The organism is Enterococcus sp. XAF26B05_ASV22, assembly GCF_056727285.1.
Genome location: NZ_CM161538.1, coordinates 634,385 through 692,055, shown reverse-complemented (window position 1 = coordinate 692,055; position 57,671 = coordinate 634,385). Strand labels below are relative to the sequence as shown.

At 35.3% G+C, this 57,671-nt stretch carries 58 protein-coding genes, 1 pseudogene and 1 other annotated feature (2 of these 60 running past the window's edge); of the genes and pseudogenes, 16 read left to right on the top strand and 43 right to left on the bottom strand.

The genetic code is table 11. The annotated features are described in order from the left end of the window. From AC1PU0_RS03450 to AC1PU0_RS03375, 16 genes are all read right to left on the bottom strand, one after another. Positions 1–1,057 carry the 5' portion of an LCP family glycopolymer transferase gene (locus AC1PU0_RS03450; RefSeq protein ID WP_479998709.1) on the bottom strand. Its footprint begins 56 nt before the window's first position, so 1,057 of the gene's 1,113 nt are visible here — the first part of the coding sequence; its start codon is at positions 1,055–1,057; the stop codon falls past the left edge of the window. Between the two features lie 146 nt (positions 1,058–1,203). After that, positions 1,204–2,238, bottom strand: a complete 1,035-nt coding sequence (locus AC1PU0_RS03445; RefSeq protein ID WP_479998708.1) for an acyltransferase family protein — start codon at positions 2,236–2,238, stop codon at positions 1,204–1,206. A 125-nt stretch (positions 2,239–2,363) separates the two neighbouring features. After that, entirely contained in the window at positions 2,364–3,530 is a 1,167-nt protein-coding gene (locus tag AC1PU0_RS03440) for a nucleotide sugar dehydrogenase (RefSeq protein WP_206849116.1), read from the bottom strand. 24 nt (positions 3,531–3,554) lie between these two features. Beyond that, positions 3,555–4,832 (bottom strand): O-antigen ligase family protein, encoded by a 1,278-nt coding sequence (locus AC1PU0_RS03435; RefSeq protein WP_206849117.1) that lies wholly within the window; start codon positions 4,830–4,832, stop codon positions 3,555–3,557. A 20-nt stretch (positions 4,833–4,852) separates the two neighbouring features. Further along, complete coding sequence (locus AC1PU0_RS03430; RefSeq protein WP_479998707.1) at positions 4,853–5,869, bottom strand: capsule biosynthesis protein CapG; 1,017 nt, start codon at positions 5,867–5,869, stop codon at positions 4,853–4,855. 16 nt (positions 5,870–5,885) lie between these two features. Further along, entirely contained in the window at positions 5,886–6,281 is a 396-nt protein-coding gene (locus tag AC1PU0_RS03425) for a glycosyltransferase (protein ID WP_479998706.1), read from the bottom strand. Further along, positions 6,194–6,955: a glycosyltransferase family protein gene (locus tag AC1PU0_RS03420; protein ID WP_479998705.1), complete on the bottom strand. Its 762-nt coding sequence runs from the start codon at positions 6,953–6,955 to the stop codon at positions 6,194–6,196. Before AC1PU0_RS03420 ends, AC1PU0_RS03425 begins: the two co-directional genes overlap by 88 nt. A gap of 91 nt (positions 6,956–7,046) precedes the next feature. Continuing rightward, the gene (locus AC1PU0_RS03415) at positions 7,047–8,198 is read right to left on the bottom strand and encodes a glycosyltransferase family 4 protein (protein ID WP_206849120.1); all 1,152 of its coding nucleotides are present in this window, start codon (positions 8,196–8,198) and stop codon (positions 7,047–7,049) included. 12 nt (positions 8,199–8,210) lie between these two features. After that, on the bottom strand, positions 8,211–9,401 hold the full coding sequence (gene cps2T, locus AC1PU0_RS03410) for a beta 1-4 rhamnosyltransferase Cps2T (protein ID WP_479998704.1): 1,191 nt from the start codon (positions 9,399–9,401) through the stop codon (positions 8,211–8,213). After that, entirely contained in the window at positions 9,401–10,072 is a 672-nt protein-coding gene (locus tag AC1PU0_RS03405; RefSeq protein ID WP_069653700.1) for a sugar transferase, read from the bottom strand. The genes cps2T and AC1PU0_RS03405 overlap by 1 nt, the downstream gene beginning before the upstream one ends. Before the next feature lie 102 nt (positions 10,073–10,174). Next, positions 10,175–10,939: a tyrosine-protein phosphatase gene (locus AC1PU0_RS03400; protein WP_479998702.1), complete on the bottom strand. Its 765-nt coding sequence runs from the start codon at positions 10,937–10,939 to the stop codon at positions 10,175–10,177. 26 nt (positions 10,940–10,965) lie between these two features. After that, complete coding sequence (locus tag AC1PU0_RS03395; protein ID WP_069653698.1) at positions 10,966–11,667, bottom strand: CpsD/CapB family tyrosine-protein kinase; 702 nt, start codon at positions 11,665–11,667, stop codon at positions 10,966–10,968. An 11-nt stretch (positions 11,668–11,678) separates the two neighbouring features. After that, positions 11,679–12,500, bottom strand: a complete 822-nt coding sequence (locus tag AC1PU0_RS03390) for a YveK family protein (RefSeq protein WP_206838465.1) — start codon at positions 12,498–12,500, stop codon at positions 11,679–11,681. A 162-nt stretch (positions 12,501–12,662) separates the two neighbouring features. Next, positions 12,663–13,478, bottom strand: a complete 816-nt coding sequence (locus AC1PU0_RS03385) for a hypothetical protein (protein WP_479998701.1) — start codon at positions 13,476–13,478, stop codon at positions 12,663–12,665. 94 nt (positions 13,479–13,572) lie between these two features. Beyond that, a complete protein-coding gene (dapF, locus tag AC1PU0_RS03380; protein ID WP_479998700.1) occupies positions 13,573–14,547 on the bottom strand; it encodes a diaminopimelate epimerase in 975 nt (324 codons plus the stop codon). 130 nt (positions 14,548–14,677) lie between these two features. Then, entirely contained in the window at positions 14,678–15,286 is a 609-nt protein-coding gene (locus AC1PU0_RS03375; protein WP_206849123.1) for a superoxide dismutase, read from the bottom strand. Between the two features lie 168 nt (positions 15,287–15,454). Here AC1PU0_RS03375 and AC1PU0_RS03370 point away from each other — a divergent pair, with 168 nt between their 5' ends. From AC1PU0_RS03370 to AC1PU0_RS03350, 5 genes are all read left to right on the top strand, one after another. After that, a complete protein-coding gene (locus tag AC1PU0_RS03370) occupies positions 15,455–16,267 on the top strand; it encodes a DUF1189 domain-containing protein (RefSeq protein ID WP_206849125.1) in 813 nt (270 codons plus the stop codon). Positions 16,268–16,384: 117 nt separating this feature from the next. Beyond that, on the top strand, positions 16,385–16,513 hold the full coding sequence (locus tag AC1PU0_RS03365) for a hypothetical protein (protein WP_340689573.1): 129 nt from the start codon (positions 16,385–16,387) through the stop codon (positions 16,511–16,513). A 44-nt stretch (positions 16,514–16,557) separates the two neighbouring features. Continuing rightward, on the top strand, positions 16,558–17,157 hold the full coding sequence (locus AC1PU0_RS03360; protein WP_479724031.1) for a flavodoxin-dependent (E)-4-hydroxy-3-methylbut-2-enyl-diphosphate synthase: 600 nt from the start codon (positions 16,558–16,560) through the stop codon (positions 17,155–17,157). Between the two features lie 8 nt (positions 17,158–17,165). After that, positions 17,166–17,474 (top strand): hypothetical protein, encoded by a 309-nt coding sequence (locus tag AC1PU0_RS03355; protein WP_479724032.1) that lies wholly within the window; start codon positions 17,166–17,168, stop codon positions 17,472–17,474. Positions 17,475–17,572: 98 nt separating this feature from the next. Continuing rightward, positions 17,573–18,535, top strand: coding sequence for a phosphoglycerate dehydrogenase (locus tag AC1PU0_RS03350; RefSeq protein ID WP_206849128.1), 963 nt, complete (start codon positions 17,573–17,575; stop codon positions 18,533–18,535). Positions 18,536–18,594: 59 nt separating this feature from the next. Here AC1PU0_RS03350 and AC1PU0_RS03345 read toward each other — a convergent pair whose 3' ends face one another. Further along, the gene (locus AC1PU0_RS03345) at positions 18,595–19,527 is read right to left on the bottom strand and encodes a glycosyltransferase family 2 protein (RefSeq protein WP_069653691.1); all 933 of its coding nucleotides are present in this window, start codon (positions 19,525–19,527) and stop codon (positions 18,595–18,597) included. Between the two features lie 296 nt (positions 19,528–19,823). On the opposite strand from AC1PU0_RS03345, the gene AC1PU0_RS03340 reads away from it, so the two are divergent. Further along, positions 19,824–21,422, top strand: a complete 1,599-nt coding sequence (locus AC1PU0_RS03340) for a helix-turn-helix domain-containing protein (protein WP_479998699.1) — start codon at positions 19,824–19,826, stop codon at positions 21,420–21,422. A 153-nt stretch (positions 21,423–21,575) separates the two neighbouring features. On the opposite strand, the gene AC1PU0_RS03335 is transcribed toward AC1PU0_RS03340, so the two are convergent. From AC1PU0_RS03335 to AC1PU0_RS03290, 10 genes and pseudogenes are all read right to left on the bottom strand, one after another. Continuing rightward, complete coding sequence (locus AC1PU0_RS03335; RefSeq protein WP_069653689.1) at positions 21,576–21,887, bottom strand: HesB/YadR/YfhF family protein; 312 nt, start codon at positions 21,885–21,887, stop codon at positions 21,576–21,578. A gap of 183 nt (positions 21,888–22,070) precedes the next feature. Then, complete coding sequence (locus tag AC1PU0_RS03330; RefSeq protein WP_069653688.1) at positions 22,071–22,736, bottom strand: potassium channel family protein; 666 nt, start codon at positions 22,734–22,736, stop codon at positions 22,071–22,073. A 156-nt stretch (positions 22,737–22,892) separates the two neighbouring features. Continuing rightward, on the bottom strand, positions 22,893–23,525 hold the full coding sequence (locus AC1PU0_RS03325; RefSeq protein WP_069653687.1) for a response regulator: 633 nt from the start codon (positions 23,523–23,525) through the stop codon (positions 22,893–22,895). Then, positions 23,500–24,603 carry a sensor histidine kinase gene (locus AC1PU0_RS03320; RefSeq protein ID WP_479998698.1) on the bottom strand — a complete coding sequence of 368 codons (1,104 nt, stop codon included), beginning with the start codon at positions 24,601–24,603 and terminating at the stop codon, positions 23,500–23,502. Before AC1PU0_RS03320 ends, AC1PU0_RS03325 begins: the two co-directional genes overlap by 26 nt. Next, positions 24,600–25,331: a cell wall-active antibiotics response protein LiaF gene (liaF, locus tag AC1PU0_RS03315; RefSeq protein WP_069653685.1), complete on the bottom strand. Its 732-nt coding sequence runs from the start codon at positions 25,329–25,331 to the stop codon at positions 24,600–24,602. Before liaF ends, AC1PU0_RS03320 begins: the two co-directional genes overlap by 4 nt. A gap of 198 nt (positions 25,332–25,529) precedes the next feature. After that, entirely contained in the window at positions 25,530–26,003 is a 474-nt protein-coding gene (gene greA / locus AC1PU0_RS03310; RefSeq protein WP_069653684.1) for a transcription elongation factor GreA, read from the bottom strand. Between the two features lie 261 nt (positions 26,004–26,264). Continuing rightward, a complete protein-coding gene (mltG, locus tag AC1PU0_RS03305; protein WP_206849130.1) occupies positions 26,265–27,701 on the bottom strand; it encodes an endolytic transglycosylase MltG in 1,437 nt (478 codons plus the stop codon). 174 nt (positions 27,702–27,875) lie between these two features. Then, a pseudogene (locus AC1PU0_RS03300) lies at positions 27,876–28,078 on the bottom strand (H2O-forming NADH oxidase); the annotation flags it as partial. Positions 28,079–28,219: 141 nt separating this feature from the next. Continuing rightward, complete coding sequence (locus AC1PU0_RS03295) at positions 28,220–28,873, bottom strand: HAD family hydrolase (RefSeq protein WP_206838446.1); 654 nt, start codon at positions 28,871–28,873, stop codon at positions 28,220–28,222. 65 nt (positions 28,874–28,938) lie between these two features. Beyond that, a complete protein-coding gene (locus tag AC1PU0_RS03290) occupies positions 28,939–29,808 on the bottom strand; it encodes an SPFH domain-containing protein (protein ID WP_479998697.1) in 870 nt (289 codons plus the stop codon). A gap of 164 nt (positions 29,809–29,972) precedes the next feature. On the opposite strand from AC1PU0_RS03290, the gene AC1PU0_RS03285 reads away from it, so the two are divergent. Further along, the gene (locus AC1PU0_RS03285; protein ID WP_206838443.1) at positions 29,973–30,947 is read left to right on the top strand and encodes a ring-cleaving dioxygenase; all 975 of its coding nucleotides are present in this window, start codon (positions 29,973–29,975) and stop codon (positions 30,945–30,947) included. Positions 30,948–30,967: 20 nt separating this feature from the next. Continuing rightward, the gene (locus tag AC1PU0_RS03280; protein ID WP_479998696.1) at positions 30,968–31,588 is read left to right on the top strand and encodes a flavin reductase family protein; all 621 of its coding nucleotides are present in this window, start codon (positions 30,968–30,970) and stop codon (positions 31,586–31,588) included. 173 nt (positions 31,589–31,761) lie between these two features. On the opposite strand, the gene AC1PU0_RS03275 is transcribed toward AC1PU0_RS03280, so the two are convergent. The 4 genes from AC1PU0_RS03275 to AC1PU0_RS03260 form a co-directional block, all read right to left on the bottom strand. After that, complete coding sequence (locus AC1PU0_RS03275) at positions 31,762–32,127, bottom strand: iron-sulfur cluster biosynthesis family protein (protein ID WP_206849137.1); 366 nt, start codon at positions 32,125–32,127, stop codon at positions 31,762–31,764. A 77-nt stretch (positions 32,128–32,204) separates the two neighbouring features. Beyond that, positions 32,205–32,696: a gamma carbonic anhydrase family protein gene (locus AC1PU0_RS03270; RefSeq protein WP_111246897.1), complete on the bottom strand. Its 492-nt coding sequence runs from the start codon at positions 32,694–32,696 to the stop codon at positions 32,205–32,207. 130 nt (positions 32,697–32,826) lie between these two features. Then, entirely contained in the window at positions 32,827–34,593 is a 1,767-nt protein-coding gene (gene efrB, locus AC1PU0_RS03265; RefSeq protein WP_069653676.1) for a multidrug efflux ABC transporter subunit EfrB, read from the bottom strand. Continuing rightward, a complete protein-coding gene (locus AC1PU0_RS03260; protein ID WP_069653675.1) occupies positions 34,590–36,320 on the bottom strand; it encodes an ABC transporter ATP-binding protein in 1,731 nt (576 codons plus the stop codon). Before AC1PU0_RS03260 ends, efrB begins: the two co-directional genes overlap by 4 nt. A 194-nt stretch (positions 36,321–36,514) precedes the next feature. On the opposite strand from AC1PU0_RS03260, the gene AC1PU0_RS03255 reads away from it, so the two are divergent. From AC1PU0_RS03255 to rnjA, 3 genes are all read left to right on the top strand, one after another. Further along, the gene (locus AC1PU0_RS03255; RefSeq protein WP_479998695.1) at positions 36,515–36,904 is read left to right on the top strand and encodes a YbaN family protein; all 390 of its coding nucleotides are present in this window, start codon (positions 36,515–36,517) and stop codon (positions 36,902–36,904) included. Positions 36,905–37,197: 293 nt separating this feature from the next. Next, a complete protein-coding gene (locus tag AC1PU0_RS03250; protein WP_010760376.1) occupies positions 37,198–37,410 on the top strand; it encodes a DNA-directed RNA polymerase subunit epsilon in 213 nt (70 codons plus the stop codon). Between the two features lies 1 nt (position 37,411). Continuing rightward, the gene (rnjA, locus tag AC1PU0_RS03245; RefSeq protein WP_206849141.1) at positions 37,412–39,082 is read left to right on the top strand and encodes a ribonuclease J1; all 1,671 of its coding nucleotides are present in this window, start codon (positions 37,412–37,414) and stop codon (positions 39,080–39,082) included. 57 nt (positions 39,083–39,139) lie between these two features. On the opposite strand, the gene AC1PU0_RS03240 is transcribed toward rnjA, so the two are convergent. After that, entirely contained in the window at positions 39,140–39,589 is a 450-nt protein-coding gene (locus AC1PU0_RS03240) for a universal stress protein (RefSeq protein WP_069653672.1), read from the bottom strand. A gap of 176 nt (positions 39,590–39,765) precedes the next feature. Between AC1PU0_RS03240 and AC1PU0_RS03235 the strand changes: the two genes are divergently transcribed. Beyond that, a complete protein-coding gene (locus tag AC1PU0_RS03235; RefSeq protein WP_167351501.1) occupies positions 39,766–39,915 on the top strand; it encodes a hypothetical protein in 150 nt (49 codons plus the stop codon). Between the two features lie 548 nt (positions 39,916–40,463). On the opposite strand, the gene AC1PU0_RS03230 is transcribed toward AC1PU0_RS03235, so the two are convergent. The 4 genes from AC1PU0_RS03230 to AC1PU0_RS03215 form a co-directional block, all read right to left on the bottom strand. After that, the gene (locus AC1PU0_RS03230; RefSeq protein WP_010760372.1) at positions 40,464–40,664 is read right to left on the bottom strand and encodes a cold-shock protein; all 201 of its coding nucleotides are present in this window, start codon (positions 40,662–40,664) and stop codon (positions 40,464–40,466) included. Between the two features lie 148 nt (positions 40,665–40,812). Continuing rightward, complete coding sequence (gene radC, locus AC1PU0_RS03225; RefSeq protein WP_069653727.1) at positions 40,813–41,481, bottom strand: RadC family protein; 669 nt, start codon at positions 41,479–41,481, stop codon at positions 40,813–40,815. A gap of 87 nt (positions 41,482–41,568) precedes the next feature. Beyond that, positions 41,569–42,228: an HAD family hydrolase gene (locus tag AC1PU0_RS03220; protein ID WP_206849143.1), complete on the bottom strand. Its 660-nt coding sequence runs from the start codon at positions 42,226–42,228 to the stop codon at positions 41,569–41,571. Positions 42,229–42,302: 74 nt separating this feature from the next. Further along, on the bottom strand, positions 42,303–43,622 hold the full coding sequence (locus AC1PU0_RS03215) for a bifunctional folylpolyglutamate synthase/dihydrofolate synthase (protein ID WP_479998694.1): 1,320 nt from the start codon (positions 43,620–43,622) through the stop codon (positions 42,303–42,305). A gap of 374 nt (positions 43,623–43,996) precedes the next feature. On the opposite strand from AC1PU0_RS03215, the gene AC1PU0_RS03210 reads away from it, so the two are divergent. The 4 genes from AC1PU0_RS03210 to AC1PU0_RS03195 all read left to right on the top strand — a co-directional run bounded on the left by AC1PU0_RS03210 (position 43,997) and on the right by AC1PU0_RS03195 (position 47,995). Further along, on the top strand, positions 43,997–46,564 hold the full coding sequence (locus tag AC1PU0_RS03210; protein WP_479998693.1) for a YfhO family protein: 2,568 nt from the start codon (positions 43,997–43,999) through the stop codon (positions 46,562–46,564). Between the two features lie 21 nt (positions 46,565–46,585). Next, positions 46,586–47,179 carry a TVP38/TMEM64 family protein gene (locus tag AC1PU0_RS03205; RefSeq protein ID WP_206849147.1) on the top strand — a complete coding sequence of 198 codons (594 nt, stop codon included), beginning with the start codon at positions 46,586–46,588 and terminating at the stop codon, positions 47,177–47,179. A 190-nt stretch (positions 47,180–47,369) separates the two neighbouring features. Then, positions 47,370–47,501 carry a hypothetical protein gene (locus AC1PU0_RS03200; RefSeq protein WP_258379241.1) on the top strand — a complete coding sequence of 44 codons (132 nt, stop codon included), beginning with the start codon at positions 47,370–47,372 and terminating at the stop codon, positions 47,499–47,501. Positions 47,502–47,503: 2 nt separating this feature from the next. Further along, the gene (locus AC1PU0_RS03195; RefSeq protein WP_479998803.1) at positions 47,504–47,995 is read left to right on the top strand and encodes an immunoglobulin-like domain-containing protein; all 492 of its coding nucleotides are present in this window, start codon (positions 47,504–47,506) and stop codon (positions 47,993–47,995) included. Positions 47,996–48,061: 66 nt separating this feature from the next. Here AC1PU0_RS03195 and AC1PU0_RS03190 read toward each other — a convergent pair whose 3' ends face one another. The 7 genes from AC1PU0_RS03190 to AC1PU0_RS03160 form a co-directional block, all read right to left on the bottom strand. Beyond that, on the bottom strand, positions 48,062–50,707 hold the full coding sequence (locus AC1PU0_RS03190) for a valine--tRNA ligase (protein ID WP_479998692.1): 2,646 nt from the start codon (positions 50,705–50,707) through the stop codon (positions 48,062–48,064). Positions 50,708–50,858: 151 nt separating this feature from the next. Beyond that, positions 50,859–51,078: a binding site (T-box leader), on the bottom strand. 45 nt (positions 51,079–51,123) lie between these two features. Then, positions 51,124–51,615: a thiol peroxidase gene (tpx, locus tag AC1PU0_RS03185; protein ID WP_206849154.1), complete on the bottom strand. Its 492-nt coding sequence runs from the start codon at positions 51,613–51,615 to the stop codon at positions 51,124–51,126. A gap of 125 nt (positions 51,616–51,740) precedes the next feature. Beyond that, the gene (locus AC1PU0_RS03180) at positions 51,741–52,394 is read right to left on the bottom strand and encodes a redox-sensing transcriptional repressor Rex (RefSeq protein WP_479998691.1); all 654 of its coding nucleotides are present in this window, start codon (positions 52,392–52,394) and stop codon (positions 51,741–51,743) included. Between the two features lie 160 nt (positions 52,395–52,554). Next, a complete protein-coding gene (gene thiI, locus AC1PU0_RS03175; RefSeq protein WP_479998690.1) occupies positions 52,555–53,760 on the bottom strand; it encodes a tRNA uracil 4-sulfurtransferase ThiI in 1,206 nt (401 codons plus the stop codon). A 43-nt stretch (positions 53,761–53,803) separates the two neighbouring features. After that, positions 53,804–54,952, bottom strand: coding sequence for a cysteine desulfurase family protein (locus AC1PU0_RS03170; RefSeq protein WP_479998689.1), 1,149 nt, complete (start codon positions 54,950–54,952; stop codon positions 53,804–53,806). 148 nt (positions 54,953–55,100) lie between these two features. After that, positions 55,101–56,822, bottom strand: a complete 1,722-nt coding sequence (gene ezrA / locus AC1PU0_RS03165; RefSeq protein WP_069653929.1) for a septation ring formation regulator EzrA — start codon at positions 56,820–56,822, stop codon at positions 55,101–55,103. Between the two features lie 229 nt (positions 56,823–57,051). After that, positions 57,052–57,671, bottom strand: the 3' portion of a protein-coding gene (locus AC1PU0_RS03160; protein WP_479998688.1) for an HAD family hydrolase. Its footprint extends 46 nt past the window's final position; only the last 620 of its 666 coding nucleotides appear in the window; its start codon lies beyond the right edge, outside the window — the gene reads right to left on this strand; it ends in the stop codon at positions 57,052–57,054.

Here is a 57,671-nt window from a genome sequence, read left to right as displayed (position 1 = left end):
TCGTACCATCTTGACTATAATCATAATTAGTAGCTGCATCAGACGCTCCATCATAAGAACCCGTCTCATTCCCACTAATCTGATTATTGTAATTACTGCTATCTTTTGCCTGCATGTCTTTATTTTCTGGTAACCCTAATTGAGACCGTAATTTTGTTTGCACTTCGTAGAGTTTAGTTGGATCTAAGATTTGGTAATAGATACCACCAATCATTGTACCTTCACCCTCTAGCTGTAGAGAGTCAATATTTTTAAAGGCTGGCATATACTTCTTCTGAATATCTACCATATTATCCCAAGTTAAATCCGTTCTTACATTATCTTTTACTGCGTCCAAAATTTTTCTATATTTTGAAATACCATCTAAACTGATGATCTTATTCACAATTTTTTCGACAACTTCTCGCTGTCTTCTTTGACGTCCTATATCGCCTTCTGGATCTTCTTCACGCATCCTTGCATATGCCAATCCAGTCTCACTATCAAGCTTGATATGACCCTTTGGAACTGTAATACCATCTAGTGTAAATTCAAAAGGATTATCAACTTCAATGCCGCCTACAGCGTCAATTAAATCTTTTAAACCTTTCATATTAATCGATACATAGTTATCGATTGGAATATCCAATAAATTCTCTACTGTATCAATCGCCATCTTAGCTCCACCTTTAGCTCCACCAAAAGCATAAGCATGATTCAATTTATCTTCTGTACCATATCCAACAATCTCAGTTAGGATATCTCTATCTAAACTAATCATTGTAGATTTTTTTTCTTTAGGATTAATTGTAACTACCATTGTTGTATCAGAACGACCTTGCTCTGTCCGTCCCAAGTCACCAGTATCAATTCCCATCAGTAAAACTGAAAAAGGTTCTTGCGCATCAATATTTACAGCCGTATCTCTTCTTTTAGAAGTCCGGTCGATCGATTCATACACACCTTTTACTGTACCAGTTGCATCTGAATACATTTTAATTCCATATGCGCAGAAACCTGCAACTGAAACAAGAACTAATCCCAAAGCAGTTAATATTACTTTTTTCCATAGGTTCATAAGACACTTCCTCATTTTTGCAAAAATAATTCATGAAATCTATTTTCTCACAATTTGAACGCTGTCGCAACTTTTTTAAGAAATTGGCATGATATCTTAATGTAAATGTAAAATAATGAATTCCATCTAAATTATAGCAATAAATATCATCTTTTACAAAACAGAATTTTAAATCTATCTTTCATTAATACTTTAGTAATTAATGTCTGAGAGAAAATCAACAAAAATAAACCCAATAAAGACTTCAAAAAAAATGAAAATGAATACTCTACAACTTTAATTCCGACAACATATCGTATGCAAATTATTAGTGCGAATGAATTATGTACTGCCATCGGAATGATAGAGTTTTCTCCTAAATAATTTAATCTCTTTAAATTTAGGTTCCACTTCCAATAAAAATACTCTAAAATTAAAATAATTCCAATAGATCCTAGCACTGAACCTATTAAAAAAAGAACTGGAACACTACCCAATTGAAATTTATTTAAATCAACATGTTTATTATTAACTGCCATGTATAAATTTAAAGTTGTTAATAGCAAGCCTAGCACAAATTTTGTTTCAATTGTTTTTCCTTTAACATACTTCACTAAAAAATAACTAATTGAAAGAAAATAAAAAGCAAACGCTGATTTTCCAAGCACTAGAATTACTCTCGATAAAAGATTATTCACTATAGTGTTCTCTTGAAAAAAATAATATAACTGAGAGAAAATTAGCCCTATAACTAAAGAAATTGGAATACTTATAATCAAAATAAACTTCTTTTTATTTAGTAGTATTTTAAAAAGTACATTAGCTAAAAAAAATGTCGGTAAAAACCATAAAGTACCAATCCCTCTCAATGTTAAAGTATCTGTAATATCTATTAATATGATTCTTTCCGTATCACCATTTCTAATTAAAGAAAAGGTTACATCAAAAATAAAAATGAAAACACTAAATAAAAAGTATGGGTACATAATATTTTTAAATGATTTTATCAAGTACTCTTTACTAGAAAGTTTACTTTTCGAAAATGTAAAAAGATATGCAGAGACAACATAAAACCCCACAACTTTAATCGAGTTCATCCAATCAATGAATGCTGGTTCATATTTTAAAGAGACTAAATGCCCATACATAATCATCACTAAAAATATTCCTTTAGAACTATCTAAAAAACGTAATCTCTCCATACATACTCCTATCCAATATCTTATCTATATTGTACTGATGAAACATATTCTATTATCTTACCAAAGGTTTAATAACTGATATTTTGAGCATAAGATAGTTCGTATTAACTAATTATCTAGAAAATTTAGTCTTTTCCGAATAAATCTCTCGTGTATACTTTTTCTAAAACATCATTTAAAGCAACATCAAATCGATTAGTAATGATAATATCTGAAATATCTTTAAATTCATCTATATTTGTTAATACTTTAGAATGATAAAAACTACTTTCATTGAGATTGGGTTCATAGATAACAATCTCTATTCCATTATCGATTAATCGTTTCATTATTCCTTGTATAGAAGAATATCTAAAATTATCTGAATTTGATTTCATTGTTAATCTATATACACCAACAATTTTAGGCTTTTTATTCAAAATCTGATTAGCAATAAAATTCTTTCTGGTTGTATTTGAATCTACAATTGCTCCAATAATATTATTTGGAACCTGATCAAAATTAGCTCTTAATTGTTTTGTATCTTTAGGAAGACAGTATCCCCCATACCCAAATGAAGGATTATTATAAAAATCACCTATACGTGGGTCTAAACCAACACCTTTTATAATTTGTCTAGAATCCAATCCGCGTGATTCAGCATACGTATCTAATTCATTGAAATAAGATACTCTTAAAGCTAAATACGTATTAGAAAAAAGTTTAATTGCTTCAGCTTCTGTAGAATGCGTCAATAAAATAGGGGCATTTTTTTCAGCAGTATTATTTAAGAACATATTGGCTATTTCTCTTCCAGTGTCTGAACGATCGCCTATAACAATCCTAGACGGATAAAGATTATCATATAATGAACGACCTTCACGCAGAAATTCCGGCGAAAAAATAATATCATTAATTTTATATTTTTTCTTGAGTTCATCAGTATATCCAACGGGAACGGTTGATTTTATTATGAATTTAGCATCTTTACGTATTTCTAAAGCCGATTCTATGACGGTTTCAACTGTGGAGGTATCAAAAAAATTCTGTCTCTCATCATAATCTGTTGGCGTTGCTATGAGTAAATAATCACCAAATAATACGGCTTCATTAAAATCTTTAGTAAATTCAATATTTAAATCTCTTCTTTTTAAGAAGCTACGAATTTCATCATCTTCTATTGGAGATTTTTTATTATTTAACATGTCTATCTTTGAGCCTACTATATCATAAGCTTTGACTTGTTCATTCTGCGACATCAATAATGAATTGGCCAAGCCAACATAACCTAAACCAAACACTGATATTTTCATGTTTTCTCCTTTCAATTATTTAAATTAATATATCAACTCAGAACTTTCCGAGTCACATTGTCCCGTTGCTTTTTCTAAACACGCTTCAAAAATGGCCATAGAAAAAGTTAGAAAAAATATCCTCTGTGGATCAAGTACTACTAATGTTATCGTTGTTAAAACAATAAAAGAGTACAATGAAAAGACGATATTCTCTTTGACATTTAAAACAATTGCCCCTAACTTTCTTAATAAGAAAATATACCAAATCAATACTGGCGCTCCTAACTTTGCCATGGAACCTAAGATGCCTATATCTGTATAGAAAAGCTTTCCTGTATTTCCGTGTACTAAATTATAAAAGATTGATGTTCTATCGGGGTCAAACATGCCCAAACCCAATACTGTTTTTTCTTTAATTACATTAAGATAATACTGAATCCCATCTAATCTTGCATAATAACTTCCGTCATTCTGATACGTCCCATACAATAAAGGATTTATCAAATTAAAAACATAATCAAAAAAACCTAATAGTGAAAAGAATATTGAAATGATTGATATTCCAAAAATAAAAGAGACGATTTTCGACAGTTGTAACTTTGAATTTTTCCTAATAAATAAGAGTACAAATACTATCAACAATGATATTACATACATTCTAGTTTGAGAAACAAGATAAAAATATAACAGACTCAGTAATAGATTTGTCCAATGAAATAACTTATTCCTTTTTTCTTCATCAAAAATTTTCCCCATGGAAATTAGTGCTGATAGAGATACGATTGTACTAGAATAAATAATTCTTACATTCCCATCTCTTATTGTTAGCATATTGGTTTTGTAAAACTCATAAACGCTTAGAAATAATTTACCTGTTTCTTTATAAACGACGAATTGCATCAATAGAATAATGCAAGCCATAATATTAAACCACGTCAATATAACTATTAATTTTCCCAAATCTCTTCGCATAATATTCACAAGAGGATAATATAGTAACAGAGAAAAATAGGCAGTAAAAGGAACTAATACCTCATTTAGATGAGGTTTATATACAATAATACAGTAGATTGCACTTATAGATATCCAGATAAGTAATGAAACTATATATTTAGATAATTGTAATTTTACTCGTCCCTTCCCCCACAAGATACAAAGGACAATCGTTATCAAAAATAATAACGTTTTATTTTGATAAGTAAAAAGTTTTTGAAAAAAATCTGGAAACCTTATCAAATAAAAAAATCTATACTCTATCATAAAAATAAACATTACAATTAGTACTGCTAACGAAATTTTCCCTCTAGAACTTGTATTCATTCCATCCTCCCATACTATAACTACAACTCATACGATGATTTTTCTGATAAAATAGAGGAAAAGCTTTGCTTCAACTCATCTTTTATTTTAGAAACTGATTTAACTGATTCACTGTCATTTATGCAAATAACTTTATATTTTCTTTTCTTTATAGCCTTAAAAAGCATCTCATTATCTTCATTATTTAAAATAAAAAACTTACCAAATTTTGTACTTCTAGGGACAAAATTTCCTTGTGCAATCTGCCAATATCGAAATAACCATTGATTTACATCAAACTTACTTTTAAATTTATGTTCTGATGTCAGTTCAAGGGCAGGATATTCTAATTCCCATACTTCTCTATAAGTCTCTTTTAAATAAGATGTAGGTATATGTGGTTCGAAAAAACCTGGAAAATCATTGTAATATATTAATGAAATAGTTCTCAACAACTGCATACCATATTTGGGATTAAACCATTTTGAAAAATTATTTTTTATGGAATTCTTTTTAGAAATATACTTATTTATAATTTCCATATTATTATTTATTGTAGCTCCCGTACTATTTTTTTTACTAATTATTGGCGCCAACAACGCAGTATCTCTTGGTTGCCCATTAATAAAAAAATCCGTTGGCTTAACGTGATTCGTTATAAAAAAATCATCATTAAAATATATGAATTGTTCTGCTAAACCTTCTATTTTATGAAGATTAACTTCGATTGCTCTAGAATTAAATGTTGGAATACACGCGCTGTCTAGGAATTGATCATGTCTAACAATATTCAATTTAGGATGATCCTTTTTAAGCCAATCAGGAATATGACCGCAACTTACAAAATGGATCTTTCTAACCCACGGTGCAAATTTTTCAATTCCCCTAAACCAATAATTAAAAATTTCCCAATCACGAAATCTACTTGGATCTGTTACAAGTCCCGGATCAAGCCCATCTTGGTTTGAGTTGCTTAATGCTTTATACCTTTCATCACGCCACTTTTCATCACTTTCATCAACCCACAGTACTACTATATCAATTTCATCGACTTTCATTACTTTACTCTCATTTCTAATTCAATATTTTGAATAAACTAGACATATTTTTTTTAAAGTTTTCATAAGAAAAGTTTTCTTCATAAATATTATAGCTATTCTCTATCCTTGTTTCCAATGTCTTCAAATCCATTTCTGATATTTCAAGAATTTTTTTTGCTATATCTTTTGGTTCGTTATGAACAATGAAAATATTTTTTTCTCCATTAAAAAATTCACACAATCCAGAAGAATTACCCGTAATAGTTGGCGTTTTGAATGCTATACCATCAATGACTTTATTTGCTACTACATGTTTAGCCTTTAAAGAATCACCAAAAATCCCTAATGTAATATCACAATTTTCTTTAATAAATGTATACCATTCTTCTTTTGCTCCCCATTTATTAATAATTGTAACGTATTTATCCAACCCTTTATTTTTAATAATCTCTTTATATGGCTCAACCTCATCAAAGAGTTCCCCCATATAGTTAAATGTATAGTTGTAAATCCCTCATCTACGATAATTTTTAAAGATTCAATTATTTTATCTAAGCCTTGTAAAGGAATAAATGTTCCAACCCAGCACAAATTTAATACTTCTGACTTTCTATGGAAATAATTTAAGTTTGCTTTAGGTTTTTTATCAATACATAAAGGAATAATTACTGTATTAAGCTTAGAATAATCTACATCTAATACACTACAAAAATATTCTCGCTCAGTCTCATTCAAAAAAATAACTATTTCAGAATTTTCCAATGCATACTTGTCTATTCTTTTTAGCTTATTAGCTTTTTTTGAACCTGCCTCTGTCTGTTTATAATCATTAACTTGTGAATCGAAAAATGACATATAAAAATCCGTTATTATTTTTTTATTGAAAAACTTCGCAACACGAATCAATCTATTATTATGTTGGATTGGTCCAACAAAAACAACATCCGAGTTTATAATCATCAACAAATTAGCTATATTCTTAAAAAATTTATTATTCGAAAAACTATTAATATAAACATTTTTATACTCTAATTCAAACATTGCTTTTATAATATTTTCTGTTCGATATGCCCCTCTTGTGTCACCTAAAAAAAATATATTCATAATTTCTATAGCTCTCCTAAACCATAATCTAAAATAATCAATTCTAATTTTAATATTTCTTTTTTTAACTAATGGAGCTATACAACAATAATCATAAATCTCTATAAATTTCGGAAAATTTTAAAATATATGAATCCAGTGAAAACAGCTTTTGCTGTAGTTTAAGTGACGCTCTCCCAAACTCTTTTCTACTCTTGACATCATCCAATAACTCTTGAGTCTTTATACTCATTTCATGTGTGTTCGCCACTTCTACTAAGTATCCGTTCACACCATCAAAAACCATCTCTCCAATCCCCCCATGATCAAACCCAACAATTGGTTTTTGGGTAGCCATAGCTTCTAAAACAACTGTAGGCAATGAATCTGGTTTGATACTTGGAAGAACAAACACATCAAAGAGATTATGTAAATTTGGGCAGTCCTCTCGATAAGTCAAACAGTGAATATTCTGAGATTTATCGAAAGATGCTATTCTTTTTAATAGATTTTCACGTCGCCATTCTTCTCCTTGAAAAACGTCCCCAGCCATCACAACGTGAAGATTTTCATTTGTAATCAATAATGGTTCCATTGCGTCTAAGAATTCATTTTGACCTTTTAAAGAGTTTATTCTTCCAATCATTCCAACCGTGACGCTATCTTGGGATAGTTGAAATTCATCTTTTAAATACTCAATGTCATTTTTTGAATTAAATATTTTATTGTCTACACCATTGTAAATGACTATTACTTTTTCTTCTGAAATTTTTTTTGACGCAATCATATGTTTTTTTACTGCTTCTGAAACAGTAATTACTTTATCAGAATACTTCCCTATCAAAAAGCTAGTAACTTTATAAACTATTTTAGGATTTTCTATAATTTCATGAATATGCCAAACTAATTTTGCCTTTAATTTTTTTTTAATATAGATTCCTTCTAAAACAGCACTTGTATTAACATGAATGATCTCAATGTTCACCTTATCTAATTTTTTTATAATTGCATCGCTGTATTTCTTATAATGGAAAATATAATTAGCCACACCTTTTATGTTAAAATACTTCCTTCTTAATATTGGATATGGTATCACGAAAACACTAATTTTCTCTTTCTCTAATTTTTCTACTAATGGTCCCTCATTCGGAAGTACAACAATTGGATTAAACAGCTCTTTATCCAGTCCCCTGAGAAGTTCTAATAAAACTCTATCAGCACCGTACATTTCCGCTCCAGCGTGCAGAAATAAAATATTTTTCATGATTTACTCCTATTATTTTTGGTTGAATAGAATCTCATAACTCGAAACAATATTCGACCAACTAAATTTTTGGCTAATTATTTCCCTTGCCAATAGTCCGACTCTATCTTTTTTTTCTAATGAAATTTCCGACAGGCTATCTATAACGTTCTTTAAGCTACCTTCATCTTTGTCCCAATAAATCGCTCCATTGCCTCCAACTTCTAAATTAAAGTTTACCTTAAGCAATAGGTTAATATTTGTGTAGGCTAGGGCCTCCAAAAGCGAAGGATTTGTTCCACCAACTTCATGACCATGTATACTAGCAAAAGCATGTTCTCTTATATATTTCAATAGTTCTTGATTATAAACGGTTCCAACAAATTTTATCCGCGAATCTTGATCAAATCGGGTTTCTTTTTTTAATTGCTTATAAAACTTATTTTCTTCAATATTTGTTATTAAAACAAAATCCTTTGTTGTCTCCGATTTCATAAATTCCTTAATCATAATTTCGTAATTATTCTCTGGAACAAATCTTCCTACAGCTAAATAATAGTTATCTTGTGTGATTTTTTTTCCCTCAAACCATTTTTCCACTGATTCATCATTATCCGTTAATTGTGTTTTTTCTAGCTCTGTCCCATACGCAATGTAAGTCGTTTTCGGTTGATATTTATGATAGTCATTTTTTATATATTTTTCTATATTCAAACTATCGCATATTAATAAATCTGCATATTTGACCATCAGCCTTTCAGAAAACTTCCAATATTTCCGAACAGGATAAGGCCATTTAGCTCTAAGCCATTCATGGCCATCTGGATTAACGTATAGTTTTCCGCCTATTTTTTGAATTTTTTTCTTATAATAGTTTATAACTGGACCGATCCGACAAGCTAAGATATAAAAAATAGGCGCAACATTATTGTCCTTTTCCGCTAATTTAATAGCGTAATCTAATGCTTTCATATCATAATAAATTGCTTTGGCCGGACCGATATTGGGAACGGTAATATTAAAACAATCCGCTTGGTTATAATTAAAATGCTTTTGCCCGTTACCATATAAATTATCCCCATTGTTCATACACGCAACATGGTATTGAATGTCGTCACTTTTTTTATACTGGGTTAATTTTTCAACAAATGTTTCAAATCCACCATATTTGGCTGGAATTCCTTTAGAACCGATAATATAAATATGTTGCTTAGAATTACTCATCAATAGGCTCCTCTAGATAAAAACATTACTTTAAACGTTAGTAAAATAATTTTAAAATCATTATAAATCGATTGTTGTTCAATGTATTCTAAATCGAAGTCAACCATATCATCAAAATGAACATCATTCCTACCTCTAATTTGCCATAATCCTGTACAACCAGGTTTGACACTCAAGCGTTGCATATCTCGTTGACTATATTCATCAACTTCTCTTTGCAATGGTGGTCTAGGCCCAACTAAAGACATTTCGCCTTTTAAAACATTCAAAAGTTGAGGTAGTTCATCAATGCTTGTCTTGCGAATTTTTTTTCCTATTTTGGTCACTCTGGGATCTTCTTTTATTTTGAACATTGCGCCTTCGATTTCATTTAATTCAATTAAATCATGCAACTGTTCTTCTGCATCAACACACATAGAACGAAATTTGTACATGGTGAATAAACGCCCCTGTTTACCGACTCTTTTTTGTGAAAAGACAACTGGACCGCTTGGATCTTCTAGTCTTATTAGAAACGCTACAACTAGAAACACTGGGCTTAATAAAATTAAGCCACACGCGCTACCTAAAATATCCACGATTCTTTTAAACAGTCTGAAAAATAAAGATTGATGTTTAAAATCATTTTTTTTCTGTACACGTCTACCAACATCCACAAACTTTCCCTCCAAATTGACCACTCCTTTTAACGCAAATACTACCTACCAATAACTTTTTCATGTTGTAGAACTATTATGTAATCCTATGTACCAACAATTGTTTACTTACCTTACCTAAAATAACCCAAACCTTTTAGAGTTGATTTCCCTAAATTCTGGTCTTTGCACACTATCCCCATTCAAGATATCTCTAGCCATTTGCTGCATTGCTGCCACATGTTCGACCCCCACATCCTTAGCGATTGCCTCATACGCTTTTTGCATAAAAAAGCCACGTTTTTTAATATTATGTGCATCAGAGGCCATCATATAGACTAGGTTATGTGCAACCATTTGTTTCGCCGTTCGTTCGATTTTTTTTCCAAAAACACCAACATAACTTGGTGCCGTCAGTTGGGTCAATACGCCCATCTCCAAAAACGGCAACAGTCTGTTGGGATCTTGAATAAATTTACTGTTTCTTTCTGGGTGAACGATGACCGGTGTATGACCAGCTTTTAACAATTCAAAAAATAATTGTTCCGCATAGGCTGGAATATCATTAGTAGGAAATTCAATCAAAATATAACGATTAGCAAGGTCTGTAAACAAGATTTCGTTAGCCTTAATTTGATCTAACAAGTCCCCGCCAATCCTCACTTCTTGACCTTCAAATAAGGTGAGCGGGATATCTCTAAGATCTAATTCTCTTTGCAAATTAGCCACATGAGTAATGACCTGAGCGGCAGGATTATCATATTTCCCATTGTTATGATGAGGCGTACAAAGTATATGGGTAATGCCTTGCTTAACAGCCATTCTAGCCATATCCATTGCATCTTCAGTCGTTTTCGCCCCATCATCGATCCCTGGCAATATGTGACAATGTAAATCAATCATCGGTTTATGTCCTTCCTGCTTACTATTTACGAACCATAATAATATCCTTGATCTGCTACGTTCTTAGATCCGTTGTACACAACTCCCAGAATATTTGCGTCTACCATCTCTAATAAACTTTTAGCCTTTAATAAAGAATCTCTTTTTGAGACATTCTCACGGACAACTAAAATGGTGCCGTCTGATTTTGACGCTACAATTTGGGCATCGGTCACAGCCACGACTGGTGGCATATCAAAGATTACTAAATCGTATTGTTGTTTTAGTTCCATCATCAATTCTTTCATTCGTCTAGAATCCAACAATTCTGAAGGATTCGGCGGTTTAGGTCCACTTGTCATCAAAAATAAATTATCTACACCTGAAGATTGAACAACCTGATGTAATACGGTCTCACGACTTCCCAACAACGTACTCAATCCGCGGATATTATCTAATGAAAAAGTTTTCGCAACTGTAGGCTTACGCATATCAGCATCCACTAACAATACGCGCTTGCCTGAATTGGCAAATACGATAGCTAAATTTGCTGAAGTAGTTGATTTCCCTTCGCTTGGTCCTGATGAAGTAATCACTAATGTTTTTAGATCTCTATCTACCATAGCGTATTGAATATTCGTCCGAACCGTTCGATATTGCTCTGAAATCGGTGAGGATTTATCGGCTAAAGTAATCAAACTTACTGCTTTGGTTTTCTGTTTTTTTTGAGGTCTTATTTTATTTGTCATTCTATACTCCTTTAAACTCGCGGACGACTTCTGCGTGCTGGGGCAGAAGTATCTGGTTTAGCGTTCTCTTTTGGTATCTCTCTATTAAGATTTCGCGGCTCTGCTGAAGGTATCCCTAAATTTGATGGTGTACGAATTGCTTTCGCATTTAATTCTTTCGCCGTCATATTTGGGACTACACCTAGTATTGTAAAACCAAGTTCATCTTCCACAAAACTGTCATCTTTGATTGTTTTATCAAATAATTCTAAAATGAAGGCTAACGCTATTCCGAACATAATACCCAGAGCTAACCCGATGATCAAGTTGATTTTATCGTTTGGCGAGACAGGTTTTACATTCGCTATTGCTGCTGATATAATCGTAATTTTATCAACATTTAGCATATCTTTAGCTTGCTCTTGGAAAACTAAAGCAGTCTGATTCGCTATATTTTGGGCCACGATTGGATCCGTTACTTTAGAAACAATCGAAAACATCTGTGAATTTTGTGATTGATTTACTGAAATACTTGCTTTTAATTCTTCGACAGATAAATCATTTTGATGCTCTGTTTTCATCCTTTGTTGTACTTCGGTCATTACGGTATCACTTTTGATCAAATCTTTATACGTGTTGATCATTTGTAGGTTTCCATTTATATCATTGACATTCGTTGTTTCATTTTGCGGTAATCGAACGATTAATTGCGCTTGAGAACTATACTTTGGCGTGATGACAAAGTAAGTCAATATTCCAGCAACACCTAATCCCAAAAACATACTGATAATGATTAAGCCAATACGTTTTTTTAATACTCCAATTAATTCCTGTAAACTGATTGTCTCTTCCATTTTTTCCTCCAATTAACTACATACAAATAATTATAAATTCTAGCTGAATCAAGTACAAGGTTATTCACGAAGAATCATTATCAATTATTTCAGCATTTGTTGAAATAATTGATAGATTATATTTTTAAATTATAAAATTATAAAATTACTTTAATATCACGGTTATTCACTTCCTAGAACTTCTTCTTGTTCCTCTAGGGAATCTGTAGTTTCTTCTTTTTCTAGCAGAGTATCGATTACATCTAATTTGTCTGACAAGTCTTTTTTTAATGTTTCATTTTTTATCTGAGGCAATTGATTAAAAATAAGAATAACATTTTCGATCGTTGCGTTACTCGTCAACACACCATCTTGCTCCATCATATCAATGGATTGTTCTATATCCTTATATTGTTTGACTTGTGCATCCATTTCATCTAACAAAGATATGATCGCTTGGTTCCATTGCGTTTCAGCTTTAGAAACACTGTGCCGTATCTTTAAAATCTTTTCTGCCGTTGTACTTTCCTTTATGATCGCTTCTTCATTATTTGCTGCCCAGTTAGTCGGCGTTTGCATTAATAAAGCAGTCACTTGGTTTTGAATGTTTTTTTTATTTTTGATATCTTCTATTTTAGCTACTAATTCTTCTTTTGCTTGCCTTACTTCGGAAGTATCTGCAGTAAAATCTTTCTTTTCTACACCAAAATCGTCCGCTTCAGTCTTCAAGGTATTAATATTTAGTTGAATATCCTTTAGTTCATCTTCCTTGATTTGATCTGCTAAAAATTCTTCCTGATCGTTTTGATAAAATTGACTAATTTGTTTAGTTAGCTGGTTGATTTTTACCGTTTCATCTTTTAACGTTGATTTTATATGCTCGATTTTTCGTTGCTGTTCCTTTTTACCATTCGATCTAATTCCTAAAAGACAAATACTAATTGAAATAAGAATGACAATTATGTAAATACCTTTCCCAACCCTATTACTTTTTATCACCTTTACACCCCTTTTAACGATACCTTTCTTTAGATGTTCCATTTCTTTTGTTAGGATATTTTAGGCATACCAATCCCAAATATTTGCAGTTCATCTACTTTATTGATGCTAAAAATTCTATATAGTCTGCTTGTTCAGTAGTTTCTTTAATCATTGCTTTTTCAAAGTGACCTTTGGTAAAGTCTGTTAAAGTGCCAGATATCAAATGAGTAATTGTTGCATTGCCAATTAATTCCATCCAATATCCATCTGAATCATCTTCATGCACCACTGTTTTTACTATTCCACCCGTATTTTTGACGGTGATTGTTTCATTAAATTCACCATTATTTAACAATACATACATTAAACTACTGGCACACATGGCAGTTCCACACGCACTGGTAAAGCCAACGCCACGTTCGAAGGTCCGAACAAATAGCTCGTTTTTTCCTACTATTTCTACAAAACTTACATTAACACCATCTGGAAAAATTGGATTTTCGCCATTTACATAGGTTGCAATTCGTTCAAATTCTGTTCCCATAAGCGTTTTGTGATCTACAAACGCTATCAAATGAGGATTGGGAACTGCTACGACTGAAAATCTCAGCTCACTAGATAATTCTGGGATCACTTCATCAATGATCGTATTATTTTTAGTATGCATCGGAATTGCTTCTGCTTCAAAGCGAACAGGAGAAATCTCCACTTGATATGTTGCCACTTGAGCAGCTAAATTAGGCGCTTGTCTTACTTTAAGATCTGCAAACATCGTTTCTACAGTGAACGATGTTTTGTTGTATTTTTCGGCTAAATATCTTGCAACTGTGCGCAGTCCGTTACCACACATACTCGCTTCGCTACCGTCACTATTGATTACACGCATCTTCGCTAATGATTCACCTTTAACTACTCTTTCTACAAGTAATAAGCCGTCTGCTCCATTGAGTAAACCAGTCTCTCTATCACACAAATAAGTGCGTAAATCCTCGATTTCTTCATCTGTAAAGGAACGTTCCAATTGCGTTTCATCTAATAAAAAGAAATCATTTTCTGACCCATGAACTTTTTGCATCGTTATATTCATTATAAACTCCTTTACACAGTGCTTTCTGTATTTTTATTCCTAAGTATTAGTATGCCATAAACAAAAAGAGGAAAACAGTGTAATTTACTGTTTTCCTCAAAAATTTTCTAAAAATTCTATTTTTTTCAGATTATTTAGCTGCAGCGAAGCGTTTATTTACTTCATCCCAGTTTACTAAGTTCCAGAATGCTTCGATATAATCTGGACGTACATTTTTATAATTTAGGTAGTAAGCATGTTCCCAAACGTCTAAACCTAAGACAGGTGTTTTGCCATCCATCAATGGTGAATCTTGATTAGGTGTTGACGTAATTTCTAATTTGCCGTTATTTAGAACTAACCATGCCCAACCAGAACCAAAACGTCCAGTTGCAGCAGTTTTAAATTCTTCTTTTAATTTATCAAAGCTGCCGAATGCTGCATCAATAGCCTCTTTGATATCGCCAGTTGGTGCGCCGCCTGCGTTAGGGGCCATGATTTCCCAGAAGAATGAGTGGTTCGCATGTCCACCGCCATTATTACGTACAGCTGTACGAATATCTTCAGGAATACTATCCATATCAGAAATCAACTCTTCTACAGATTTAGTCCCAAGTTCAGAGTGCTTTTCGATTGCCGCATTTAAATTCGTCACATAAGTGTTATGGTGTTTGTCATGGTGTAGATGCATTGTTTCTACATCAATATAAGGTTCTAATGCATCATAAGCATAAGGTAAATCTGGTAACGTGTAAGTCATAAAAAATTCCCTCCATTAATTAGGTATAATGTTTCATACAATTATAGCATAACAGATTTTATGGTAACCTTCAAAGTAATTGCTTACAAATTTTGGGCAAAACTTGTATTTAACAGTTATCTCCTTTAAAATGACGAGTATACTCAATTTCAAGTCAGGAGAGAATTTATGAACTCATTTATCCTTTTTAAACAGTCATTATTTCAGTTAACGCATCTCCATCAGGCTAAAAAAATGCCCTTTTGGAAAGTCATTTTATATGTTGTTTTTTTAAGCGCTATCCTTGCTCTTCCAATAACCAAACAACTTTTTTCTATAATGCAAGATATCAAAAGTGATGGTCAAAAAATTGCTTCAAAGTTACCAGATTTCACTATCACTGATGGAAAACTAAAAACAGCTAGCAAAACTGAAGGATTCATTTATCAAACAAACTCCATCATTTTTACCTTTGATCCTGAAGGGAAACGATCACTTAACGATGTCACTGCTGATTCCGTCGGCACTGCTGTTGGTTTAGGATTGTTGCAGGATGAATTTGTTGTGGCTTTCCCTAAATCAGGCGCTGCAGATTCGTTACTGGGTGCTAATCAATTTGAAATTCCTTATTCCAAAGGGACCTTAGATGGTTTAAACAGTAAAGATTTGAAAGAATCTTTAGATGGAGCTAGTTTTCCTTTTTGGATTAATCTAATTGTGTTTGTCTTTACTTTATATCCTACATTTCTTAACTTGATTTTTAATTTGCTTATGATCACAATCGGTGCAAATCTTTATAGTAAGATTCGCTTGTACAAACTACGTTTTTTAGATTGTCTAAAGATTTCAACCTATTGCGCTACACTTCCTGTGATTGCCAGTAGTATTCTACATTTTATTAACCGTTCTTTCGACGATAGCTTTTTGATTGTCTTCGTTTCTTTGGTAGTCTTTTTCTTTGCTACGCGTAATGAAACACGTCAAGAACCACCCTTAGCTTAATGTTAAATCAGATACATCTTCTTACTCTCACTGGTGTGTGGATACATGATAAAATAAATGATGAATAATACTGGTTAATCCGCAATATAATAGAGCAGTAGTAAGGAGAGAATCATTATGGGAGACTTGACTCATCGTAAAAACACACGTCACGTTAAGGTTGGAGACATAACCATTGGTGGAACTGACGAATTATTTATTCAAAGTATGTGTACAACTAAAACACATGACATGATGGTACTGTAGCCCAGATCAAGCGTTTAGAAGAAGCTGACTGTCAAGTTGTTCGGGTGGCAGTACCAGATGAAGCCGCGGCAGAAGCAATCCGTGCTATCAAAAGTCAGATATCGATTCCTTTAGTTGCTGACATTCATTTTGACTATCGTTTAGCCTTAAAAGCGATTGAACAAGGTGTTGATAAAATTAGAATCAATCCTGGAAATATCGGACGCAAAGATCGTGTGGAAAAAGTTGTCACTGCATGTAAATCTAAAGGTGTCCCAATCAGGATCGGTGTTAACGCGGGTTCTCTTGAAAAAAATTTCTTGCAACAATATGGTTATCCTACTGCTGAAGCGATGGTCGCTAGTGCTGTTGAGCATATAAAAATACTTGAAGATTTGGATTTTTACGATATTATTGTTTCATTAAAAGCAAGTGATGTTCAGTTAGCCATTGAAGCTTATACTCTGGCTGGGCAAACATTTGATTATCCACTACACTTAGGAATCACTGAAGCAGGGACCAAATTTTCTGGTGGAATAAAATCTGCAGCTGGACTTGGTGCTCTACTGTCTTTAGGTATTGGAAATACTTGTCGTGTATCATTATCTGCTGATCCTGTAGAAAAAATCAAAGTGGCTAAAGAAGTCTTGAAAGCATTTGGCTAGCAAGTAACGTGGCACCGTTGATTTCTTGTCCTACTTGCGGACGCATCGCAATTGATTTGATTCCAATTGCGAATGAGATCGAAGAATATATCGAAAAAATCAAGGCACCAATCAACGTTGTGGTTTTAGGTTGTGCCGTTAACGGACCTGGTGAAGCACGAGAAGCTGATATTGGAATAGCTGGTGAAAACGGGAAAGAGATGCTTTTCAAAAAAGGAAAGATCATTCGAACAGTTCCGGAAGAAATCATGGTTGATGAGTTGAAAAAAGAAGTTGATAGTCTTGCAGCAGCATATGCTCGTGGCGAAAAAAGATAATTTATGTAGGTGGAAAAAAGATTGTTACTTGCAATAGTTCAATCTTTTTTTGTTTGAAGGGCTTTTTTGTTACAATGAATGAGCGAGGGGGAATCAACATGGGACAACCAGTCATCTATCTAAATGAACAGATGAAAACAGGACAAGTTGAAACAATCAGACAAAGTGCTCCTGATTATATTGTTATTGATGCTACAAGAGAATCACCACAAGTGATTGAAGATGATATCGAGATCATGTTAGGTTGGGACAAAAATTTAGGTCAGCGTTTATTGAATTCTGAAACAAGCCACTTAAAGTGGGTTCAATCTATTTCTGCTGGTGTGGATACATATGATTTAGATCGCTTTTCTGAAAAAGATATCTTACTGTCTAACGCTAGCGGAATTCATAGCATTTCAATTACAGAACATGTTTTAGGTGTTCTACTAGCTGAGTTTAGAGGTATTCGTACTAGTATCAACAATCAAGCAAATAAAGAATGGACAAGAGAGACTATTTCCTATAAACAATTGTCCATGCAAAAAATGCTAATTGTCGGCACTGGCCATATCGGTCAACAGCTTGCTAGCTTTGCAAAAGGCTTAGGTATTCAAACTTACGGTGTGAACACTTCTGGTCATGTAACGAATGGTTTTATCGAATGCTATTCTCATACAAATATGAGCCGCATCGTGAATGAAATGGATATCGTCGTGAACATTCTTCCTCTGACCGAAGATACTTATCAAATGTACAATGAGCGAATGTTTTTGGCAATGAAACGCGGAACCGTCTTTGTAAATGTTGGACGGGGACCTTCTGTTAATACCAATGATTTGATTCATGCACTAAACACAGAACAGTTACGATTTACTGCTCTAGATGTTTTTGAAGAGGAACCGTTGCCTTCTGATAGTCCGTTATGGGACATGGACAATGTTTTGATTACGCCACATATCTCTGGTTTAACACCTGAATTCAAAACAAAGCTATTAAAGATTTTTAGTCAAAATCTTACTCAATTTCTAAAAGATGGGACACTAGCTAAAAATGAAATAACCTTACATCAAGGGTATTAAACGATTAAAAATACTGTTTTGAATCATTTTATAGTGATTCGAAACAGTATTTTTTATTATTATTGATCTTTTTCCGTTTCCTTCACGAGATAAATTGGGCGTTTTTTTGTCTCCAAGAAAATTTTCCCAATATATTTTCCGATGATTCCTAGACAAAGCAACTGAAGCCCGCCAACAAATAAAATAATGCAGACCATTGATGGCCAACCACTAGTAGGATCTCCTTCGATAATCGTTCTAAAGAAGATAATCAGCATCGCAATGACTGATCCCACACATGAAAAAGCGCCAATATAAGATGCTAAATTCAGTGGTGCTTCTGAAAAGTTGACGATCCCATCAATCGAATAACTTAGTAGACTCCAAAAGGACCATGAAGTGGAACCAGCTATACGTTCGCGATTTTCATAAGAAAGATACTCTGTGTTAAACCCAACCCAACTAAAAATACCTTTTGAAAAACGATTGTACTCAGTCAATTCTAAAATAGCATCCACCATTTGACGTGTCATCAGACGAAAATCTCTCGCTCCATCTACCATCTCTGTTTCGCCGATTTTGTTCACTAATCGATAAAACATTCTAGCAAAGAAACTACGAATAGCGGGTTCACCTTCTCGATCTCCTCGTCTTGTCCCGATGCAATCCAACTCTTTATTTGTCTCTAACATTTGAATCATTTTTGGTAACAACTCAGGTGGATCTTGCAAATCCACATCCATCACTGTAATCAAGTCCCCTTTGGCTTCTTTAAGTCCTGCATAGAGTCCCGCTTCTTTTCCAAAATTTCTAGAAAAAGAAAGATAGCGAACTTTTTCAGGGTGCTCTTTATATAACTTTCTCAGTGCGCTTAGTGTTTGATCTTTTGATCCATCATTAATAAATATGTATTCTATGTTATGTTGAATGTGTGAGCTTACTTTCTCCACTTCTTCAAAAAACAACGGAATTGATTCCTCTTCGTTGTAACAAGGAACAATAATAGATAGCATGAAATTTCCTCCAAAAAAAGTATTCTTTGTTGATTATAGCATACATCTACGACAGAATAATATAAAAACTATAAATAGTATTGCGTATTCTAATTTGTATTTACATCCAAAAACAAATCTCGAAAAAAATCAGCGTAATATAAATAACAAACATTGTTTTATCCCAATCAGAGAAAAATCATCACCGATATTAAGAACATAGCTTTTTCAAGCAAGAAAAGAATTATTTAACTATTTTTAAATAATTATTACGTTTTTTATTTTTGTTTAATTTCTAATTGAATTCCCGCAGGTAAATGGTTATCATAGATACAGTAAATGATTTTCATATACAATCCATTATTTTTGTAAAGTTAATAACTTTTATTATTAAAAAATCATCATTCATTATTAAAGGGAGACTAAATATGCTAGCAGACATTTTATTAGATGATGTTGCTCAACGTAAAATCAACGTCTTCAATCACTTATTGAGTACGGCTGACGGTACATATAGCATACATTATTTTGAGCAATTTACAGATTTTTCATACGCCCGCTTGAATTCATTATTTTCTGAAATACATGCAGACCTTATGGAAAAGCAAGGTCTTGAGTTATTAACGGTTCAAGGAAAAGTACATATCGACTCTTCAACGTTGCGTGATATTCCGTATTCTCAATTTTTATTTCGCAAAAGTCTACCTTATAAGTTTTTACTTGCAACAATTTTAGAAAGAAATTACACGATAGAAAACTTTTGTAAGGACCATTTTATTAGTCGGGCATCCATTATTCGCAGACTCCAACCACTGATCAATTATTTAAAAGATTTTGACATCCAACTAAACTGTACCAAACTTCAGCTGACCGGAAAAGAAAACTTGATCCGCATTGTTTATTTAAATTTCTTTTGGATTGCCTCTTACGGAGAAGACCTATTTCTAGCTTTAGATGAAACAAAAAGAGGCTTTGATTTATTTGATCCGGAAGATCATCAGTGGATGACTTATATAGAGCCTAGAGAATGGTATTTATTAACGACAATCTCTCAATTGAGAATCAAAAAAAAGCACTTCATTATCGAACCTCCATTTAAACAACTAACTTTCCCAAAAACAAATATGTCCTTTGTAAAAGAACTAGAAAAAGCAAAAGTTCCTCAGCATTTCATCGAATGGGAAGCGACTTTTCTTTCATTTATGATGTTTTACTGGAATATTTATTTTTATGCAGACGATCCTAGAATTCGCTATGTAAAAGAATATATGGAAAGTGATCAGCAGCCATTAGGTTCTTTAATTGAGCATTTTGAAGCATTTTATCAGCCTCTATTTACAGAAAAAGCATTATCCGAAGATGAAAAAGATGTGTTGAATATAAATATTTTCACTACTTGTCTAAATCATTTTGCAATAAAAGATTCCTTACCCCTCACTATCAATTTTATGGAATCTTGTGTGAAAGAACAAAATCCTTTGTATGAACCTCTTTCTAGCAAAGTTAGAAAGTTTTTAGAAGAGATTATTTCAAATCCAGAATTTGCTTGGATTAAAAATTGTTTAGAAGATTTAGTTTATATTTGTTCATTTTTATTACTTCCTTTTTATGAACGAAGCAATACAAAATATCAATTAAATGTCGGCATTATCTTGTCACCCAACGCGATTTTCCTACAATCTCTACACGATTTTTTAGAACAAATTTCATTTATTTCCGTCTCGTTCGTTACTTCAACGTCTGAGGATGACTATGATTTTTACATAGCAGCATCAAAACTTTTATTACCAAATAAAATTAAACAAAAGGGCAATTTCCAGATAATACCCTTATCTCCCACATTAGATTATCAAGTGGCGCTTATCGATACATTACATAAAAGATATACAGCAAAATCTTCTTCTTTAGTCGTTTGATAGGTCTGTTTCTTTCTTTAGTATCGCTATCTATCCGTACTAAAAAAGTGGGGGTGGCAGGCAGAAGTAACTCCCCATTATTGCTCGGAGTTAAATACTTCTGTCCCAACCTCACTTCTTTTTGTCTTTTTAATGCGTTAAAAGATGATCTGGCTATTGTTTCAAGTCTTCTTTATTTTCAGCAAATTTATAATTCGGCTCGTCTTTTTCTTCGTCGTAATCAACTAATAAATCATATCCTTTAAAAAACCAATCGTCTGTTTCTTCGATAAAGTACGTAATCTCATCAATCTCTTCTTTGACTAATGGTTGATCTGGCGCTTCTACAGACATCGCAATAGAAAAACCTTCGTGAACATCTGTCTTCCCATAAATCTTACCGTAAAATCGAATACCACTATCTGAAGTAACCCCTACTTCATCTTTGAACCATTGTTGCGCACGCGGCGTAATTGTTAATTTCATCTTAAAGTTCCTCCTAATTTAAAAACGTAGCGGGCTCGTTCAGCTCTGACTGAAAAATAGGAAAATATGATCAAGGCGTTTTTTATCTCATTCATACTCTATCCGTTTCTTAGAGACTAGCCCACTTATCACAACTATCATTTTAGCATAGAGTCTGATTTACGAAGAATAACTTGCTTAAATTTAACCATTCATCTTTTCATCTAATAAATCAACATCGTCTGTTTCACCAACTACTAATAAATTATCATTTTCTCTGACAATTTCTTCTGCCGCTGGAGATGCAATCACGTCTGATTTTGAGCGACGTATCGCAACTACCGTCAACCCAAAACGCTGGCGAAAGTTTAAATCACCTAACGTTTTGCCGTAAAATTTTGGATTAGAAACGCGGACTTCTGCTAACGATACTTCATTTGATAATTCAATATAATCTAAAATATTTCTAGATACTAATTTATGTGCTACTCTGATTCCCATGTCACGTTCTGGATGGACAACTAAATCAGCACCGATTTTGTCTAATACTCTTGCATGATATTCATTCACAGCTTTAGCTAAAACATTTGGCACGCCCATTTCTTTGACCATTAAGGTAACCAGAATACTTGCCTGTATATCCTCACCAATCGCAACAACAACATGATCAAAATTACGAATCCCTAGAGAGCGAAGGGTTGCTTCGTCTTGAGCATTCGCTACAACAGCATGTGTTGCGATATTCATATATTCATTCACTCGATCTTCATTACTATCAATAGCTAAAACTTCTTGCCCCGATTCAATCAAAGTCTGACAGATACTACCGCCAAATCTTCCTAAACCAATAATTGCAAAATTTTGCTTCATGTTTATGTCTCCTAGCGTTAAATTTAATTTAAGTATAACAAACAGAACCGTAATTGAACAGAATCAGGAGGCTCCATCCCCTTACCTCAGTATTATAAAAAAAGTGAATAAGACAAACTAATACAGTTTATCTTATTCACCATAAATCGACATTTGTTATTTTGCTAATCCGTGTTGAAACGCATAGATAGCCGCTTGTGTACGATCTTCAACGTCTAACTTTGCTAAAATATTCGAAACATGGGTTTTGACTGTTTTCAGTGTAATAAATAGTTCATCAGCAATTTCTTGATTACTACGTCCTTTGGCAATCAACATTAAAATTTCATGCTCACGATTTGTCAAATCTTCATGTAAAACAGGTTCTTGCTTTTTAGTCAAACGTTCCATCATTTTAGTCGTTACTTCTGGTTCTAGAACACGTTCTCCTCTAGAAATCGCTCGGATAGCATCTGCAATCTCATGGGCCGTTGAAGTTTTCAAGAGGTAGCCTGCAGCTCCAGCTTCGATTGCTGGATAAACTTTTTCGTCATCAATAAAACTAGTGACAATAATGATTCGTGCTTGCGGCCAATCTTTTAAAATCGCCTTTGTTGAGTCGATTCCATCCATCACATCCATGACTAGATCCATCAAAATCACATCCGGCCGTAATTCTAACGCTTTTTCATAACCGATCTGGCCATTTTCAGCTTCTCCAACTACTTCAATATCCTCTTGGATCGATAAATAGGAAGATACGCCTAATCGTACCATCTCATGGTCATCCACTAACATTACTTTGATCACTTGCTATTTCCTCCTTTATTACAGGCACCTTGATTTCTACGCTCGTTCCTTGTCCTTTAAAGCTAATGATTTTAACAATACCGCCCATTCCAGCTACCCGTTCTCGAATATTTTTTAAACCGTAACTACCAGCTTTATTATCGTTTTCACTCATATCAAAGCCCACACCGTCATCTACTAAACGTAATAACACGTTTTTGTCTACTTGATGGAGATAGACTTCAAGTTCTTTTGCTTTAGCATGACGAAGTGTATTTGACAATAATTCTTGAACGATTCGAAATAAATGATCCTCAATACTATTATTTAAATGAACATCTTCAACATCCCACGTCAATTCGATTTTGATCTTCGTCTGTAATTCTTTTAATAATTGCTCGATCCCTTTACGTAAACTCTTTCCTTCTAAACTCACTGGCCGTAAGTGAAGCAATAAAGCACGCATCTCAGATTGAGAAGCATTGATGATATCGGTTACCGTCACTAATTGTTTACGAAACAATTCTGGCGTCTCACTTCGTTGCGCTTGTTCATTAAGCGCTGATAACATCATCATTGCAGCAAACAACTGTTGACTGACCGAATCGTGTAGCTCTCTGGCAAGCCTATGACGCTCTTCTTCTAATATTTCTTCTTTGGTTTCCCCGTCCATTAGCTGCGGACGGCTATTTAATAATTGCAATTCTTTTGACATTTCTAATAATTTTGTTTGGATTTTTAAAATATCTTGGTCAACTTCGACAATGTACTGATCATTACTCGCATGAGGGACACTTTTCGCAAGAGCTGGACTTTCATAACTGCCTCTTGCTAGTAACCGAAGTTTTTCTTCAATTCTACCATATTGTGACTTTTGTACAATAGATACAAGTAAAAATGTCGACAATCCCACCAACAGCGAGATCAAGAGCATATGGAAAATCAAAGGAATGTAAAACACTTTCCTTTGAAGTAATTCCAACATCCAATTTTTTTGTTTAATTGAATAAAAATATGAAAACAGTGTAAGTAACACAACAATAAACGTACTACAAGCAGCGTACAAAGAAAGCATCTGTCGAGAAATTTTACCCATCATACGCGAATCACCTCAAGATCACCAACCAATGTGTTTGTGATGATTTTCAAGCGGCGATTATTTGTATCAAAGTCATTACTATATACTTTCAATGATTCATTTTTCAGATGATATTTTTCTTCTTCAAAGTTAACATTTCCGTAAAAAGTGGAATGTTCGAGTGTTACGGCAACACCTAGTGGCACTAATATTCTCGTACGACCAAAGCCTTTACGAATAATAATGATGCTGTCATCTTTAGGCAATAATGTGTTCCCTAAATCAACGATTGTATCACCTGAAAGAACGTCTATATTGATATCATCCCATTCATAAACATTACTGCCGATCCGTTCATTGGCAAACCATGGACGTTTGAACCGACGCCCGCTTTTAGATTCAACATTCGTTGTTTCCACCATGATCATTTGTTTCTTTCTCCAAGGTGCTCGCTGCGTGATATCGACACCCGCGATTTCAACCCCTTTTAAACCAATAAATAAAACACCAAAAACTAACATCAACCAAAATGCAGGACTATTCATTACCCCAATCAAAATCAAGATAACACCCAATACTAATTGAAAATTATTAAAATTGCTACGATGAACTTTTTTCAGCGCATAGAGTGTACTTAAAATACCCAGTACTAATACGATTGCCAAGCCTGGGTTATGTATAATTTGCCATAAAGCTAATAAAAAAAGTAATGCTTCTACTACGATGAAAAAACGCCATGGGTTATTCATTTATAATCCCCCTTCCGATGAAATTAGTATACCTCGATTCTCCTATTAATGTTAGTTGCTAAAGCCCCATTTTACTATAGGACTTTAGCCCTAATTTTTTTAAACGAACCGAAACTCCTGAGCTATTTAGTCAGGTTTAAAGGGCAAGTCAAAACTAATGATAGCTTCGACTCGCCCTTCGTTCTTACTGACTGTTTGTTAACCAACCTTTATGATTCTTACTTGCATGTCTCCACCAGGAGTAGCAATTGCAACTTGATCGTTTAATTTTTTGCCGATCAATGCTTGTGCAATAGGTGAATCATTTGAAATTTTACCAGAAAAAGGATCAGCTTCTGCACTACCTACAATCGTATATTCTTCTTCATCACCATCAGGTAGTTCAATAAATGTTACTGTTTTTCCAATTGAAACTTCGTCTGAATCAACACCATCATTATCAATGATTTGAGCAAAGCGAATCATATTTTCTAATGTTGTGATGCGTCCTTCCACAAAAGCTTGTTCATCTTTCGCTGACTCATACTCAGAATTCTCAGATAAGTCGCCAAAGCTTCTTGCAATTTTTATACGTTCAACGATTTCTTTTCGTTTAACTGTTTTTAGTTCTTCTAATTCTTGTTCTAACTTTTCTTTGCCTTCAAGTGTCATAGGAAATACTTTTTCTACCATGTTAATTTCTCCTTCTTAACTTACTACAATGTTTTATTTTTATTTTCATTGAAAAATTCCGCTTTCAATCCAGAAAAGAGTACCACGCTTTAAGCAAATTGTAAATAATATTCACTTAATTTTTATAAATCTGCTAGATTTTCTTCTAATCATCAACGCTTACGGTATCTCTCTTACGCTCAAATGTGCGAATCCCAAGGAAAGCGAAACGAGCCGCCTAAATTCTAGGTTGGCTCGTAATATATTACGCAAACTTAAAAGTTATTCACTTTTTTCAGTTTCTGTTTTATTTACATATTGTTCTACGTACTCTTGATGTTGTTCATAGGTCTCCGCAAAGTAAACATTCCCAGTTGAGATATCCGCAACAAAGTACAGGTAGTTATTTGGTACTGGATTTAACACAGCGTTGATTGCTTGCTCACTAGGACTATCGAATGGTCCTGGACCGTATCCGGTATTTTTGTACAGATTGTACGGTGAGTCTACTTCTAAATCTTTATATGTGACCAATTCTTTATGTTCGCCTAATGCGTATAAAATAGAAATATCTGATTGCAATGGCATATTAGCCGCAATTCGATTAAAGAACACTTGAGCAATTTTTTTGCGGTCTTCTTCTTTCACGCCTTCTTTTTCTACCAATGACGCAAGTGTTAATACTTGTTGAATCGTCATTCCTTTTGCATGAACCATTGGGATAAACGGTTCAATCACACTGTTAGACTTCGCAATCATCTGATCCACAAAATCTTCTAGTTTTGCTTCTTTGTAATAGTCATATGTTGCTGGGAATAAATACCCTTCAAAGCGATAACGAACATCTTTTGCTTCAGCAGCACTTGTTAGTAACTCCGGATATTTTTCCTTCATCGTGTCGAAGAATGCTTGATCTTTCATCAGCTCAATAAATTGATCCTTCTTAAAATTAGTGTTTTTTTCGATGGCATCACCGATTTTGTCAATATCAAAGCCTTCTGGAATCGTTACTTTTCCATCTGCAAGCTGAGTTGGTTCCGCGGTTCCACCTTCTCTTAAAAGTGCCCCGATCTCATCTAACGTCATGTCTGGTGACATTTGGTAATAACCTGCTTGAAAATCCGTTAGATTTTTAAATTTCGCATAGTAATTGAATACCATCCCGCTTTTGATGACTTTACTGTCTTCTAAAATGTTGGCGATTTTCTTATTCGAAGAATCCTCTGGAATGTGTACTTGAACTAATTTACTATCCTTTTGGTCAAGTGGTTGTAGGCCAGCATTGACATACTTATAGAAAGTAAACCCAAAAATGGCTATCACTAATAACAACACAGAGGCAACAATCAAGACAATGCGGCTGACAATGCGGTCTTCTTTTTTTCTAATTCGTTTGTCGGAATTATCTTCTTTAGGGCTCCGTGTACTCCCAAGCTCCGACTGTTCTTCCGACGAATCTGATCGTCTTGTCTGATGTTCTGCACTGCGTGAGCCAACTGATTCCATCTCATCCCGTTTTATCGGGTCTTCTTGAGTATCTGGTTGAGAACGGTACGTTCTATTATATTCTGCTTCGTTATGCTGTGATACGTTCTGAGCATTGTGTTCAGAAGAAGCTGAATCATCATTCTCTATTTCTTCTCCCCGCAAAGAACGCAAGACCTGATCTTTGAATGAAGCGTTGGAATGATCTTGATTATTTTGGTTATCTTCTGCCAAAACAAATCCTCCTTACTTTCTATGTATCTTGTTTAACTTTTACCATTATACATGAAAGCTTTTTAAATTTAAACTTTTTTAGAGAAACGTCACTAACTTGTAAGATTTGATTTCTTTTTAAAATCAACTAAATAGACTGAGAACTTGTGTCCTCAGCCTTGAAAAAAACGATTATTAAGCACTAAACTTAACCATTCTACTATAATTATAAGGTTGATTAAAGTGGCGTAAGAAGAAAATATCGAGTAATTTAGTTTATTGATTGTCACTTTTTCTAAAATTGCCAGTGAGAACCTATGGAGTCCCATTGAGATATCTTCAAATGACACCATCTGCGTACCAATGATACGGCGCGAGTCCTCTTCGTATACGATTCGATTTGACGCCCTCCCTATACTGCTTTTCCCGCAGCGATTCCTGCATGATTAGCACCCACAATAACTGTTTTATTTTGCTCATAAAGCGTTCCTATTCGTGCTATATTGAACTTAATTACGCCAAATAAGAAGTCTTTCTTTTTAGTTTCTCATGATAATCTTCTCTACATCTTTTGGCGTTATAGCTAAATAATCAGCACCCGTTGATTCCAATTCTACTTGATCTCCAAATCCATACAACACACCCATGCACGCTAATTCGTTTTCTTTTGCGCCTATCATATCATGGCTGCGATCACCGATCATCAATGTTTCATTTAAATTCGTGATACCTGCTGATTGGAGGGCATATCGTATGACATCCCCTTTTTTTGAACGCCCACTATCTAAACTAGCTCCATAAATCCCAACAAAATAATGATCTAAATCAAAGTGCGTCAAGATTTGCTTAGCGTAGATTTCTGGTTTAGATGTTGCAATATAAAGAGCGCAGCCAGCTTGTTTTAAATCAGCTAGTACTTCGACAATCCCCTCATATAGGTTATTTTCATACATTCCTTTGGATTGATAATAATCACGGTAATAACTTACTGCCTGCTCTGAAGTATGACGATCTAAATGACAAACCGTTTTAAATGAGTCAATTAAAGGCGGTCCGATAAAAGAATATAACTCTCGCTGTTCCGGTACATTTACATTCATTTTTTTTAAAGCATAAAGAACCGAGTTGATGATCCCTTCTCCGGAATCTGTGATGGTTCCATCTAAGTCAAACAAAATTGTTTTATACTGCATAGATGTCTCACTTTCTATTGTTTTATCTTGTTTTTTTAAATTAGAAACAGAAATATGGATCCATTTTACTTTTCATGAACATCTCCAGTATTAATCACTGGTTGGGTGCCTTTATCTGTAATGATTGAAACGAGTAGATTGTTGATTAATTGAACTTTCCGATCGTCAGTAAAGTTGATTTCTTGTCCATCTTCTATTTGTTTCAAAGCCATTTGAGTCATCGAAACTGCTCCTTCAACAATGATTTGTCTTGCTGAAAGAATCGCTTTTGCTTGTTGCCTTTGCAGCATAGCACTAGCAATTTCAGTCGCATAGGCTAAATGGTTTAAACGGGTTTCAATGACTTCTACTCCAGCAACAGCTAAACGTTCTTGCAATTCTTTCGCCATTTCTTCTGAAACTTCGGTTGTATTTCCTCGTAGAGTCAAATCATCCTCATTAAACGTATCGTAGGGATATTGTGTTGCAATGTGACGAATCGCCGTTTCACTTTGGATTTCTATAAAATCTTGATAGCGGTCCACATCAAATAGGGCTTTCGCGGTATCAACTACTTTAAATACAACAACTGCAGAAATTTCGACAGGATTTCCGTCTGAATCATTTACTTTTAATAGTGAGCTATTAAAATTTCGGACTTTCAAGGAAACATTAATTTTTTGCGTTAAAGGTGTTGTCACAAATAAGCCATTCTCTTTAATGGTGCCTAAGTATTGACCAAAAAACAAGATTGCTTTTGCTTGATTCGGACTAACTATTGTTAAAGAACTCAGAAATAAAGCTGAAATCACCCACAACACCAAACCAATTGCAATCATACCAAAACTTTCGATTGTCACTCCAGTATAAGTACAGTACCCGCCAATTATAATTAAGCTAACCAACACGACTAATGCAGCATAGCCATTCACATGAAATGTTTTTTTCTCTTTCATGATTTCCCCTCACTTTCTTTTTCCAGTTATTATTCTTATACTACTCTTCTTTGTTCCTTCCATCAATAGTTAAAAAGGATAAAACAGTTGCTTAATTATTAGTTTAGATGTAAACTTACTTTTAGTAAGTAAATTTCATAACAAACAATTGGAGGTTTTATATTATGCATACACAAATTCGTGGAATTCATCATGTTACAGCAATGACATCTAGCGCAGAAAAAATCTATCGCTTTTTTACAGACACTTTAGGGTTGCGCTTGATCAAAAAAACAGTTAATCAAGACGATATCCAAACCTACCATCTCTTTTTTGCTGATGATCTTGGATCAGCCGGTACTGACATGACCTTTTTTGATTTCCCAGGTATTCCACAAGGAACCAAAGGAACCAATTCTATTTCTCGCACATCTTTCCGTGTTAAAAGCGATGCTTCTTTAGATTTTTGGGTCGATCGTTTTAATGAGCATCGAATCGACCACGGCGAAATCCAACAACGTTTTGGAAAAAAATACCTAGAATTTGAAGATTTCGATAAACAACAATATCAATTGATTTCTGATGAGAATAATTATGGCGTAGCTAGCGGGACGCCTTGGAAAAAAACAGATGTTGTAGCTGAACATGCGCTGATTGGATTGGGGCCTGTTTTTGTCACTGTAGCAGATTTTGAACATATGCAACGGGTTTTAGTCGAGGTATTGGGATTTAAGCTAGTTGACGCGGAAGGAAGTTTCCATTTATTTGAGGTAGGTGAAGGGGGCAATGGTGGCAGTATCATTGTTGAACATCGAGACGATCTTCCAGAAGCACAAGAAGGCTTTGGGAATGTTCATCATTTAGCTCTTCGCGTCGCGGATCAAGATGCTTTACGTTTTTGGATCAATAAAATCAATCAACTTCAATTTCCTAACTCTGGCTTTGTTGAACGTTTTTATTTTAAATCTGATTATTTTAGAGCAGCTCCACATATTTTATTTGAATTAGCAACCGATGGACCTGGTTTCTTAGAAGATGAAACCTATGAAGCCGCCGGAGAAAAATTATCTTTACCACCGTTTTTAGAAGGAAAAAGAAAAGAAATCGAAGAATTTGTCAGACCCTTTGATACTTCTGATGCGAATAAAATTCGTCAATAATTAGGAAATGGAGAAGCCATATGTTGCATTATTCAACTAAGCATTTATCAGCAAAGCAATCGTATAAATTTCTATCAGGCAGCATCATTCCACGCCCAATCGCATGGGTAACCACATTGAATAAGGCTCATGATACGGTAAATGCCGCACCATTTAGTTTTTTTAACGCTCGAGCTTCTGACATTCCATTGGTCACCTTATCGATTCTTAGGCGAAATGGCGAAATAAAAGATACTGCCAGAAATATTATAGAAACAAATGAATTGGTGATTCACTTGGTTAATGACCAAGTAGTTGAATCCATGAATCAAACAGCCGCTTCTTTGAAGTCAGACCAAAGTGAAATCATCGTCAACAAATTAGACACAACAACAAGTAAAACGGTTAAGGTTCCTGGAATTACGGCTGCACCTATTCGTATGGAGGCGAGATTACATCAATATGTTCCAGTGAAAAATCATGATGACCAGATTATCACTGATTTGTTTATCATTGAAATAACCGATTTTTATTTTGATGAAGCTGTATTTGATCTAGAAAGCGAGTATATCCTACCAGAAACCTTTAATCCGATTGCTCGTTTGGCTGGTAATACGTATGCTCATATTAGCAACTTATTTGATTTAAAAAGACCAAATTAAGGAGCCTGGGACATAACTAAAAAGGTTATGTTTCAGGCTCTTAGTAACCGAATAAACGGTGGGCGCAGAAGCAACTCCTTCGGAAATAAGCCGAAATTCACAAAAATTTGAAGAGCAATTTTCGTAAATTCCTTCTTATTTCTCGGAGTTAAACACTTCTGCCCCAACCTCTATTAGGATATGCCTTTTTCTGGTCGTAAATCTACGATTGGGACATTTCCGTCCAAAACACCACTAGGACTTTTTAACTTAAATACTTGTAATCGAGGGTCTACTTCTAAGATCATCTCTTCATCTAAATATCGTTTGGAATAATCCTTGATACAAATAGCTCCCATATCTGAATCTACAGTTAAACCAAAATCAGATTTATCCTGTACTTGATCCAATACCAATAAACGAAAACTTGTATCAAGAGAACAAACACCCATTTTAGAATAGTTACCCACACCATCATCTAAATCCAAAATAATCACTGCTTTACTTTCGATGTAAGGTGTCAATTTTACCTGCGCTTCGTTACTGATTTTTAAATACATCTTTGCTTCGCCTCTTTCTTAAAGAATACGTCTGTGATTGATAAATGCCAGTAAATGGTTTGGACTAGAATTGCTTTCTATTCTAGTCGCGCATAATTTCCAGCAGCAAATTCTTTCGACAATGCCACGTAATGCTGGGCATTTTCTTTATTTTTCCGAATTTCTTCTCTGGTTAACGGACGAATAACTTTCGCTGGTCGCCCAAATGCTAAAACGTTTGGCGGAATCTCTGTTCCTTCTGTGACTAAGGAACCTGCACCTATTAAACTATTCTTTCCAATCACCGCATGGTTCAGCACCGTTGAACTCATACCAATCAAGGCACCCTCTTCTATTGTACAGCCATGTAGCATACAGTGATGACCAATCGTTACGTTTTCACCAATAACAACTGCAGCATCTTGATCGACATGGATCACTGTCCCGTCCTGCACATTACTTCCTGCATTGATCGTAATCGAATTGTTATCACCTCTAAGGACAGATTGAAACCAAATACTAGTATCTTTAGCCAGCACCACATTCCCGTAAACATCGGCACTTGCCGCAATAAAATATTCTTTTGTCATCCTATTCACCTCTTCTACTAACTTCAGTATAACAAATTTAACTCAATTACGTAGTTGAAAAGTCTTCTTTGTATCAATAAAAAAAGAGGTTGAGATGTGACTCGTAGAGTCATATCTCAACCTCTTTTGATTAATCGTAATCGCCATCTTCTGCAAATTGGCTATTATATAGTTTCTCATAGAAACCACCTTGCTCTAATAGCTCATTGTGGGTTCCTTTTTCAATGATTTCACCTTGGTTCATCACCAAGATCAAATCAGCTTCACGAATCGTTGATAGACGGTGAGCAATTACAAAGCTTGTGCGCCCTTCCATCACTCGCTCCATCGCTTTTTGAATCAAGGCTTCTAAACGAGTATCTACAGAACTTGTCGCTTCATCTAAAATAAGGATTCTTGGATCGGAAATCACTGCTCTGGCAATCGTCAGTAATTGTTTTTGTCCTAGAGAAACATTATCTCCTTCAGAATTGATTTCCATCTCATACCCATCTGGCATTGTCCGGATAAAATGATCAACATTGGCCGTCTTCGCTGCATCAACTATTTCATAATCCGTCGCATCTAATTTACCAAAACGAATATTATCAGCAATCGTACCTTCGTATAACCAAGCATCTTGTAAAACCATACCAAAAACTGAACGAACATCACTGCGATCCATTTTTTTCGTATCGATGCCGTCAATTTTGATAGCTCCTTCATTGACATCATAAAAACGCATCAGTAAATTAATCAAGGTTGTTTTACCCGCTCCAGTTGGTCCTACGATTGCAACAGTCTGTCCTGCTTGGACTTCAAAGTTCAAGTTCCTAATCAATGGTTTCGCTGGATCATAGCTAAAGCTGACATTATCAAATTGAACCGATCCTTGCACATTTTCCGGTAATGGGATATCTTGTTCATTTAATTCTTCTTCCGGCTCATCTAAAATTTCAAAGACACGGGTAGTCGCCGCTGAAGCACTTTGTAATGCCGCTGACAATTGTGTGATATTCCCCATTGGCTGACTGATCTGCCAAATGTATTGAATGAACGCTTGTAATTGTCCAACTACGATAGCACCTGTAATCACATAGTAACTACCTAACACAGCCATACCGATATACGTACCATATGCTGTCATCTGAACAAGCGGCAACATCAATCCTGAAATAAACGTTGCTTTAAAGCCAAAGCTATTCAGATTGTGATTGACGTTTTTAAACCCTTGTAACGTTTCTTTTTCACGTCCATACAGTTTTAAAACGCTAAAACCAGTCATATTTTCCTGAACATATCCATTTAGATTTCCAAGTGCATTTTGCATACCTTGGAAGTATTTTTGTGAAATACCGACAATCGTTTTTGAAATAAATAATGATAATGGAATCATGATGATCGAAATCAATGCCATCAGCCAATTGATATAAAACATCATCACAACAGCCATCACAATACCTAAAATAGCTGAAACGATATTGATGAAACTTTGCTGCATCGCATTACTCACAGCATCCACATCATTAGTCACGCGAGACAAAATGTTTCCTTGTTGATTTTTGTCAAAATAAGAAACAGGTAATCGGTTGATTTTTTCATCGATATCTCGACGCAAATCTCGCATTGAATGTTGAACAACTGTTGCCATCAAAAATCCTGACAAAAATTGTGCCCCACAATACCCAAGCCCTACAATCAATATCCAAATTAGACATTTGATGATATAGGCGTAATTCAACCCATTTCCAGCAGCAACATTTTTACTGATTTCTGTTATGGGCAACCCTGAAACATATGGCATTGCAGCATTAAAGGCCACAGTTAAAACGGTAAAGATGATCACTAAAATAAAAGTTCCTTTATAAGGATTGATGTATCTGCCTAAACGTCTAATAGAAGAGAGTGCGTTTTTCATGCTAATTCCTCCTCTGACAATTGAGAAGCAGCAATATCATAATAGATAGGGCAATTCTCAAGTAATTCACGATGGGTACCCATGCCAACGACATCCCCTTCGTTTAAAACGATAATTTTATCTGCATGCATAATCGTTCCAACTCGTTGTGCGACAATCAAAACAGTTGATTCGGTCGTTTCTTTTTTCAAACGAGCTCTTAACTTCGCATCAGTTTGATAATCTAGCGCTGAAAAACTATCATCAAATATATAAACTTCTGGGCGACGAATCACAGCTCTAGCGATTGCCAAACGTTGTTTTTGACCACCAGAGAAATTAGTTCCACCTTCTGAAAGAAGTTCATCATATCCGTCAGGCTTTTGTGAAATAAATTCTGTCGCTTGTGCGATATCTGCTGCTAATTCCATTTCTTCGATCGTCGCATCTTCTTTCCCATATCGCATATTTTCCGCGATCGTTCCTGTAAATAGCAACGCTTTTTGTGGAATATAACCGATTTTATTACGTAATGCACTCAATTTATAATCACGTACATCTACTCCATCGAGAAGTACTTCTCCTTCTGAAACATCATAAAAGCGTGGAATCAGTTGGATCAAAGTAGATTTCCCACTCCCAGTACTCCCGATAAATGCAACAGTTTCACCAGGGGAAGCTGTAAAGCTAACGTTACGAATCACTGGACTTTCTGAGTGTCCAGGGTATGCAAATGTAACGTTTTTAAATTCTAAATAGCCTTTTGTTTTTGTTTCTGTAACGCCTGCTTCATTTTCACGAATCACAGGTTCCATATCGAATGCTTCTTGAATTCGGCGAGCTGAAACAGCCGCACGAGGATACATCATAAACACGCTAGCAAATAACATAAATGAGAAAAGAGCATGAAAAATATATTCGATAAACGCAATCAAATCCCCAACTAACAAACTGCCTTGGTCGATTTGAAGTGCACCATTCCAAATAATCAACACCATCACAATATTGAACAGGAAGAAAAATCCTGGTTGTGCTGCTGCCATCAAGCGGAATAGGCTTTTTGAGCTTTTAGTATAGTCTTCATTGACTTTACTAAAACGACTTTCTTCGAACTTCTCATTGACAAACGCACGAATCACTCGTAACCCAGAAAGATTTTCTCTTAAAATACTATTGATTCCGTCTAAGTTTTTTTGTTGTTTGTTTGATAACGGTTCAGATATTTTAGCAATCAATACCACTGCTGCCAAAAGAAATGGCAAGGCTCCTAAAACGAACCATCCTAAAGATGGGCTTGTCCGCATAACCATATATAAGCTGACAATAAACATCATCGGAGTCATGAACCCAATCCGTAAAATATTTCCCATAAACAACATGATTTGGTACGCATCATTCGTTGTTCTGGTAATCAATGATGATACACCAATCGTTTCATATTCACGATGGGAAAAAGTCTGTACTTTTTCAAATAAATCATCCCGAATATCACGAACAATATTCGTTGTCATTCGTGCGCCAAAATACCCCAACATGATATTCATAACTACACCGACAACTGTGATTCCAATCATCAATAACCCTTGCTGTTTTACATAGTCAAAGTCATTATTTTTGATCCCAACGTCGATCATTCGTGCCAAAATCGTTGGTAAGCCTAGTTCTATCAATATAAATCCAAAAACACAAATGAAATCTAAAAACAATAATTTCTTATATCTCATCGTGTAACGCCACATCAATTTCAATCAATCATCTCCCATTTCAATTTTTGATCCAGTGCTTTCACTATAGCATAAAACTAACAGCTAGGTAAATTATATTTAAGTGAAATTTGAACACTTTTTAATAGAATAATAAACAGGACTATTTTTGCTATGGTATAATAGTAATTACTTTAATTTCAGTACTAAAATCAGGTGAAAGTGATGGAAATAAATCAATGAAAAAAATGTTTTATACTTCTTTAGGCTGTCTCACATTTGGATTGGGTACAATAGGGATTTTTCTACCGATTTTGCCTACAACGATTTTTTATATTTTGACCGCTTTTTTCTGGATGCGTAGCTCTGACTATTTATATACAAAATTTATTAAATCGAGCTATTATCAAAAATATATCCAAGAATCTATTGTAGAAAAAAAGATTACGCCTTTAGGTCGAGTAAAGTTATTCACAACGTTGTTTGTGGTTTTTGCAATTCCTTGTGTCATCGTCCGTAATCCATTCATGACGATTACCTTAGCCATTGTCTTTTTGTTGCATCTAATTGGTCTAAATTTGTATTTCAATAAAAAGAACGCTATACCAACAAAAGAACCGATTGAATAATCATCTTTTCTTTAAACTAATAGGTCTGTTTCTATACTTATTCACTCTTTTGTGATAAAATACGATTAATTGTTGTACAACACAACACAATGGACGGTTGAAAGAAAGTGCAGTTTCCATAAAACAAGTAAAGTGAAGCAAAGTCGAGGCTTCATTTCATCATTAACGACTGTTTTTGATGCCAATTGTTTTTAAGGTGGACAACCACCTCATTTTGTTGTGTTCAAAAATTACAGTAAGAAATAATAAAAATAAATCATTAACTGCATTAGCAGATAAAGGAGAAAAAACATATGATATATAAAGTTTATTACCAAGAAACAAAAGTAAGAAACCCAAAAAGAGAAGATACAAAATCTATTTATGTTGAGGCAGAGAGCGATGTTATCGTGCGTCAACAAGTTGAAGAAAATACCCCATACAATATTGAATACATTCAAGCGCTTGATGAAAATCACTTAGCTTATGAACAAGAGCACGCGGAATTCTCTTTAACGGAGTTTTAATATGAAAGTAAATATTAAAAATAATGAAACCGGCGTTTTTGCAATAGGCGGTTTGGGCGAGATCGGAAAGAACACTTATGGGGTTCAATTTCAAGATGAAATCATCATTATTGATGCGGGAATCAAATTTCCAGAAGATGATTTGCTTGGGATAGACTATGTTATTCCAGATTACAGCTACATCGTTCAAAATCTGCATAAAGTCAAGGCGTTAGTTATCACTCACGGACACGAAGATCATATCGGTGGTGTACCTTATTTACTACGTCAAGCAAATATACCGATTTACGCTGGACCATTGGCATTAGCTTTGATCACCAACAAATTAGATGAACATGGTTTATTACGAGATGCTGAACTTCATGAAATCAATGAAGATACTGTAATTCGTTTCCGTAAAACAGCGATTAGCTTTTTTAGAACAACCCATAGTATCCCAGACGCTTTAGGTGTCGTTGTGAAGACACCTTCAGGTAATATCGTGGCAACAGGTGACTTTAAGTTTGACTTTACCCCAGTTGGTGAACCTGCAAACTTACACCGCATGGCAAAATTAGGAGAAGAAGGCGTTCTATGTCTGCTTTCTGATAGTACAAATGCAGAGATCCCAACGTTTACGAAATCAGAAAAAACGATTGGTTCTTCTATTCTAAAGATTTTTGAAAAAATCGAAGGAAGAATTATCTTTGCCAGTTTTGCTTCCAACATTTTCCGTCTTCAACAAGCTGCTGATGCTGCTGTGGCAACTGGACGTAAGATAGCTGTGTTTGGTCGCAGTATGGAAAATGCGATTGTTAACGGTGAACACTTAGGCTATATCAATGTACCTAAAGGAACGTTTGTGGATGCAAGTGAGTTAAACCAACTACCTGCTGGCGAAACGATGATTTTATGTACAGGATCCCAAGGTGAACCGATGGCTGCCCTAAGCCGAATTGCTAACGGAACGCACCGTCAGATTTCAGTACAACCTGGAGATACAGTGATCTTTTCAAGCTCACCGATCCCTGGAAATACAACAAGCGTTAACCGTCTGATCAACTTGCTTTCTGAAGCAGGTGCTGAAGTTATTCACGGAAAGATCAATAATATCCATACTTCTGGCCATGGTGGTCAAGAAGAACAAAAACTAATGTTAAGTTTAATGAAACCTAAATATTTTGTCCCCGTTCATGGTGAATTTAGAATGTTAAAAATTCATGCTTCCTTAGCTCAAGATGTTGGCGTTCCTGCTGAAAATTGTTTCATCATGGAAAATGGCGATGTGCTAGCTTTAACAGCGGATGATGCGCATATTGCTGGGCACTTCAATGCCAACGATGTTTACGTGGATGGTAATGGCGTCGGTGATATCGGTAATGTGGTCTTACGCGATCGTCGAATTCTATCTGAAGAAGGATTAGTCTTAGCAGTAGCGACCGTAGATATTAAAAATAAAGAAATTCTAGCGGGGCCAGATATTTTATCTCGCGGATTTGTCTATATGCGAGAATCAGGCGAAATGATCCATGAAGGACAACGTTTATTGTTCAATGCGATCCGCGAAGCATTAAGAGATGAACAGTGTACAGAAGCGAAATTGTGTGATGCGATTTCGGCTGCGTTACAGCCATTCTTGTTTGAAAAGACAGAACGTCATCCCATGATTTTACCAATGATCATGACTTCATGAGTTTGACTACTAAAAAAGCAACAGATGGATTTTTATCCGTCCGTTGCTTTTTTATCATTATACTGTAATATTTACCACTAAAACATTGGCTTTTGTGTGATTCACAACATAAGATGTCGTTGATCCAACCATCAGTCGTTCAAACCCATTTAAACCTGTTCTGCCTATTACAATTAGGTCGATCGGTTCTTTTGATTCTGTAAACTCAGCAATCAAAGTTTTCGGATAACCGTACATTACATAGGTAAAAACGTCAGATACTCCTAGTTCAAGAGCTTTTGACTCTCTTATTTTCATTTTGGCTTCTTCTTTTGTACGAATATCTTCCATCAAGTTTCCCATCGATAAGGTCAGTTCGCCAAAATAATTTCCCGTCTCTTCTATAACAGACAAAATATTTAAGGTAGCACCATTTCGTTTGGCTATTTTTATCGCTTCTTGGAACGCATTTTCAGACTGCTCAGAACCATCTACCGCAACTAAAATATTCTTGTAGGTCTCTTCCATGATAAAAACCTCCTTCTTGGTACCTTCATTATACTACGTAAAAAGGCTTTCAACAAAAATACTGCCAAATCAAAAACTTTCTTCTTTACACTGATAAAAAGCCGTGTTATAGTAATCATGGAATTTCGTTATCAGATATCGTTGCCTTTCATAAGAATCAAGAAAGGAGAATTATTATGACATTTGGTAATAAAGTATTAAAATACCGTGTAGCGCTTGATACAGAGAAAAATTTGTTTATGGCTATCGATGCAAATAACCAAGCAAATATTGCTTATGGTATCACGATTACACAAGCAGTAAAAGAATTGAAAAAATCTATTTAAGGAGTTATCAACCTAAATGAACGATTCAAGTTCTAATACGATTTAAAGGCATCCAGTGAATGGTAAATCACGGATGTCTTTTTTGTTTTCTTAATTCTTTACTGACTATTCCAATCTTCTTTTAGTAGAATAGTCATTTTGGGTAATTGAGATAAATCATTATCAAGCTGACTACTAGCAATACAAAGCCAAATGCGCCTAGTGGAATCACCATACCGTTCCATGCTTTTTTATTAGTAAAGGCTCGCCAACGATAAAAAATACTTGCTAATCCAAGAAATGCCCAGGATACAAAAAAGATTATTAAAGAAATATTTAACATGTTTACCACCTCTTACTAAATAGTCTACAACTTCTAGTAGAAAAAGATAGTAACAAAAATGTAAGAACTCACTAAGTTCAAACGGAATAGGCTCCCCCATCAAGCGAATGACACTTCTCTTCTTCCGTTCACTAAGTATTGTGCATCTTCCGCTCTGCAATCAGTCACTGTGTTTGACAATAAAAAAACACTTAGCAAATTTGCTAAGTGTTTTGGAATGGATTGATTAGTTTTTTACAACGTTAACTGCTTGAGGTCCACGATCTGAATCTTCAACGTCGAAGCTTACTGATTGTCCTTCTTCGATTGTTTTGAAGCCTTCACCTTGAATTGCTGAGAAATGTACGAATACATCGCTACCGTCTTCGCGAGAGATAAATCCAAATCCTTTTTCTGCGTTAAACCATTTTACTGTTCCTTGTTCCATTCTGTTGTTCCTCCTCGTGCTTAAGCACTAAATATTGTAACATTGCTCGTGTACGATAGAGGGTTTTAAAATTAAAACTTCTATATTGTCCCAAACAAGATTACACATATATTGTACATGCGAACCTTTATTTTTGCAAGAAATCTAGCTAGTCTACCGCAAAAAAATTTTCTTCTCTCATGCTGATGTAAACTTGTTCTCCGATGATAATGTGATCTAAAACTTCGATTCCCATCATCTTTCCACACTCTTGCATTCTTTGCGTAAAATGAATGTCACTTTCTGACGGTGTTGGATTGCCAGATGGATGATTATGGGCAAGGATCAAGCGTGCCGCAGAACATTTAACAGCGCTACGGAAGACTTCTCTTGGGTGTGCAACACTTTGGTTCAAGGATCCTTTAAAAACTGTTTCTTGTTTGATTACTTCATTTTTAGTATTTAAATACAAACAGACTAAATGTTCCTGCTGAAAATCTTGTAGTTCATAAATTAAATTTTGCGCGATTTGATAACTGGAAGAAACCTTGCCAAATTTCATCTGGGTACTTTGCTGGATACGATAACCAAACTCGATGGCTGCTCTTAGCTCAATCGCTTTGACTCGGCCAATACCTTTGATTTCCATCATTTCGGTGAGTGTCGCATTTTTAAGTTCAAATAAATGATTAAAATAATTTAAAAAATTTGACGCTACTTTCATCACATTCATATTCTTGGAACCTGTTCGTAATAAGATTGCCAGTAATTCCTGATTCGATAATGCTTTTTCTCCCACAACTTCGAGCCTTTCTCGAGGCAAACAATCTTCTGGCATCTCTCTGATAAATAGCTTTTCGTCTTTGATCAAAAAAATCACTCCTTAATACGCTTCTACTATAAGATACGCAAAGGAGTGAAGAGTTTATTTTTTTAAATAAGCTGGAACTTGAGTCAAACTCTCAAAAATTTCCAATGTTTTTTCTCTGATTTCGTCGGTGGGTGCTAATAAATCTGGTACCATGATTACTGGAATACCTGCAGCATCAGCCGCTGTTACACCGTGAAACGAGTCTTCAAAAATCAAGGTATTGTCAGCCTTTGTACCCAGACTAGCTAAGGCTTTTCGGAATATTTGTGGGTCTGGTTTTGCTCGAGTCACATCTTCTGCTGAAACAATGTCAGAAAAACGATCTTTAATTCCAGCTCCATCTAATAATAATTCAATTGCCGGGCGAACATTACTTGACGCAACGATTCTTGGAATGTCTTGTTGATCAAGAAAATCAAGTAATTCTAGAACCCCTTCTTTTAAGGGAACTTTCCCCGCTTCAAATACTTGATACGTATCGTCATATGATCGTTGGATAAACTCATCCACTTTTTCCTTACCAAACTCCTTATAGATTCGATGATAGTTCTCTTGTACTTCTTCATCTGATACACCTAAAAACTGTAAGTAAACTTCTTTACTATAGGGAAAATTCATCGCATCTGCTATTTTTTGAGTTGACTGATAATAAATCAGTTCCGTATCAAATAATAAACCATCCATATCAAAAATCACGCCATCAATTTTTTTCATCTTGTCCTCCATTTATAATTATTGATTACCATTTTTCAAAGTGCTGAACCACGCAAGCCCTTTTTATCGATAATCTACTCCGTATTGCCAGATCCTATATTCAATAATAGTTCACGTACTTGGGAAACAAAATAAAGAGAACCTGTCACTAGCATCAAGTCATCTGCAGACATTTTTTCTAAAATTTCCCCTAAGCCAAATTGCCATAATGAAACAATTTCTGTTTTATCGTCTTCAAAATGTTCCATTTTTGTTAATTCGATTGCGCGTGGATAATCAAATGTCGTTAAATACAAATGAACATTCGGTACTTTTCTTAATAATGCAATCATTTGATCGATATTTTTTGACGATAACGCTGAAAATAAAATATGGATCTCTCGATTTGGAAATTCTTTTTTTAGATTTTCTGCTAGTCGTCGCATCGCATGATCATTGTGCGCACCATCTAAAACAATTAAAGGTTCATCACTGATTTTTTCCATTCTAGCAGGCCACTGGGCTTGAGCCAGACCTTGATACACAGTTCTGTCGGTAAAGTTGATTTGCTGAGTCCTACAATAAAGATAAAACAATTGAATCGCTACTGCCGCATTTTCTACTTGATGACGGCCTAATAACGGAACTTTGACTTTCGGTAATTTGCCCGCTTCCCCATAAAAATCAAAGATTTCACCCCAATTTTTATCTGGACGTTGGTATTCCGCTTTATAGTCTTTGTCATAGCGATAGACTTTGCTTTGTTTTTCAGATGCGACTTCATCGATCACGACAAAAGCCTCTTCTTCAATATTACCTGTTACTACAGGAATCGTATCTTTAATGATCCCAGCTTTTTGAAAGGCTATTTTCTGAAGTGTATCACCTAAAATTTCTGTATGGTCTTTTCCAATTGTAGTGATTGCGGTTAAAATTGGTTTCACAACATTCGTACTATCTAACAATCCGCCAAGTCCTACTTCTACAATGGCGATATCAACTTTTTCATCTAGAAAATAGTCAAGTGCCATCACAGTCAACGTTTCAAATTCAGTAATTCCCGCGCTCTCTGGTTGGCGATCCATCTCACTGATTAAGGATTGATATTTCTCTACATACTGGATGATATGATTGTCTGAAATCCCTTTTCCGTTAATGGCAATTCGTTCATTGAACTGTTCGATATAAGGTGAAGTAAAGGTTCCTACGGTGAGTCCTAATTCTTCTAGCATACACCGTAAATAAGTTACAGTAGAGCCTTTTCCATTCGTGCCTGCAATATGTATCGTTGGTACTTTTTCTTCTGGATTACCGACTCGTTTCAATAAGGCTTCCACCCGATCAAGACCGGGTCTCGTTCCAAACGGCAGTCTACTATGAATCCAATCGATTGCTTCTTCTATCGTTAATGACATCTTATCAACTCCTCAGTCTCTATTATATCGAAAGCTGTAGTGCTTTTCACTAATTAACGCTTTTAATTCCGTAAATGAGCGATTGAAGGATAAAAAAATGCGATTGTATAAAAAATCGTAAATAAAATAACTGATTGCTTTTAAATAAATACAGATGTGATAAAATAATTAAACCTATATGTATGAACTGGAAACGGATTCTTTTGCAACAACTCCTAGACCCATGATAAACTAGGTTGTTAGTGTGATATTTCCACAACGTTCGTTAAAAAAAAGTAGTATTGTTGCAGGTAGTTCGCTTGATTTATCAAGATTAATTGAACCTTTATCCTAAAACAGTGACACATTATTAGAATAGAGGAGCAGTATTAACTATGTTAAAAAACAGAAATAATTTATTGATTTGTGGGAGTTTCCTCCTGCCCTTCTTATTGTTGATCATTCTTTGGTCGATTTTAGGTTTAGCACCAATTGGGAATAATAACCTATTGGTCAGTGATTTAGGGACACAGTACATGCCATTTTTAAGCTTATTTAAGCAATTTTTCCAAGGAGATACCTATTCGCTCTATTCTTTCTCTGATGCCCTAGGTGGAACGATTTTACCGCTGAGTGCCTATTATTTACTAAGCCCATTCAATATTTTAGTCTTACTATTCTCTTATGAACAATTACCAATTGCGATTTTGCTGATTATTACGCTCAAAATTTCGTTTATGGGTAGTTCGATGTTCTACTATCTTCAAAAAACATATGCGCAATCCACGATTTCTACGTTACTCTTTTCAACATCCTATAGTTTATGTGGCTTTGTAACGGTTTATTGTTTGAACTTTATGTGGTTGGATGCGTTGATTTTATTTCCTTTACTTATTTTGGGGATTCAGAAATTATGGGACCATCAAAAGTACGCCTTATACTCCGTCACATTATTTCTGAGTATCGTAACAAACTATTATATGGGCTACATGCTATGTATTTTTGCAGTCTGCTATAGTGTGTATTGGTATTATCAAAAAACAGACTCGGCAAAAGAGAAAAGTATTTGGCAGTTTATTAAAGAAGGCCGCTTGTTTTTTGTCACGTCTTTTCTCACTGGCATCAGCACTAGTTTTATTTTAATTCCTGCCGTAGAAGGCATGTTAGCAACGAAAAAGACAAATTTTGATTGGCAGACATTTTTACCAAGACCTAACTTTGGTTTTAATTTTCTTTCACAATTCGGTCTTGGTAGTGTTAATTTCGAGTGGCGCTTGGAGCATTTGCCGACGATTTTTTCTGGCATCTTGATGGTTTTACTCTTTATCGCTTATTTTCAGCTCTCAACTATTTCTAAAAGGGAAAAACGAGGAGCGGCTTTTTTGATCGGGTTTATTTTCTTAAGTTTCTGGCTAGAATTAATTAATACGATTTGGCATATGTTCCAAAGTCCAGCTGGATTTCCTTATCGAAATACGTTTATCTTTAGTTTCTTGGTCATAAAATTTGCTTATGAGGCCTTCCTTAAATTAAAACAAGGTGTAAACCTAAGTCTACGGGTTCCTACTATTTTTTCTATGTTACTCACAATTGGGTATGTCTCTTTAAAGCTTTCAAAAGAAAAAGTATTTCTTTTGTCTGATCATTATTTTATCATCAGTCTGCTTAGTGTTTGGCTAACGTTTGCTTTAGTTGTTTGGATTCAAAAAATGACTGGTACAAAAAAAGGTTGCTTATATGGACTCTTATTTTTAGTCGTCTGCTCTGAGTTAGTCTTTAATTTTTGGATCAGCTTTAAGGATATTCCATTTGGTAACCAAGAAAAATTTGCGCAAACTTATCAGATTCAGAATAAGATCATTTCAGATTTGGAAGAGACAAACCCGAATCTCTTTCGGATAAAACAAACAGTTGATTCAGATGCAGCCGGCTATCATGAAAAAAACAATGGCTACAACAATCCAATTTTATACGGCTATGCAGGTGTTTCAAGTTACACTTCTACATTAGATGCAAAAACGCAAGACACGCTTCAAGCGCTAGGATTGTATCAAAAAAATGATCGTAGAATTGCTTATGTAGATGACTCCAAAGTGATCAATTTACTATTAAACGTGAACTATCAATTAACACCTGAAGTTAAATCTCATCAAAAGAATAGTTCAGGTGATCCTTCAACAAATGTTTACAAAAACGATGAAGCCATCGGTATGGGCTTTTTAGTCCCGCAAGACTTTCATTCGTTTAAGTTAGTGAAGAATCAACCGTTAAAAAATCAAGAAATGATTTTACAGCAGATTCAACAAAACGATGATGCCTATTTTAAGGATACACAAAAAATCGCATGGAGTGAACAAGATGATACACACTACACGCTTACAACAAAAACAACCGCTAATGGTGAACTGTACCTTTATGCACCTGAAATCGATTGGGAAAAAATCACTTCGTTTACAGTAAATGGTGAAAAAATCAAACCTGCTGTTTATATAGCAACCAATCAATTGTTTAACCTTGGTTATTTTGAAAAAGATGATATCGTTAAATTACAACTTGAGTCTAATAAAGAACTTGAGGACAAAACGATCGAACTGAAGACCTTACAACAGGAGTCTTTTGATTCGCTTATTACTAAGCAAAAATCTCAAGCAATCCTAATGAAAGAAGAAGTTTCTGGTACATTGACCGGTGAAATTACTGTAAATAATTCTGAGGGCTCCTTGCTTTACTTAGCCATTCCATATGATAAAAATTGGCAAATCACAGTAGATGGAAAAAAAGTGAAAGCAACATCTGTTTTAGGGAATTTCACTGGAATTGACTTAACATCTGGCAAACATCAAATCACCATGCATTATCAACAACGAAACTTTATCGTGGGCGTTTTTATTAGCATTTCTGTGTTTTTAGGCGTATTATTTTATCAACTATTAAAGCATTTTATAGGTCGAAAATCCAAGTAATATTGAGAGGAAACTGAAGCCATGGGTAGAAAAATTCTGAATCGGGTCATCTATGTACTGCCTATTATAGGTGTTATCTGTTTTGTTGTTCTAGTGATTTACGGTTATTCTAAAGGAATTTTCCATTCCGTTCAGTCTTTGCAAGCTTTTATAAAACAATTCGGTGAATATGCGGTGTTTATCTTTATCTTTTTGCAAATGGTTCAAGTAATCGTTCCGATTCTTCCTGGAGGAATTTCAACAGTTGTCGGTATGTTGATGTTCGGCAATATTCAAGGATTAGTTTATAGTTATATTGGCCTGATTATCGGCGAAATCATTGTTTACTGGCTAGCTCGTTATTATGGCAAGTCCTTTGCGCGATTGATTTTAACTAAAAAACGTTACTTGACGTTCGAGAAAATGTTGGATCGTCCTGAAAAAGGCATTAAGAAATTAATGATCGTCACATTGCTTGTTCCTTTTGCACCAGACGACTTAGTCTGTTTAGTCGCAGGACTTGCAGAACTTCCTTTTAAAGAGTATATGAAAATTTTACTTGTCTTTAAACTTTGGTCAGTGGCGACTTATGGCTATGCTATTTTGTTCTTGTTTAATCGTTTTTTGATCCAATAGAGGTACAAACAATTGTATAAATACGTAAAACAGCAAGTTAGAGATAATGCTTGCTGTTTTTTTTTGTGCTTTTCCCATCTTTTTTAACTATTATCTAAACACTCAGAAATAAATCAATTCCAAAAGATATATTTTTTAAACTATAAATATGTTATAGTTTACACAAATGTATAAATAAGGAGGTGAAAATATGAAGAAAGAATGGAGAGTCATTGGACTAATCAAAAATGTAACGGATAAAGTAGAAGTAATCGCATTAGACCGAAAAAATAAGGAATTAGAGCGAGCAACTGTGACTATTGAAGAAAAGCTTATTCTTTGACTGTGAGTCCTTACACCTTATACGAGGATACAACAGTCACAGGCGGAACTGATTATTTTCATACGCATGTCGCTTTAATCATCAACGGAGAAGAAATCGAGCGCACGTTACTATCTTCAACTAGACAGTTTGCTTTTGATGTCGAAGGTTTGATTGATTATACGGACGATGAAGTAGAACTCGTAGGCTATCGTTATGAAGATGAAATTACTCGGAATGACGTAGTGATTCAAGAGCCTACGGTAGAAATGACACTAAACCCACAAAAAATAGATGATACTTTTGTAACGGGTAAAGTAACAGGCAAGTCCGCTACAACTGTTCGTCTCTATGTAAATAGAAGACGACAACAAACCGTAAAAATAGCTGAAGATGGGACATTTAGCTTATTAGGCGTTGCTATTACCTCACCTACAGATAAAGTTGAGCTAGCCGTATTGAATGATGCCGGTATTGAGATTCAACGATTTACTGTTAAGGTGACGAACCAGTAATTGAGTGTAAATGAAAGTGGATCGTTAATCAGATTTTTTTCTGACTAACGATCCACTTCTTTATAGTTAATTCACTGTCCGTAGTTGCGCAATTCGTTCCTTCACAACAACTTGTTTTTCTAGATAATCTTTTTCTTTTGCTTTCTCAGCTTCTACAACGTCATCTGGCGCGTTAGAAACAAAGCGTTCATTGGCTAATTTCCCTTGTACGCGTTTGACTTCTTGCGTCCATTTGTCTAATTCTTTCTCTAAACGGGCAATTTCTTCTTCTACGTTGATCAAACCTGCTAGTGGTAAATATAACTCTGCTCCGGTCAGAACCGCTGACATCGCTAATTCTGGTGCAATGATATCACTTGCAATCGTCAACTCTTCTGGATTACAGAAACGCTCGATATAATTTGTGTTGTCGATCAAGAATTTATCAACCGTTTCATCACTTGTTTTGATCAATAATGTGATTGGTTTTGAAAGTGGTGTATTTACTTCTGCACGGATGTTACGTACTGCGCGAATCACTTCTTTTAAGACTTCCATCCCACGAGCGGCGGTTTCATCCGAAAACTCTGCCTGAACAACTGGGTAATCGGCAATCACAAGGGATTCACCTTCATGCGGAATATTTTCCCAGATTTCTTCTGTCACAAATGGCATGATTGGGTGTAGTAAACGCAAAATTTGATCTAATGTATAGACTAAAATGCTACGTGTTGTTTGTTTTGCCCCTTCATTTTCGCCGTACAGAATTTCTTTACTCATTTCAATATACCAGTCACAGAAATCATCCCAGATAAAGTTATATAACTGACGACCCGCTTCACCAAATTCAAAACGATCGAACAAGTCCGTCACACGTGCAATCGTTTCATTTAGACGTGTTAAAATCCAGCGATCTGCTACTGTTTTCTCACCGCTAAAGTCAATATCTTTATAAGACATTCCTTCAATATTCATGATTACAAAACGGCTAGCATTCCAGATTTTATTGATAAAGTTCCAAGAGGCATCCATTTTTTCATAACTAAAACGCATATCTTGGCCAGGTGTAGAGCCATTGGACATAAACCAACGCAACGCATCTGCCCCGTATTTATCGATGACTTCCATTGGATCGATTCCGTTTCCTAGAGATTTACTCATTTTACGTCCATCTTCTGCTCGGATCAAGCCATGCATCAAGACATTTTTAAATGGTGCTTGTCCTGTAAATTCTAAACTTTGGAACATCATGCGGCTAACCCAGAAGAAAATAATATCGTAGCCTGTTACCAAAGTACTTGTTGGGAAATAACGCTGATAATCAGCTGCTTCTTCATCAGGCCAACCCATTGTTGAAAATGGCCATAATGCTGAACTGAACCATGTATCTAACACATCAGAATCTTGGGTCCAATTCTCTGGATCGGCTGGTGCTTCCATGCCAACATACATTTCGCCTGTTTCTTTATGATACCAAGCAGGAATTTGATGGCCCCACCATAATTGACGTGAGATTACCCAGTCGTGGACATTTTCCATCCAACGCAAGAATGTTTGATTAAAGCGTGGTGGATAAAATTCTACTGCATCCTCTGTATCTTGATTTTTGATGGCTTTTTCAGCCAATGGCGCCATTTTAACAAACCATTGTGTGGATAAACGAGGTTCAACAACGACACCTGTACGCTCTGAATGACCAACACTGTGATTCATTGTTTCAATTTTAATCAGACGACCCATTTCTTTTAGATCAGAAACGATCAATTTACGTGCTGCGAAACGGTCCATCCCTGCATATTTACCTGCTAAATCATTCATAGAACCATCTTCATTCATGACATTCACACGAGGTAAATCATGACGATTACCCACTTCAAAGTCATTTGGATCATGGGCTGGTGTGATTTTTACGACACCTGTTCCAAATTCCATATCTACATACTCATCTGCAATAATCGGGATTTCTTTGTCTACTAATGGCAATGTGACTGTTTTTCCGATCAAGGCTTGATAACGCTCATCATCTGGATGAACAGCAATCGCCGTATCGCCTAACATTGTTTCAGGACGTGTTGTTGCGATTTCCACAACGCCTGTTCCGTCCGTCAGTGGATAACTCATATGATAAAAGGCCCCTTCGATATCTTTGTGGATTACTTCGATATCAGATAAGGCTGTTTTGGCTTTTGGATCCCAGTTGATGATGTATTCCCCACGGTAAATCAGGTCTTTTTCGTATAAAGAAACGAAGACTTTACGGACAGCTTGAGATAATCCGTCATCTAAAGTAAAACGTTCACGGCTATAATCTAGTGATAAGCCCATTTTTGCCCATTGTTCACGGATATGAGAAGCATATTCTTCTTTCCAATCCCAAACTTGCTCAACAAATTTTTCACGTCCTAAATCGTAACGAGAAATATCTTGTTCAGCTAATTTTTCTTCAACTTTTGCTTGGGTTGCGATACCTGCGTGATCCATTCCCGGCAGCCATAATGTATCAAAACCTTGCATTCTTTTTTGACGGATGATCATATCTTGTAAAGTGGTATCCCATGCATGACCTAAATGTAGTTTCCCTGTAACATTTGGCGGTGGAATCACGATTGAATAGGGTTTTGCATCTTTATTGCCGTTTGGTTTGAATAAATCTTGGTCTAGCCATTTTTGATAACGGCCTTGTTCTACTTCTGTAGGTTGGTATTTTGTCGGTAGATTTTTTTCTTCTGACATACGCGTTCCTTCTTTCTGATTCTAATTTAAATGAATGGTGAAACGATAAACTAAGGTGACAACGCTCCTTATAAGTCGCCTTGTACTGTTCAACATCAGATTGCTTCACAATCTGTGATGAACATGTAAAAAGCCCTAAAATACTTTCGTATTTTAGGGCGTAAACTTCTGTACGCGGTACCACCTAAATTGTGTCTGACGATCCAGACACCGCTTCATTCGTGAGGTAACGATCACTAATCGAATCATTCTACTCCATTCAAATCATTGACTCCCAAGCTACCTTCTTACTGGTTATGTGAAAATCTTCCACCGATTGATTCTCTCTCTAGAACGATGCCAGTAATACTCCTCTTGTTCATAGTCTTTGAATCATTTTAACATTGAAGTTGAATAGAAGTCAATTTGAAAAATAATTAACGTGCGGCTTTAGCTTGTTCCAACGCAGTAGCATAATCAGGCTCTTCTGAAATTTCTGCTGAAATTGCTTCGTAAACTATGTTGCCATCTTTATCGATCACAAAAATGCTACGAGCTAAGTGCCCCATTGCAGGAATAAACAATCCATAGGCTTCACCAAATTCACCTTCAGTATCATGTAAAATTTCCATATCCACGCCCTCAGCTGCGCACCAATTCGCTTGCTCTTCTTTTGTGTTATTAGAAATCGTGATAAATTTTACACCTTCAACATTCGCAGCTTCTTGATTGAAGCGTTTTGTTTGTAGTGAACAGATTCTAGTATCAATATCAGGTACAACACTGATCAGCACAGGCGTACCAGTGAAATCTGATAGATTTACTACTTCATCATTTAAATTTCCTAATGAAAAATCTGGCGCTTTAGCACCGACTTCGGGTTGGGCACCAATTATTTCCACTTTTTCGCCTTTTCTTGTAACGTTCATTGTATTTTCCTCCTCTAATTTAAAAGCTGAGCAAGCGTTTCAAGCTACGAATACTCAACAATTTGACATTCTCTCTCTTTATTTAGTATAGAGGAAGGAGGAATAGATGACAAAGTTCTTGCTTTCTAGTTTTTTTTACTCGCAAACGTTTCATCAAAATAAATCAACGTCTGCAATTCTGTTGTCAAATCGATGTATTGGACATTCACATTGTGAGGCACAGTTACTCTATCTGGAGCAAAATTCAAAATAGCTGTAATACCAGCATCGACGATTTTATCGATCGCATCTTGTGCAAACTGGCTCGGTACCGTAGAGATAGCCACCGTGACACCTGTTTTTTTGACTTCTTCAGTTAGATTTTCCATTGGTTGTATGATGATATCATCTACAGAAAGCCCCACAAGTTCTTTTTCAGTATCAAATGCACAAACAATATTCAAGTTTTCATTTCTTCGAAAGTTATTTTTGACTAGCGCTTTTCCTAAATTGCCACACCCGATTAGCGCAATCCGTTTTTCTTGTTGTGTATTCAAAATATGACTAAAAACCTCGATTAAGTAAGGGACATCATAGCCATAACCACTGCGCCCAAGTTCTCCTAAGTGAGAAAAATCACGACGAATGGTTGCGGGTGGGACTTGAATCACGTCACTAAATTCTTTTGATTTGATTCGCGTTACACCAGAATCTCCTAGCATTTTCAAATATCGCAAGTACAACGGCAACCGCTTGGCTGTCGCTTTAGGCATTGTTTTTTCTTTAAGTAATTCCTTCATTTCCTAGCCTCCTTGTTACTCATTTCACATATATATATTTATAGTTTATCATGCTTACAAGTCGTGGGCAACTTGTTTGTGAAAAAAATAGGAGCTATTAGAAAAAAACTAATAAAAAAGAACAGAATCGATAACGTTATCAAGTCTGTTCTTCTAGCTTTTATAGCAAATCAAAAAATTCTTCGTTTTGTTCACTTTGTTCAGTTATTTCACTAACTTTTAAACCAGCCATTGATCGGGCCATCAACCCTTCTATATCAAGTCTAGCTTCATAGGCTTGGGCTTTGTCTAATTTAGGTCTTGTTTTAGGTTGTGGCGGTGCAAAAATCGTACAGCAATCTTCAAATGGTTGGATTGCTAACTCAAAGGTATCGATTTTTTCAGCGATTTCGATGATTTCCCCCTTGTCCATCGATACGACTGGGCGAATAATCGGCGTTGTCGTCACTTCGTTGATTGCAACCATACTTTGTAAGGTTTGTGATGCTACTTGCCCCAATGATTCTCCATTGATGATTACTAAGCCCTTTCTTGCAGCACGTATCGCATCAGTCAAACGTAGCATCATTCGGCGTGTCACCGTCATTAGATAACCTTCTGGAACTACTCGTTTGATTTCTTCCTGGATTTCAGTGAATGGAACTTCAATAAATTGGATACTACCAGCATAAGGGGCGATTTTAGCAGCTAAGTCCTTCGCTTTTTGTAACGCCTGCTCACTTGTGTATGGTGGGCTAGCGAAATGAACAGCTTCCACTTCTACACCGCGTTTCATTGATAAATACCCCGCAACAGGCGAATCAATTCCACCAGAGAGCATTAACATACCACGTCCACTCGTTCCAACAGGTAATCCACCAGCACCACGAATCGTTTCATAAGATAAGTAAGCTCCTTCTTTGCGGATTTCTACACGAATTTCAATGTTTGGCTTTTTCATTTGGACAGTTATCTCTGGGAAAATTTCAAAAACGGCACCGCCAAGTTCTCGATTCAATTCATTTGTATCTAATTCAAAACTATGGTCAGACCTTTTAGAAGTAATTTTGAATGTTTGACCTGGTTGGTAAGCAGATTGGATCATGGTTTGAACCATTTCACGAATTGCTGGCATTTTTTTTTCGACACGTACGCTTGGCGAAAAGGTTTGGATACCAAAGACTTTTTCTAATTTAGGTAAGATTTTAGCGCTGTCTTCACCATTTAATAATAGGTGCATCCGATCACGATCAGCATGGATTTTGACAGCTGGAAAATCACCAAGTACTCTTTTGACGTTTTGTGCTAGTTGGGAAATAAATATTTTCCTATTTTTTCCTTTAGTTGAAAGTTCACCGTAGCGAATCATAATTTCAGTATAGTTCACAATTGTTCAATCCTTTTCTATAACGCTTGATTTTTTTACTTTCTTAGCTATTTAACACTAGGAACTTTTTATATAGTTGATTAAAAATAATCATAAACTGTTCCGCTTCTGCAATTGTATTCGATTCGTCCAAGCTAACCCGTATGGCCGACGTTGCGAACGAATCAGGTACTTTCATAGCATGTAATGTGCTACTGGTCATTTTCTTTCGACTGGAGCATGCACTAGTTGTTGAAGTGTAGATTAGTTTTTCCTCTAATGCATGTACAAGTACTTCTCCTCGAATTCCTTTTAACGCAAAACATAAAATATGAGGGGCGAAGTCCGCAGTTTCTTTTGAAAATACTCTGACATTCGGATATTCTTGTAATGCCTCAAGCAAATATCGCCGAATAGTTCCAGTATGCTCTGGTTTTTCTGCGTTTTTATCTTTATATAAACGTAAAGCTTTCGCCATAGAAACAATTCCAGCCACATTTTCAGTTCCACTTCTTTGATCATTTTCTTGCCCGCCACCAGTTAAAAGCGGTGCAAGTTTACGACCGTGTTTCCAATAAATAAACCCTATTCCTCTGGGACCGTGAAATTTATGAGCAGAAAATGTAGCGAAATCAACTCGAGGCGTCAACCATTGTTCTTGAGCAACTTTGCCAATAGCTTGAACAGCATCAACATGAAAATGAATTGATGGATAGTCTGCTAGGCAATTACTAATTGCTTGAATTGGCTGGATCGAGCCTATCTCGTTATTGACCGCCATAATGGAAACAAGGATCGTATCTTTGCGAATCAACTTGGCTAATTCATCCACTATCACAAATCCACGTTCATCAACAGGTGCGATGGAAACTTCAAACCCATTCTCTGCAAGCTGCCTTGTTGTTTCAGCAACAGCAGGATGTTCAATAGATGAAATAATAATATGGCGACCAAACGTTTTTTTCTCTACAGCTGTTCCTTTCAGCACCCAATTATCCCCTTCAGTTCCACCGCTTGTAAAAAAAATCTCATCTGGCTTCACTTCGATCAAATCTGCTATTTGCTTACGGGCTTGTTCCATTAAACGATTTGCTTGATTACCTATGTCATGCAAACTAGACGGATTTCCAATAATTCGTTGACTGACTTTTATATATGTATCTAAAGCTTGAGGGTAAATCGGTGTTGTTGCGCTGTTGTCAAAATATATCATTTAAAAAAACCTTCTTCTTTTGAAATTCTTTCCTATTATATACTTTCTATTTTACTAGTTCAACCTAACAATCAGAATTCATTGCATAATCATTCGAAACAAACAAAAAGACGAGACCACGGTCTCGCCTTTTAACAATCAATCACTATTACATTACACCAAGATTTTTGAAGTAGAAATCTTCGATTCTTCTAAATGCACCTGGCTCCACTCGTTCAAGTGCAGTACCAATCTCATCTAGCGCATCTTGATATCTGTATTCTTTTGAGAATAGTTCTAAACTATTTTCCATTGCTACACGAATTGCTTCATGTGTATGACGATAACGATTCGCATATTGCATCATTTGTTCTGTCAATGCAGCGGAGTTGATTAAATCATTAGTTTTCTTATCCAGTAATTCTAAATCTTCATTACACAAATCAGAAAGTTTTTTGATTTCTTCCATATTGATACGGATTCGATTCAAGGCTTTGCTCAATTCTTCGATGCGATCTGTAGCTACAAAGAAAAACTCTAAGTAATCAGCTGGTAATCCCGGTAAACGTTGTTTCTCAACGTGGCGTTTGATATTGCGTAGTCGGAAATCATACTGATCAACTTTTTCTTGGGCAACTTTTTCTCCTTTGCGTAATTCTTTTAAGGAATCATCGATTTCAACTTGTTGATTTTCAATGTCATCTAATATCTTGTAGCAATCTTTAAAGAATGCTTGAACTTCAGAATAAGGAATCGTGTGTTCGTTCATTTTTGGTTCGAAATCTTCATAACGACGAATCAATTCTTCGATCTCTGTTTGGAAACCTCTTGAACGTCCTAACTCATTATGATTCAATGTGTAACTTTGAGAGGTGTGATCTAATTCAATCATCAACTGACGGTTATTTTTCAGTGCATGGGCAATATAGTCACCCACTACTTTATGGTTCGTCATCACATATTTCTTAGCATTGATCTCACGTTCCATGATTTCATATAATGCATCGATTGCATTCGCTGTATCACGATTGGCTACTTCTACTGCATCAACTTCCGTCTTCTCTAAATCAACGGTTGAATTTTTAACGCGTTTTTGAACACGTCTTAATTCGTCTTCGAAATTCTTTTCAGGGAATACATAGTGATCTGCAAGCAGACGTTTGTATCCTTCTTCGATCTCTTTTAGTTGATCTGGGAAGGTCCGATTCAATTCATCATAAAGTGGCGGAATGCGTTTCATTACGTCATCTAATTCATAAGTATGACGTTCAGCGTTTTCCAATACTTCACGCGCTTCAATTGGGTCACCAGAAGTATTTAATGTGACAAACTGAGTAAATTCGATTTCGATATTTTTGATTTGTTTTTGTAATTCAGGATAAGCAGAACCAAATTCTGCTTTTTCGTCATGAAGTAATTTGCTGATTTCTTCGTAAACGTCTAAAGCTTTTTGCACTTCAAGTGAATTACGTTCTTCACTCTCGCGCAGTTCTTTCAAACCATTACGGATGATCTCAACTTCTGATTCCATCTCTGTCATCGTCTGCTCTGCTTCAGCGACTGCTTTTTTCGCTTTCATAAAACGGAAGGTTTCATTTAAATTTTCGACTTCAAAAATCTGACTTTCTAGCTCTGCAAAAGAACGAGTAGAAATCTCAGTCCAACGTTGATTCCATTCTCTAAACGTGTTCTGACTTTGACCGACCATGTGCATCTTTTTGACATCATCGACCTCTTCAATCACTGGCAAGTCGAACAGCTCTTCTTTCCTCTTTTCCAGATCATCGAGTTTCATTTGATTTTTCTTTCTCATAAAATAACCAACTAAATACAAAACTGCTGCGATGATTATTATAGCTAAAACTACGATAATGATCAGATTATTCTTCATTCATGGTTCCTCCGTTTATTTATCCATATATGATTATACAACTGCTAATAAATAACAAAATCACTTCTATCTGCAATTGTATCAGTCTCTTATCTACATAAAATTCTTAAAAACACCTACAGAAAATTATACCACAATCCACTCTATCAAGCACTAGTTAATTGTAATTTCTTAATAATTGTTTTGAGTTTGTACTATTGTACCCTTTCTATCCTCATTATTAATAAGTTTAACCGATATCTTCCACATCTTGCAACTTTTTACACAACTCACTTAAGGTATCTAATTGTGCGTCAGCTAACTGCTGATTCATGCCAAAACGGTTATCTTGAATGGCCCAGACTGTCATTCCTGCATCGTGTGCCGACCGTATTCCTTTTTCAGAATCTTCAAGAGCAAGACAACTTTCAGGATCAATCCCTAATTCGGTAGCAGTATATAGATAAATTTCAGGGTCGGGCTTACTTTTTTTAAATTGGGTTCCACTGACGATCACGTCAAAGTAACTAGCCAATTGTCCAGCTTTCAAAACATCTTGAATCGCATCCATCATTGAGGACGAAGCCAAACCGATTTTGTAGCCTTTTCTTTTAAGAAATTGTAATACTCGTTTTGCATCTGGGTCGATCATATACCCGTAATCAATGGGGTGTTCGATTTTATAGTGTAAATATTTTTCATTCAGGAAATTTTTGTCATACGTTGTATCATTTACTTTTATAATCGTATCCCATAGACTTCGCATATCTGCTCCAACAAATTCAGGAATTGGTATTTGCTCAATGGATAGATCGTATTCTTTGAGAAAGGCTTTTCTACGTTGGTAGTAGAATTCTTCACTATCGACCA

Coding starts and splice junctions, on each gene's coding strand:
- AC1PU0_RS03440 (WP_206849116.1), bottom strand. CDS start 3,530: ATGAAAATATCAGTGTTTGGTTTAGGTTATGTTGGCTTGGCCAATTCA.
- AC1PU0_RS03270 (WP_111246897.1), bottom strand. CDS start 32,696: ATGACAAAAGAATATTTTATTGCGGCAAGTGCCGATGTTTACGGGAAT.
- AC1PU0_RS03415 (WP_206849120.1), bottom strand. CDS start 8,198: ATGAAAAATATTTTATTTCTGCACGCTGGAGCGGAAATGTACGGTGCT.
- AC1PU0_RS03445 (WP_479998708.1), bottom strand. CDS start 2,238: ATGGAGAGATTACGTTTTTTAGATAGTTCTAAAGGAATATTTTTAGTG.
- AC1PU0_RS03255 (WP_479998695.1), top strand. CDS start 36,515: ATGAAAAAAATGTTTTATACTTCTTTAGGCTGTCTCACATTTGGATTG.
- radC (WP_069653727.1), bottom strand. CDS start 41,481: ATGCCAGAAGATTGTTTGCCTCGAGAAAGGCTCGAAGTTGTGGGAGAA.
- greA (WP_069653684.1), bottom strand. CDS start 26,003: ATGGTAGAAAAAGTATTTCCTATGACACTTGAAGGCAAAGAAAAGTTA.
- ezrA (WP_069653929.1), bottom strand. CDS start 56,822: ATGAAGAATAATCTGATCATTATCGTAGTTTTAGCTATAATAATCATC.
- AC1PU0_RS03345 (WP_069653691.1), bottom strand. CDS start 19,527: ATGCTATCTATTATTGTTCCTTGTTACAACGAAGAGGAATCAATTCCG.
- AC1PU0_RS03435 (WP_206849117.1), bottom strand. CDS start 4,832: ATGAATACAAGTTCTAGAGGGAAAATTTCGTTAGCAGTACTAATTGTA.
- AC1PU0_RS03230 (WP_010760372.1), bottom strand. CDS start 40,664: ATGGAACAAGGAACAGTAAAATGGTTTAACGCAGAAAAAGGATTTGGA.
- AC1PU0_RS03320 (WP_479998698.1), bottom strand. CDS start 24,603: ATGATGGGTAAAATTTCTCGACAGATGCTTTCTTTGTACGCTGCTTGT.
- AC1PU0_RS03205 (WP_206849147.1), top strand. CDS start 46,586: ATGGGTAGAAAAATTCTGAATCGGGTCATCTATGTACTGCCTATTATA.
- rnjA (WP_206849141.1), top strand. CDS start 37,412: ATGAAAGTAAATATTAAAAATAATGAAACCGGCGTTTTTGCAATAGGC.
- AC1PU0_RS03390 (WP_206838465.1), bottom strand. CDS start 12,500: ATGGAAGAGACAATCAGTTTACAGGAATTAATTGGAGTATTAAAAAAA.
- AC1PU0_RS03210 (WP_479998693.1), top strand. CDS start 43,997: ATGTTAAAAAACAGAAATAATTTATTGATTTGTGGGAGTTTCCTCCTG.
- AC1PU0_RS03370 (WP_206849125.1), top strand. CDS start 15,455: ATGAACTCATTTATCCTTTTTAAACAGTCATTATTTCAGTTAACGCAT.
- AC1PU0_RS03395 (WP_069653698.1), bottom strand. CDS start 11,667: ATGACAAATAAAATAAGACCTCAAAAAAAACAGAAAACCAAAGCAGTA.
- AC1PU0_RS03275 (WP_206849137.1), bottom strand. CDS start 32,127: ATGTATTTAAAAATCAGTAACGAAGCGCAGGTAAAATTGACACCTTAC.
- AC1PU0_RS03170 (WP_479998689.1), bottom strand. CDS start 54,952: ATGATATATTTTGACAACAGCGCAACAACACCGATTTACCCTCAAGCT.
- AC1PU0_RS03295 (WP_206838446.1), bottom strand. CDS start 28,873: ATGCAGTATAAAACAATTTTGTTTGACTTAGATGGAACCATCACAGAT.
- AC1PU0_RS03215 (WP_479998694.1), bottom strand. CDS start 43,622: ATGTCATTAACGATAGAAGAAGCAATCGATTGGATTCATAGTAGACTG.
- cps2T (WP_479998704.1), bottom strand. CDS start 9,401: ATGAGTAATTCTAAGCAACATATTTATATTATCGGTTCTAAAGGAATT.
- AC1PU0_RS03365 (WP_340689573.1), top strand. CDS start 16,385: ATGGGAGACTTGACTCATCGTAAAAACACACGTCACGTTAAGGTTGGA.
- AC1PU0_RS03240 (WP_069653672.1), bottom strand. CDS start 39,589: ATGGAAGAGACCTACAAGAATATTTTAGTTGCGGTAGATGGTTCTGAG.
- tpx (WP_206849154.1), bottom strand. CDS start 51,615: ATGAACGTTACAAGAAAAGGCGAAAAAGTGGAAATAATTGGTGCCCAA.
- AC1PU0_RS03220 (WP_206849143.1), bottom strand. CDS start 42,228: ATGAAAAAAATTGATGGCGTGATTTTTGATATGGATGGTTTATTATTT.
- AC1PU0_RS03375 (WP_206849123.1), bottom strand. CDS start 15,286: ATGACTTACACGTTACCAGATTTACCTTATGCTTATGATGCATTAGAA.
- AC1PU0_RS03335 (WP_069653689.1), bottom strand. CDS start 21,887: ATGAAATTAACAATTACGCCGCGTGCGCAACAATGGTTCAAAGATGAA.
- AC1PU0_RS03340 (WP_479998699.1), top strand. CDS start 19,824: ATGGTTATCATAGATACAGTAAATGATTTTCATATACAATCCATTATT.
- AC1PU0_RS03280 (WP_479998696.1), top strand. CDS start 30,968: ATGTTGCATTATTCAACTAAGCATTTATCAGCAAAGCAATCGTATAAA.
- AC1PU0_RS03330 (WP_069653688.1), bottom strand. CDS start 22,736: ATGAAGCAAAATTTTGCAATTATTGGTTTAGGAAGATTTGGCGGTAGT.
- AC1PU0_RS03235 (WP_167351501.1), top strand. CDS start 39,766: ATGACATTTGGTAATAAAGTATTAAAATACCGTGTAGCGCTTGATACA.
- AC1PU0_RS03180 (WP_479998691.1), bottom strand. CDS start 52,394: ATGAAGGAATTACTTAAAGAAAAAACAATGCCTAAAGCGACAGCCAAG.
- dapF (WP_479998700.1), bottom strand. CDS start 14,547: ATGAATATAACGATGCAAAAAGTTCATGGGTCAGAAAATGATTTCTTT.
- liaF (WP_069653685.1), bottom strand. CDS start 25,331: ATGAATAACCCATGGCGTTTTTTCATCGTAGTAGAAGCATTACTTTTT.
- AC1PU0_RS03400 (WP_479998702.1), bottom strand. CDS start 10,939: ATGATTGATTTACATTGTCACATATTGCCAGGGATCGATGATGGGGCG.
- AC1PU0_RS03250 (WP_010760376.1), top strand. CDS start 37,198: ATGATATATAAAGTTTATTACCAAGAAACAAAAGTAAGAAACCCAAAA.
- AC1PU0_RS03190 (WP_479998692.1), bottom strand. CDS start 50,707: ATGTCAGAAGAAAAAAATCTACCGACAAAATACCAACCTACAGAAGTA.
- efrB (WP_069653676.1), bottom strand. CDS start 34,593: ATGAAAAACGCACTCTCTTCTATTAGACGTTTAGGCAGATACATCAAT.
- AC1PU0_RS03285 (WP_206838443.1), top strand. CDS start 29,973: ATGCATACACAAATTCGTGGAATTCATCATGTTACAGCAATGACATCT.
- AC1PU0_RS03350 (WP_206849128.1), top strand. CDS start 17,573: ATGGGACAACCAGTCATCTATCTAAATGAACAGATGAAAACAGGACAA.
- AC1PU0_RS03200 (WP_258379241.1), top strand. CDS start 47,370: ATGAAGAAAGAATGGAGAGTCATTGGACTAATCAAAAATGTAACGGAT.
- AC1PU0_RS03290 (WP_479998697.1), bottom strand. CDS start 29,808: ATGAAAGAGAAAAAAACATTTCATGTGAATGGCTATGCTGCATTAGTC.
- AC1PU0_RS03420 (WP_479998705.1), bottom strand. CDS start 6,955: ATGAATATATTTTTTTTAGGTGACACAAGAGGGGCATATCGAACAGAA.
- AC1PU0_RS03430 (WP_479998707.1), bottom strand. CDS start 5,869: ATGAAAGTCGATGAAATTGATATAGTAGTACTGTGGGTTGATGAAAGT.